This is a genomic window from Streptomyces sp. NPDC101490, assembly GCF_044767145.1.
Lineage (GTDB): Bacteria > Actinomycetota > Actinomycetes > Streptomycetales > Streptomycetaceae > Streptomyces.
This window is the reverse complement of the sequence record NZ_JBIWNI010000013.1, coordinates 55913-112865: the sequence shown is the minus strand read 5'-3', so window position 1 is coordinate 112865 and position 56953 is coordinate 55913. Positions and strand designations below refer to the sequence as shown.

The following is a 56953-nucleotide window of genomic DNA, read 5'->3' as shown; positions in this document are numbered from 1 at the left end:
GTACCGACTCGGGGGTCAGACACTGGTGACCCGGGTCCACGTCTGCGGGGACGGGGACGGCCCCCGTGTTCTGTACGGCGAGGGAGGTGCTGATGAAGGTGAACGCGGGCACGATCACCTCGTCACCCGGTCCGATGCCGTGCACCCGCAGCGCCAGTTCAAGGGCATCGGTGCCGCTGTTGACGGCCAGCGCGTAGGGCGCGCCGTTGTAGGCGGCGAACTCGCTCTCGAACAAGCTGACTTCGCTGCCGCCCGCACGCCACCACTGGCCCTGTTCGAGGGCGCGCAGCAGTGCGGTGCGCTCGCCGTCGTCGTACTGCGGCCAGGAGGGCAGCTCGTCGGGCCCCAGGGAGAGTGCGGGTGCGGCGTCGACTGCGGGCGCGAACTCTTCGCTGATCGTCATGTGCTGGGGTCTCCTTCTGCGGTTTCTGCGGTTGTCGTGGTCTCTGCGTCTGTGGTCGCTGCGGCCTCCGCGCGGGGTCGCGGCCGGGGCACTGAGGTGCGCTCCGCGGGCTCGGCGGAGAGGGCGAGCAGCAGTGCGCCCGCGAGCGAGCCGGCCGTGCCGTGGACGGCCGGTGCCACCTCGGGCAGCGTGCTGCCGCGGCGGGTGCGGCGGGGCAGCCGGGCGCTCAGCGCGGCGGCGAGACCGGCGCGGGTCGCGCCCACTCCGCCGCCGAGCACGACGGTGGCGAACGGCAGCAGTTCACCGATGGCGGCGACGGCCAGCGCACAGGCGTCCGCCGCCTCCGCCAGCGCTGCGGACTCCCCCCGGGCCGTGGCGGCGCGGAGCAGGGCCGGGCCCGACGCGTACGCCTGGAGGCAGCCGTACTGCCCGCAGTCGCAGAGCGGTCCGTCGTCCGGTCGCACCACCAGGTGGCCGGCCTCGCAGGGCCGGAGTTCGTCCGGGCTCGGCGACGGTGCGTCCGCGGGCCGGGGCGGCAGCCAGGCCCCGCCGACTCCGGTGCCGATGCCGAGGTAGAGCAGGCCGCCGGAGGTACGGTGCCTGGCGCGGGCCTCGGCGTACCCGGCGAGCAGCGCGTCGTCGCGCACGAGGGGTGTGCTGCCCCAGCGCGCGGCGAGTTCGGCCGCCGGTCTGCGCCCCCGCCAGGACGGTCGGCCCGGCCAGCGGCTGATGCGGCCCTCGGCGTCGAGCGTGGCGGGCAGGGCGAGCACCGCGGTACGGGGGTGCGTGGCGCCGACGGCACGCAGTGCCCGCTGTGCGGCGTCGTCGAGGCGCTCGATGTCGTCGTCGAAGTCGGGGGCGCGCCTCCTGCCGGAAGTGCCCCATTCGATGCGTACGACACCGCTGTCGGCCGCCCCGGCCCGGGCCCGCACCTCCGCCTTCGTACCGCCGATGTCGACGGCGAGCACGGCAGTACGGGCGGCGGGCGGTGCGTCTGGCAGAAGGGGTGTGCGCGGGTGGGGCGGGGCGTCCGTCACCACCGGGCGCCGCCGTCCACGAGGAGGGTCTGCCCGGTGATGTACGAGGCTCCGGGGGCCACGAGGAAACCGACCACCTCCGCGATCTCGGCGGGTTCGGCGAGCCTGCGCACGGCGGTGCGGCCCGCTGCCCTCTCGTCCTCCTCCGCCGAGTAGACCTGGGCGGTGTCAGGGCGGGACCGGACCGCTCCGGGCGCGACGACGTTCACGGTCACGCCGAACGGCCCGAGTTCCCAGGCGGCCGAGGCGGCCCAGCCGGACAGGGCCGCCTTCGTCGCCGCGTAACCGGGTTGTCCCGGCATGCCGGTGGCGCCGCCGCGCGAGCCGAAGAGGACGATCCTGCCGAACTTCGCGCGCATCATCCGCTTGGCCGCGGCGGACGCCAACTGCTGTACGGAGCAGGTGTTCAACTGCCACAGCCGCTGTTCGGCGGCGTGGTCGTACGCCCCGCCGAGCACCGGGCGGCGTGCGGTGGCGCCGTGCGCGCACACCAGGATGTCCGGAGCGGGGCCCAGTTCCCTGACCCGTCCCAGGAGCGCGGCGGCGGCGTCCGGGTCGAAGAGGTCGGCCCGCAGGAACCGGGCGCCGGTCCCGGCCGCGAGCGCTTCGGTACGCTCCGAGGGAGTGCGGTGGACGCCGACCACGGCCGCGCCGCGTGCGGCGAGCAGCCGGCAGACGGCTTCGCCGAGCTGCCCGGTGGCACCGGTGACCAGCGCAGTCAGGCCGTCCAGGGCTGTCTTGTCCGCCGGGAGCCCCGCGGCCGGACTCCCGGCGGTCGTGTCCCCTCCGGCGCCTGACATGCCGTCGGCCAGTGGGGTGGAATGCGGGTGGTGAACGCTCATGCGGCCCTCTCGGCCTGCGGTTTCGGATGGAGTTCGGGTTCGGCGACGAGGAGGGTGACGGCCGGCTTGCCGACGTGCACCACGCGGCGCACGGTGAACCCGGCGGCGCCCAGGCCCGCGGTCAGGGTGGACTCCGTGGGCCAGGCCGAGCCTCCGTGGGTGAGCCAGTCGAGCCGGATCTCCTGGGGCAGGCCGCCCGGTGCGTCCAGGAACACGTCGTCGATGAGCAGCCGCCCGCCCGGGGCCAGCCGTGCGGCCAGTTCCCGCAGGTCGCTGCCCGGCCCCGGCAGGTGGACGGCGTTGCAGACGACCACCAGGTCGAAGAGCTCCCCGTCCTCGGGCTCCGGTATCTCGGGCGGGCCGCCGGGGCCGCCGGGCGAAGGCCTGTCGTCGCCCCCGTGCGTGGACTGTTCCGCGAGGGTGCCGACCCGCAGCAGCCTGTTCGCTCCGGCCGCCCCGTACGCCTGCACGTACCGGCCGGGGCCGCAGGTGATCTCCAGCAGCCGCCCGTCCGGCGCCCCGGCGAGCCGGACGCCGATCCTGCTGCGGCTGTGCGCGGCCGGGGTGTGCATGGCTCGCTGGTAGACCCCGCGCAGGACGTCGTCGGGACCCTCGGTGTCGAAGGCCCGCGCGGCGGATCCGGTGTGGGCGAGAGAGGCGAGCCGCTCCCGGGTCACCCAGGACCGAGAGAGTCGCTCCTCCAGGGCGAGGATGGCCAGCGCGCCGTCCAGAGCGTCGGCGGCGGGTCCCGGGGGAGGCTCCGCTCCCCCGGCCGCGGCACTCTGTGTCCGCGCCCCTTCGCGTTCCTCCGGCGGGGCCGCGCGCAGCAGGCCCGCACTCTCGGCGACCTGGAGCAACTGCTCGCAGACATCGGCGTCGAGGCCCAGTTCCCCGGCGATGCACGCGGAGTCGGCCGGCCCCTGCCTCAGCAGGTCCAGTACGCCCAACCGCATCAGGGTGAAGAGGAGTTCGCTGCGTTTATGGCCCTGGGCGCAGGCGATCAGGGCCACCTCGTCGCCCGGTACCAGGCGTCGTGCGGGCAGCAGCTTCCCCGACCGGCCGCGGGGCAGTTCGCCGACCGCCCTGATCCGGTCGGGCACCTTGTACGGGGCGAGCCGGTCCTGAGCGTGGCGGTGCAGGTCCGCGCTGTCCGCCCCGGTGCCGCGCAGGCTCACCACCTCGGCGTGCAGCCGGGTGACGGGGCCGGTCGCGGTGCGGCCGGACACTCCAGTGACCCTGGCCTCCAGTACGTCCCTGTGCGAGCGCAGGACCGTCTCGACCTCTTCGGGGGCGACCCAGCGGTCGCCCCGGCGGACGGCCCGGCCCCGGCGGCCGAGGATCCGCAGCCCGAGCTCCGGGTGGTAGGCCGCCACATCCCCGGTGGAGCGCCAGCCGTACTCGACGTCGCCGGTGTCGGGTTCGCCGGCGATGCGGATCTGGAGTTCGCCCGGTTCGTCGTCGTGGGCGCGGTCGGTTCCCTCGTCGCCCACGATGCGGAAGCCGATCCCGTCGAGCGGGTGGCCGACCCGCCCCGGCGGGGCTCCGGCCGGGGCGCTGAAGAGCGAACCGGTCTCCGAGGAGCCGTAGTCGCGGGCGAGCCCGATGCCCAGGGCCGCCCGGAAGGCGTCGTCCAGTTCGTCGTCCACGACGCCCGCGCCCACCATGGCGAGCCGCAGATCGGTGCCGGTGAGCGGGGCTCGGCCGGCCCGTGCGCAGAGCAGCCGGGCGACCGTGGGCACCAGAGGCAGAACCGTCGCGCCGTGTTCGATGTCGCGCAGGACGGCTCCGAGCGCGGTCGGCGCGTGCACCCGCAGCTCGGCCCCGGCCTCCAGGGCGGCGTGCAGCCATCCCAGGGCGTAGGCGTGCCAGAGCGGCAGCGGCAGCAGCACCTTGTCCGTGGCCCCCAGCCCGGCCCACCGAACGTGCCGGCGGCCCTCGGCGCGCAGCGAATCGACGCTGCGTTCCACGAGTTTGGGGGTGCCCGTGGTGCCGGAGCTGGGCAGCAGGACCGTGCCGGGGCGCCGCACGGGGCCGCCGGTCGCCGGGCGGGCGGGCGAAAGCTCCGCGCGGGGCACGTCGGAGAGCGTCCTGTCCCGGGTGTGCAGGAGACGCCCGCCGCCCGCGCGGGCGAGCCAGCGCGCGTGCTCGGCGGCGGGTGCGGCCGGGTCGACGAGCAGCGGGACGGCGCCGGTCGCCAGTACGTCCCGGTAGGCGTCCGCCCAGGCCGCGCCGCCCTCGCCCACCAGGGCCACCACCTCGCCGGGCGCGCAGTAGAGAATCCCGCCCACGGAGCGTGGAGCACCGGCGGCGGGAGACTGCGCGTCGATGTGCGCGGTCATCGCCGCCCGGCCTCTTCTGCCAGGTAGCGTCGCTTGCTCTCGGTAATGAGCTCGCGTATCGCGGGCGGCGAGTAGGTCGGCGCTGAGCAGAGTTCGTCGAGGGTGATCTCGTCGTCGAAGTACATGCTGAGCGTGTCCCAGGGGGTGAAGCAGCCCTTGCAGGCGTCCAGCCGCGGCCGGTCCGCGAGCAGCGCCTGGTAGAGCCCGCTCTCGCCGACCCGGCTCAGGGTGTCCTCCCAGTCGTCCTCCAGCAGGTTGCCCATGTTGGAGAACCAGATGTTGGGGCAGGGGGTGACGGCGCCGTCGCTGAAGGTCGAGATCACCATCCGCGGCAGGTGACAGCGGAAGGTGCGTCCGCTGTTCCGGTAGAAGCTCACCAGCCGGTCGAGGTACGCCCTCGGCGGCAGTACGGAGGCGAACTCCTCGTAGCGGGCGGCGAACTCCTCGATGTGGTGGACCTGGTCGGGGCGTACGGCGAACTCCTGGGAGTCCGGTCCGCGCACCGGGAAGGGGAAGAAGACCGGGGGCACCGGGCGGTCGGCGAGCCAGCCCGCGAACTCGGCGAGCTCGCCCACGCTCCGGTCGTTGAGCACCCCGTAGATCTCGACGTCGAGACCGCTGTCGAGGATGGCCTCGACCCGCTCGACGACCTTGGTGTGCAGCTTCGCGGAGGCGACGCGGTGGGAGTTGCCCTGGTGCAGGTGGCTGTCGAGCGACACCTGGAGCACGACGTTGCCCCACCGGGCGAGTTCCTCCAGGTGCGCGTCGCGCACGAGCACGCCGTTGGTCTGGATGACCAGCACCTCGTGCTCGGCCGCCTGCTCGCGCAGGAAGTCCATGACGCCCGCCACCAGGAAGATCTCGCCACCGGTCACCTTGAGCAACGGCACGCGGAAGGTGGAGTCGATACGCCGGTCGATGACCGGCAGCTGCTTGCCGAGCAGGCTCTCCGGTTCATATCGGTCACGCGTCGGAGGCCGGAAGATCAGCTGCTCGGAGTGCGCCTCCTTCAGATTGCTCTGACCGGTGAGGCAGTACGTGCAGCTCAGGTTGCACGAATCCTCGTTGACCACGAGGTCGTTGCCGATGAGCCCGTCAATCATTTCCCGCCACCTTCGGTCGAGTCTGACCCAATGCCCGACTTTGACAGGTGTCATTGACTAAAGTCAACACTGCTGGGAAGCCTGAGCTGACCAAACCTTGACCAGATCGGAGGACGGGGAAGCCGATGGCAGCAACTACAGTTACCTCGGACGACAGAAGCGGAACCAGAGATACCGGAACCGGGGACACGGGTCAGCACCTCCGCCAAGGGCCCCCGTTAGGCGAGAGGAGCAGCACAGTGAGGAACCAGCACCCGGACTTCGGGGAGCGCATCAGAGCGCGGCGACGCGAACTGGGGCTCTCGCAGCAGCAGCTGGCCGGTGATGTCGTGACCTCCAGCTACGTCTCGCTGCTGGAGTCCGGAAAGCGCGCGCCCACTCTGGACGTCATCATCCATCTGGCCGAGCGGCTGATGATGCCGGTGGAGGAGCTCGTCGGACAGAACATCGCGGGCTCGCTCGGCACCGAACCCGCCCCGGGTCACGGCGGAAGGGCTCCCGCGCCGGCCGCTTCCACCCACGGGGGGGCGAAGGCCGCCTCGCGACCCGCCCCGCAATCGGTGCCGCAGCCGTCGACCCCGGCGCCGCCGTACGCGGGCCCGGCCCCTGAGGCCGCACGGACGCCCGACCATCACATCCAGATCCTCGCCGTCAACGCCTTGCAGAGCAACGACTACGCACGCTCGATCGAGCTGCTGCGCGGCCTCTACGACCAGGTTCTCCCCGAGGGCGACCCGACGAAGAGCATTGAGGTCGGCCTCCAGCTGCAGCGGGTGCTCCAGACCCAGGGCGACCACCCACAGCGGCTCGCCCTCCTGGAAGAACTGGCCACCACTGCCTCCGAACAGCCCTCCGAGGCAGTGCAGGTAGCGGTGCTCACCGAACTGGGCAGCGCTCTGCGCGACACAGGACATCTCGCGCGCGCCAGGACGCCCCTGGAGAGCGCGCTGACCCTGCTCAGGCCCGCCCACCTGCACGGCACCTCGGAGCATGTACGCCTGCTGGGCACGCTGATCTCGGTACTGTGCGAGCTGAGTGACATGGACTCGGTGCCGACGCTGGTCTCGGAGATGCTGGAGCTGGCGGAGTCCGTCGACGCCCCTGGCATCCTGGGCCGCTCCCAGTGGGTGGCCGCCATGGCCTACGACCAGCTCGGCCGCGCCGAGGACGCGCACACGTTCGTCGTCCGGGCGCGCGAGCACCTGCCGCCGTCCACCATGACCCTGCGGGACTGGCTGCGGTTCTGCCGTTCGACCACGAGCGTCCTGCTGAACACCGGCCATCTGGACGACGCGCACGAGTGGCTGCTCGGCGCCGAACAGACGACCTCGCTGATGAACATCCCCGCCGAGACCGCCGCACTGACCGCTCTGCGCGCGCGGCACGAGAGCGCGCGCGGTCGGCACGAGAGCGCCCTGGAGCTCTACGTCGGACTGACCGGCGACGACTCGCCGCTCTCCGGTCTCCAGCTGGCCCGGGTCTGCCTCGCCAAGGCCGAGGAACTACGGGCCCTGGACCGGACCGAGGAGGCGGTCGAGGCGCTCCGGGGGGCCGCCGCGATCTGCGAGGAGAGCGGGGCCTACCAGCTCGCCGTGCAGATGTGGCGCCGGATGGACGAGATCCGGCCGCGCTGAGTGCGCCCCGCCGGGGCGGGGGTACACCGTCCCGCCCTGGCAGGCCCGGGTGAAGGTGTCGCCAGGTGCGACTGAGGGGCGAAGCGATAACGCTTCGCCCCTCAGTCATACCTCTCTCTTCCCTTGCCCACACCCCGCTTACCAGGGCCAGTCCGCGCTCGGGGCCGCCGCCCCGGTCCGCCACGGCCAGTCGGCGGCCTGCCGCGCGGACTCCTGACGGACCCGCCACGGCCAGTCCGTGCTCGCGGCGGACGCTCTCCGCGCCGCCCACGGCCAGTCGGTGTTCTCTCCCACGTCCGCCTTCGCACGCCACGGCCAGTCGGTGTTCTCTCCCACGTCCGCCTTCGCACGCCACGGCCAGTCGGTGTTCTCTCCCACGTCCGCCTTCGCACGCCAGGGCCAGCCGGCGTCCGCCGCGGTGTCCTTCCGTACCGCCGGCTGCCGGCCCCGATCGCCCGTGGCGCCCGTACAGTCGCCCGCCTGCTCCGTACAGAGCCCGCCGGTCCGTTGTGCGCTGCCCGATTCGGCCCAGGCGGCACCTGTCGCCCCGGCCATGGTCCCGACTGTGAGCACCAACACCGATACCGCGGGGACGAAGCGGGAGGAAACCTGCGCAATGGGGTTCATGGCGGACTCCTTGGGTTGAGGCGAAATCGAGTCAAGATCGAACGTTACTATAGTCACAGCCCTTGGTATAGACATTGCCAAGAGTCAGCTCGTGAGCCAGACTCCGACGACATTTCTTGACTATTGTCAAAGCCTCTTACTGAGAGCGAGGGCGTCGTGGCCGACCCGGATCCTCTTTCCCCTCTGCGTTCCGCGCGCAAGATCCTCGCCGCCGTCGAGGCTGCGGAGGGCACCGGTCTGTTGGATGCCATGGCGGGCGGACCCGTGCCCGCCGAGCAGCTCGCCAAGTCCTTCGACCTGCGGCCTGAGCCCCTGCACGCGCTGCTGCGCGTACTGCGGTGGCACGGTGTCCTGGACGACACCGGCGCTGCCGGGTGGCAGCTCGCCGAGGTCTACCGGGAGCTGCTCACCGGCCCGCCCGGCAGCAACGCCCGCGCCCTTCTGAGGATCGAGCGGTGGGCCGCCCAGGACCACTTGAACGCGGACGGTGTGACCGCCGCCCTGCGCGGCAGACGGCTGCCCACCGAGATACCGGACGCCGAACTACCCGCCCTCGCCGACGCGATGCTCACGGGCGCCCGGGCCAGCGCACCGCATCTGGCCCGCCTCCCCGAACTCCGCGACCGCACCAGCCTCGCCGACATCGCCGGCGGCAGCGGGGGCTACTCGCTCACGCTGTGCCGCATGTTCCGCGGGCTGAGCGCCACGGTCTACGACCGGACGCCGATGCTGGAGCACGCCGCACGCGCCGTGAAGGAGGCCGAACTCGGCGACCGCGTACGGCTGGTGCCCTGGGACCTGCACTGCGACCCGCTCGCCGGGCCCGAGGCCCGCGAGGCCTCCGGAGCCCCCCACGACGCGGCGCTCCTCTCGCACGTCCTGCACCTGCTCGACCGGCGGGAACGTGTACGGCTGCTGACCGACACCCGCCACCTCCTGCCCAGCGGCGGTCTCCTGCTGGTCCACGACTTCCTGTACGAGGCGCCGCCCGCCGGTTCCGTGCTCGCGGCCTCGGCCGTGGACTGGCTCGCGCTCGGCGCCTCCTACCACCCGGACCGCCGGGCGCTGACCGCCGAACTCGCCGAGGCGGGGTTCACGCTCCGGCGCACCGTCCCGCTGCCCGCGCTGGGCACCACCGTCGCCGTCGCCACCCGGGACTGAGCCATGCACATACTCGTGACCGGCGGAGCCGGATTTATCGGCAGCACCTACGTGCGCGCCCTGCTGAGCGGGGACTACCCCTCGTTCGCGGGAGCCGACGTGACGGTGCTCGACAAGCTCACCTACGCGGGCAACCCCGCCAACCTCGCGGCGGTCGCGGACCGTCCGGGATTCCGCCTGGTCCTCGGCGACATCGCCGACGCCACGCTCGTACAGGAACTGCTCGTCCCGGGCTCCGTCGTGGTCAACTTCGCGGCCGAGACGCATGTCGACCGGTCCATCGACGACGCCGGGTCCTTCGTGCACACCAATGTGACCGGCACCCACGTCCTGCTGGAGACGGCACTGCGGCAGGGAGCCGACCGCTTCCTCCAGGTGTCGACCGACGAGGTGTACGGTTCGATCCCCTCCGGTTCCTGGACCGAGAGTTCCCCCCTGCTGCCCAACTCCCCCTACGCGGCATCCAAGGCGTCGGCGGACCTGCTGGCCCTCTCGTACTTCCGCACCCACGGACTCGACGTGCGGATCACCCGGTGCAGCAACAACTACGGCCCCCACCAGCACCCGGAGAAGCTGATCCCCCGGTTCACCACCCGGCTGCTGGCCGGGCGGAGCGTCCCGCTCTACGGCGACGGTCAGCACGTACGCGACTGGCTCCACGTCGACGATCACTGCCGCGGCATCCAACTCGCCCTGGAACAGGGACAACCTGGGAACGTCTACCACATAGGCGGCGGCACCGAGCTCAGCAACCGCAGCCTCACCCGCGAGCTGCTGGCCGCGTGCGGCGCCGACTGGAGCGCGGTGCGCCACGTCGCCGACCGGCTGGGCCACGACCGGCGCTACTCCCTGGACGACAGCAGACTGCGGGGGCTCGGCTACCGGCCCCGGACCGAATTCGCCGAGGGCCTGCGCGCCACCGTCGACTGGTACCGGGACCATCCGGACTGGTGGGCCTCCCGGACCGAGTACGACGCCCGGTACGCGAAATCCGCCCAGGACGCGAAAGAGGACGAGAGGAGGAACACCCCGTGCGCGGCATCATCCTCGCAGGAGGTTCGGCCACCCGGCTCCGTCCGCTGACCCTGGTCTCCTCGAAGCAGCTCCTGCCGGTCTACGACAAGCCGATGATCTACTATCCGCTGTCACTGCTCATCGAACTGGGGCTGCGCGAGATCCTGGTGATCGCCGCCCCGGAGCACCGCGACAGTTACGAGCGGCTGCTCGGCGACGGCAGCCGGTTCGGCATCCGCCTGGAGTACGCGGTCCAGGACTTCCCCCGCGGTCTGGCCCACGCCCTGCTGCTGGCCCGCACCTTCGTCGGCGACGGCTCGATGTGCCTGGCGCTGGGCGACAACCTGTTCCACGGCCCGAAGCTGCAGTCGCGACTGCGCGACGCCTTGCTCCGGCACCGGGGCTGCACCCTGTTCAGCCGCAAGGTGGCGAACCCGGAGCAGTACGGCGTGGCAACAGTGGACGCCCTGGGCCGGATCACCAGTCTCGTGGAGAAGCCCGAGCGGCCCCGCTCCAGCCTCGCGGTCACCGGCCTGTACCTCTACGACAACGACGCCCTGGACAAGGCGGCCGGCCTCACTCCCTCGCACCGGGGCGAGCTGGAGATCACCGACCTGAACCGGAGCTACGTACAGGAGGGGCGGGCCACCCTGGTGGAACTGGGCGACGACACGACCTGGTTCGACACCGGGACCCCCGACAGCCTCCTGGACGCCGCCCAGTACATCCGGATGCAGCAGCAGTTGCAGGCCGCTCCCGTCGGGAGTCCCGCGGAGTCGGCCCTGCGGGCCGGCCTCATCGACCGGGAACCCCCGGAGGGGCCCGCACCCCAGTCCCCGGGGACGCCGACCCCCCAGCCACCGGAGCGGCCCGCTCCCCCGCCTCACTCCGTCGCCGCACCCGCCCGGCCGGCGGGTTCCTCAGGCCGGACGGGTCCCGCCGGACACCGGCGCAGCCTGCTGACCGAGCCTCAACCTTGAGCCGCAAGGAGACGACCATGGGCCACCGCAAGGAACGCCTCCTCGCGGAGGTACGCGCCTACCACCGGGAGCAGGAGCCCGACGGGCACTTCGAGCCGGGGGTCACCGAGATCTGGCCTTCGGGCGCCGTGCTCGACGCGAACGACCGGGTGGCGCTCGTGGAGGCGGCGCTGACCATGCGGATCGCGGCGGGCTCCGACTGCCGGAAGTTCGAGTCGGCGTTCGCCCGCCGGCTGGGGCTGCGCAAGGCGCACCTCACGAACTCGGGCTCCTCGGCGAACCTCCTCGCGCTCACCGCTCTCACCTCGCCCGTGCTGGGAGAGCGCAGGCTGCGGCCGGGCGACGAGGTGATCACCGTCGCGGCGGGGTTCCCCACCACGGTCAACCCGATCATCCAGAACGGTCTGGTGCCGGTCTTCGTCGACATCGAACTCGGCACCTACAACGCCACCGCCGAGCACGTCGCCCGCGCGATAGGACCGCGTACCCGGGCCATCTCCATGGCGCACTCACTGGGCAACCCCTTCGAGGCCGCCGAGATCGCCGAGATCGCCGAGGCCCACGGTCTGTTCCTCGTCGAGGACAACTGCGACGCGGTGGGCTCCACCTATCGCGGAAGGCTCACCGGCACGTTCGGCGACCTGTCGACCGTCAGCTTCTACCCGGCTCACCACCTGACGATGGGCGAGGGCGGCTGCGTCCTGACCTCGAACCTGGCGCTGGCCAGAGTGGTGGAGTCGCTGCGCGACTGGGGCCGGGACTGCTGGTGCGAGCCTGGCGAGAACGACCGGTGCCTCAAGCGCTTCTCGTACCAGATGGGCAGCCTGCCCGAGGGCTACGACCACAAGTACATCTTCTCGCACGTGGGTTACAACCTGAAGGCCACTGACCTCCAAGCAGCCCTGGGCCGGAGCCAGTTGAACCGACTCGACGATTTCTGCGCGGCGCGCCGGCACAACTGGCGTCGTCTGCGCGAGGGGCTCGACGGGCTGCCGCACCTGCTGCTGCCCCGGGCCACCGAGGGCAGCGATCCGAGCTGGTTCGGCTTCGTCATGACGATCGGCCCCGAGGCGCCGTTCACGACGGCGGAGCTGGTGGCGTTCCTGGAGGAGCGCAGGATCGGCACCCGCCGGCTGTTCGCCGGGAACCTCACCCGGCACCCGGCCTACCAAGGGGTGGAGCACCGGGTGTCCGGCACGCTGACCAACAGCGACGTCGTCACCGGACGGACCATCTGGACCGGCGTCTACCCGGGGCTCACCGACGAGATGATCGATTACGTCGTCGCCTCCATCAAGGAGTTCGTCGCGGCCCGCGGCTGACCGGCCGCCCCTCCCCGGCTCCCTGCTGACGGGCCGGCCTCCTCAGAAACCCCCCTCTCCTTACGAGCCCACTTCCTGACGATGGGATCGCCCCGTGCGCGTTCTGTTCTGCGTCTTTCCCCACACCTCTCACCTGCACTCCGTCGTTCCGCTTGCCTGGGCGCTGCAGAACGCCGGCCACGAGGTGCGTGTCGCCCTGCACCCGGACGCGCTGCACCTGGCGACCGACGCGGGGCTGAGCGCCGTGGCAGTCGGCACCCGCGAGCACCTCGGTGAGATCGTCGCGGCGAACCCGGACCCGTCCAAGCTGCCGAAGCTCACCGGTTCCATGGCGCTCGATCCGGCGGCGGGGCCGGGCCGCCTGCAGGCCCAGTGGCTGCACTACACCGCCATGCTCGCCCAGTACCGTCCCGTCGTGGACGACCTGGTCTCCCTGGCCCGGCGCTGGCGACCCGACCTCGTGCTGTGGGACCCGCTGTGCGTGCCGGCCGCCGTCGCCGCGGAGGTGACGGGAGCGGCCCACGCGCGCTTCCTGTGGGGCCAGGACAACATCGCCTGGCTGCGGGCCAAGCAGCTCGAAGTGGCCGCCGCGACCCCGGCACCGGGCGCTCCCGCGGCCCGGCCGAGCCGGGACCCCGTGCGGTCTCTGATGCGCCCGATGCTGGAGGCGTACGGGCTCGAATACCGCGAGGAGCTCCTGCTCGGCCAGTGGACCGTGGACCCGTCGCCGGAGGCCATGCGGCTTCCGGCCGCGCCGACCTACGTGCCGATGCGCTGGATTCCGTACAACGGGGGCACCCCGGTGCCCGCCTGGCTGGACGAGCCGCCCCGGCGGCCCCGGGTCGCCCTGACGCTCGGTGTCGGCGGGCGGGGGAGGCAGCTGTTCGAGGAAGCGGGGGTGACCTTCGCGGAGGTCGTCGCGGCGATCACGGAGCTGGGTGCGGAGGTGGTGGCGACCGGGCATCCGGGGCTGCCGCCGGGGGCGGAGGTTCCCGAGGGGGTGCGGCTGGTCGACTACCTGCCGCTCAACCAGCTCCTGCCCACCTGTTCGGCGGTGATCCACCACGGGGGCGCGGGCACCTTCGCCGCGGCGGTCGCGCACCGGGTGCCGCAACTGGTCGCTCCCGTGCCGTTCTGGTCGGAGAGCGAGACGGCCCGCCACGTCGAGGAGCAGGGGGCCGGACTGGCCCTGGAGGTAGGGCAGTTCACGCTGGAGGCCTTCTCGGCACGGCTGCGCAGGCTCCTCACGGAGGAGACCTTCCGGGACGGGGCACAGCTGCTGGCCAAGGAGGCGCAAGGGGTGCCGGGCCCTGCGGAGCTGGTGCCGGTTCTGACCGAACTCACCCTGCGGCACCGCCGATGAGCGCCGCGGTGTGGGCGGACACGCAGGTCCGGGCGGGGGCGGCGCGGGGGTTCGACGCGCCGGTTGCCCTGCGGCCGCGTCACGACGTGTCCGTCGCCGAGCGGCTCGCCCGCTCGGCGACGGCCCCCGAGGGAGCCGCGATCGCCACGTCGGACGTGGCGGGCTGGCTCGCGGAGCGCGCGCGGGCACATCCCTTCGAGGTGACACGGATCCCGTTCGACGCGCTGGAGGGCTGGGAGTTCGAGGAGGGCACCGGCAACCTGGTGCACCACAGCGGCCGGTTCTTCACCGTCGAGGGGCTGGACGTGTCGCCGCAGTCGCCCGACGGACCCGCGCCGGGCTGGCAGCAGCCGGTCATCGTCCAGCCGGAGGTCGGGATCCTGGGCCTGCTGTGCCGGGAGATCGACGGGGTGACGCACTTCCTGCTGCAGGCCAAGATGGAGCCGGGGAACGTCCATCTGCTCCAGCTCTCCCCCACCGTGCAGGCCACCCGGAGCAACTACACCCGGGTCCACCGGGGCGGCCAAGTGCGGTACGTGGAGTACTTCACCGACCCGGGCCGGGGCCGGGTGGTCACCGACGTGCTCCAGTCCGAGCACGGCTCGTGGTTCCACCGTAAGGCCAATCGCAACATGGTGGTGGAGGTCCGCGAGGATGTGGAGCCGCACGAGGACTTCCGGTGGCTGACGCTGGGCCAGATCCATCAACTCCTGGCCAGTGACCACCTGGTGAACATGGACACCCGCACCGTGCTGTCCTGCCTGCCGTTCGCCGACCCGCACTCCGGCGCCCTGCACCGGGACGCGGAGGTCCTCTCCTGGATCACTGGGCGGCGCGCCGCGCACAGCTTGCGCTCCCGCCGGATCCCCCTGGCCTCGGTGGCCGGCTGGCACCGGTCGGCAGACCGGATCGAGCACAGCGGGCGCGGGCACTTCCAGGTCGCTGCCGTTGCCGTACGGGCGGGCAACCGCGAGGTCGGGCAGTGGAGTCAGCCGCTGTTCGCCCCCGTGGGGACTGGCATCACCGCGTTCGTGCTGCGCCGTTTCGACGGGGTCGCGCATGTTCTGGTGCGGGAGCGGCCGGAGGGCGGCCACGGCAGCGCTCTGGAATTCGGTCCGACCGTGCAATGCACCCCACAGGTGGGCCGCACGCCGCCGGCCTTCCTCGACCTGGTGCTCGGCGCGGGCCCCGAGCGGATCCGGTACGACACGGAGCACAGCGAGGAGGGCGGCCGGTTCCTGGCGGCCCGCACCCGCTGCCTGATCGTCGAAGCGACCGGGGAAGAGGCCTCCTCGCACCCTCCGGCCGGCTTCCGGTGGGTCACTCCGGGCCAGCTCACCACCCTGGTGCAGCACGGACATTACCTGAACGTCCAGGCACGCACCTTGCTCGCGTGCCTCAACTCCCTCAAGAAGGAATTGAGTTGAATTACCTTCCTTCAGCGGCAGCAGAGTCGGCGCAGCGTCCGGTACGTTTCGGGGTGCTGGGGTGCGCCGATGTGGCCCGGCGCCGAATGCTGCCCGCGATGCGGGCCGATCCAGGCATAAGGATCACCGCCCTGGCGTCCCGGCGCCGGGAGACGGCCGAGGCCTGGGCCCGGGAGTACGACTGCGCCGCGGAGTACGGCGAGTCCGGCTACCCGGCGCTGCTGGCCCGTACCGACGTGGACGCGGTGTACGTACCGCTGCCCGCGGCCCTGCACAGCCGGTGGGCCGAGGCGGCACTGCGGTCCGGCAAGCATGTGCTCTGCGAGAAGCCGCTGACCACGGACGCGCAGAGCACGGCAGCGCTGATCGAACTGGCTGCCGCACGGCGTCTGGTACTGGCGGAGAACGTCATGTTCGTCCACCATCCGCAGCACGAGGCGGTCCGGGAACTGCTGGCCGACGGCGCGATCGGTGAACCGTACCTGCTGAACGCCGCGTTCGAGATTCCGTCGCTGCCGGAGGAGGACATTCGCCATCGGCCGGAGCTGGGCGGCGGCGCCCTGTTCGACGTAGGGCTGTATCCGGTACGGGCCGCCCTGCACCTTTTGCCGGGCCCGCTGTCCGTGGTCGACGCCGAGCTGTCGGGGCGGCCGGGCCGTGAGGTGGACACGGGCGGCTGGGCACTGCTGCGCAGTCCGGCGGGAGTCACCGCCCGGCTGGCGTTCGGGCTGGAACACCCCTACCGCTGCCGCTACGAACTCCATGGCAGCGAGGGAAGCATCGTCGTCGACCGGGCCTTCACGCCTCCCGCCGACAACCGTCCGCAGGTGCGGCTGTGCCGCACGGACGGGTCCACCGGCCCGCGGGGGCGTGTGCTGGAACTCCCCGCGCACGACCAGGTGGCACGCACCCTTGCGGCCTTCACCGCCGCCGTGCGCGCGGACGGCAGCGCCCGCGCCCCGGACCGGGTCCTGCTGGAGGAGGCGGTGCTCCTGCGGGACATCCGCCGGACGGCCGCCCTGTCCTCGTCCGAGCGCACTTCCGCCGCCGTACCCATACACACCGCCTCCGCACCCGCACCCGTGTCCGCCGGGAGTTCAGAGTGATCAACGTTTTCCAGCCCAGCCTCGGCGAGGCGGAACTGCGCGCCGTCGCCGCGGTGTTCGCCGACAACTGGCTCGGCCACGGGCCGCGCACCGCCGCGTTCGAGGCGGAGTTCGCGGCACACCTGGGAGTGCCCGCCGACCGGGTCGTCTTCCTCTCATCGGCCACGGCGGGGCTCTACCTCGCCACGGAGCTGCTCGGACTGGGGCCCGGCGACGAGGTGGTGATGCCCAGCATCAGTTTCGTCTCGGCCGCCAGCGCCGTGGCCTCGACCGGCGCCCGCCCCGTGTTCTGCGACGTGGACCCGCACACCCTCAACCCGTCCGCCGAGCAGGTCGCGCGGGCACTGACCGACCGGACCCGGGCCGTGCTCGTCCTGCACTACGGCGGCGGGCCCGGCGACATCGCCCGCATCGCGGAACTCTGTGAGAGGCGCGGCGTGCGGTTGGTCGAGGACACCGCCTGCGCGGTCGCCTCGCGCGTGGGCACGCGCGCGTGCGGCACGTTCGGCTCGCTCTCCGTGTGGAGCTTCGACGCGATGAAGGTGCTGTCAACGGGGGACGGCGGAATGCTGTACGCGGCCGACCCGGTGGTCGCGGAGCGGGCCCGGCGGCTCGCCTACCACGGCCTGGCGCAGTCGAGCGGCCTGAGCGCGGCACAGGACGCGGCGGACGGCGGCTCCGAGGCCACCAGCGACAGCCCGGACGCCACAGCCGGAGGCCCGGGCACGGAATCCGGCGGCACGGGTGCCACGCCCGGCGGCAGGGGTGCCCGGGTGCCGTCCCGGTGGTGGGACCTCGACGTCCGGGACTTCGGCCGACGGGTGATCGGCAACGACCTCACGGCGGCGATCGGCAGTGTGCAGTTGCGCCGACTGGAGGCCATCGTGGACCGGCGCAGGGAGGTGGCCGCCGCGTACGACCGGCTGCTGTCCGGTCTCGCCGGGGTGCGGCTGCCGCCGCCGCTCCCGCCGGACCACACCACCTCGTACTACTTCTACTGGGTGCAACTGGACCCGCGGATCCGTGACGCCGTCGCCTCGGACCTGCTAGCGCGCGGCATCTACACCACGTTCCGCTATCCCCCGCTCCACCGTGTCCCCGCCTACGGCCCGCACGAACTACCGCTGCCGCACGCGGAGTCGGCGTCCGACGCGACCCTGCTGCTGCCGCTGCACCAGGGGCTCTCCGGCACGGACGTGGCCACGGTCGCGGCCGAGTTCCGCGCGTCCGTCGAGGCCCGTACCCATGACCGGCCGGTCAGGCCCTCGCAGGAAGGCGTCCTCGCATGACCACCTCTTTGACCCGTACGGAGCACGCACCGGACCACGTCCCCGCCCCGGACGCCCTGCGCGCCGACGAGACCGCTGGGACCGCGTACAGCGCCCGGCACGCCGAGATCTACGACCACATCCACGCCGTCCGGGGCCGCGACTGGGACGCCGAGGCCGACGCCGTCGCCCGCCTGGTGTTCGAGCGGCGTCCCGGCGCACGTTCGGTCCTGGACGTGGCGTGCGGGACGGGTGCCCATCTGCGGCGGCTGCGCGAGCACTTCCCCGTCGCCGAGGGGCTGGAGCTGTCCGACACCATGCGGGAGATCGCCTCCGCCCGCCTCCCCGGCAGCACGGTCCACCGGGGCGACATGCTCGACTTCGACCTCGGCACGGGGTACGACGCCGTGCTGTGCATGTGCTTCTCCATGGGGTACATGGCCTCCACCGAGGAACTGACCGCCGCCGCACGCTGCCTGGCCCGCAACCTGGTGCCGGGCGGCGTGGTGGTCGCCGAACCCTGGTGGTTCCCCGAGAAGTTCCTCGACGGGTTCGTCACGGGCAGCGTCGCGGAGTCCGAGGACCTCGTCGTCAGCCGGGTCTCCCGGTCGGTGCGGGACGGGCGGCGCTCGCTGATGACCGTGCACTACACGGTCGCCGACCGGGCCGGGCTGCGGGCCTTCACCGAACAGGAGACGTACTCCCTGTTCACCCACGAGGAGTACACGGCCGCGTTCGCCGCCGCCGGGCTCGACGCCACGTACCTGCCCGGGCCACCCAACGGACGGGGTCTCTACGTGGGAGTACGGACATGACACGGGTGACCCCGGGGCGCATCCCCGGCGTCCTCACCCTCGAACCGCATCACCTCACCGACGAGCGGGGAATTTTCTACGAGGGACTGCGCACCGACGCCCTCACGGACATGACGGAACAGCCGTTCGTGCCGCGGCAGATCAACTACTCGGTCTCCCGCCGGGGCACCCTGCGCGGTCTGCACGGCGTGACCATCCCGCCGGGCCAGGCGAAACTGGTCACCTGCGTGCGGGGTGCGGTGCGCGACGTGGTGGTCGATCTACGGCTGGGCTCCCCCGAGTTCGGCACGTACGAGACGACTTCACTGCACGGGGCCTCGGGGCGCGCGGTGTACATCCCCGAGGGTGTGGTGCACGGGTTCCTGGCCCTCACCGACGACGCCTGCGTCAGCTATCTGCTGTCCACCCCGCACGTGCCCGGCACCCAGATCGACATCGACCCGCTCGACCCGGACCTTGCCATCGCGTGGACGGCCGGGGAGCCCACGGACCTGAGGCTGCTGCTTTCGGCGAAGGACCGGACCGCTCCGGGGGTGCGGGAGGCGACGGCGGCGGGTCTGCTGCCGCACTGGCAGGGTTCGCGGCGCACCTCGGCGCCCCTGCCCCAGCGGTCGGGAGCTCCCGGGTGACCGACCCACAAGCAGGCCCGTCCCCGAAGCCCATGGCCTTGGCCGCTCAGGGCCCGTGGACGGACAGGACCGTCCTGGTCACCGGTGCCGCCGGCTTCATCGGCTCGCACTTCGCCGAGGGGCTGCTGGCCCGGGGAGCCCGGGTGATCGCGCTGCACCGGGGCGACGACCGGGCCGTGCTTGGACAGCTTCCCCGTACGGCCCTGCTGCGGACCGTCCGTACCGACCTCCTCGACGAGGCCGCCCTGGAGGGGGTGTTCGCCGGGTCGCCGCACGGCGTGGACACCGTGGTGCACTGTGCCTCGCTCACCGGGAACCTCCTCTCGCGGCGCGAGCGCCCAGCCACCTTCCTCGACTCGGGCGTCCGCACGGTGTCGTACGTCCTGGACCTCGCCCGCAGGTACGGCGTCCGCGACACGGTTCTGCTCAGCTCCGCCGAGGTCTACCTCTCGGCCACCGATCGCCCCACCCGGGAGGAGGACGACTTCCGCACGTCACTCCCGTACGCGCCGGACGGCTACTACCTCGCGAAGAACTACGCGGAGATGCTGGCCGAGGCCTACGCCCACGAGCACGGAATGCGGATCTTCCGGCCCCGGCTCACCAGCGTCTACGGGCCGCGAGACGACTTCCGGGCAGACTCCGACCGGGTGGTCCCGCGGATGTTCGCAAGGGCTGCGGCGGGCGAGCCCATCGAGATCTGGGGCGACGGCTCGCAGACCCGCACGTACCTCTACGTGACCGATCTGGTCGACGCCACCTTGCGGATGGTCGAGCGGAACACCCACACCGTGCTGAACATGGCCGCCCAGGAGACGGTCTCCCCGGTTCGCCTCGCGCAGCTGATCTGCGCCGCGCTGGGCCGCCCGGAACTGATCACGTTCAATCGCGCCGTCTCCGGCGGGCGGCCGAACCGCACGCTCGACCTCTCCCAGCTGCACGAAGTGATCGACTTCCGGCCTCGGAGCCTCCAGGAGGGCCTGCGCGCCACGGCCGCGTGGTACCGGTCCCACCACTTTCCCACACCGCCCCCGACACCTCCACTCCCACTCCCACTCCCCGAGCCGCCTTCCCCGACAGAAAGCTGCGTGAGATGACTTCGTGCCGTATTTGCGGTGGCCCCGTGGTCGAGTTCTTCGACTTCGGGCGCCAGCCGGTCTCGGACGTGTTCCCGGCTCCCGCCGACATCGGCACGGAGCACTTCTACCGGCTGGCCATCGGCTTCTGCGCCGACTGCACGATGGTGCAACAGCTCGAAGAGGTGGACCGGGAGAGGATGTTTCCCGCCGACTACCCCTACCGCTCGTCCGGTTCCTCGCTCATGCGGCGGCACTTCGAGGAGACCGCGGCGCACTACCTGGCGACGGAGCTGTCGGGGCCGGACCCCTTCTACGTGGAGGTCGGCTGCAACGACGGCATCATGCTCAATTCCGTCCGGGCGTCCGGCGTGCGTCATCTCGGCGTCGACCCCGCCGAGCACGCCGCCCTGACCGCCGGTGCGACCGGCAGCCGGGTCCACGTCGGCTTCTTCGAGGAGCCGACCGCGCTGCGGATCCGGGAGACCGAGGGCGCCGCGCAGCTCGTCTTCTCCGCCAACACCATCAGCCACATCGCCTACATCGACTCGGTGTTCGCAGGCGTGCGCGCCCTGCTCGCCGAGGGTGGCGTCTTCGTCTTCGAGGACCGCTACCTGGGCGACATCGTCACGCACACCTACTTCGACCAGGTCTACGACGAGCACTTCTACCTGTTCTCGGTCCGCTCCGTGCAGGCCATGGCGCGGCACTACGGCTTCGACCTGGTCGACGTCGAGCACCTCCCGGTCCACGGCGGCACCATGCGCTACACGACGGCCCGCGCGGGCGAGCGCCCCGTGCGGCCCGCGGTGTCCAGGTGGCTGGCCCGCGAGCACGACCAGAAGCTCTCCGAGCAGGCCACCTACGCCTCCTTCGGCGCGAAGATCGAATCCCACTGCACGGAACTGCACGCACTGCTCACGCAGTTGAAGGAGCAGGGCAAGCGAGTGGTCGGCTACGGCGCGACCTGCAAGAGCGCCACGGTCACCAACTACTGCGGCATCGGCCCCGACCTGATCTCCGCCGTGTGCGACTCCACCCCTGACAAGCAGCACCGCGTCACCCCGGGCTCCCACATCCCGATCCTCCCCCCGGAGCACTTCTCCTCCCCCTATCCCGACTACGCGGTGCTCTTCGCCTGGAACCACGCGGAGGAAATCATGGCGAAGGAACAGGCCTTCAAGGCCTCGGGCGGTCAGTGGATCCTCTACGTCCCGGACGTGCACCTGGCCTGACACGCATCCCGGGGCCACCGGACATGGCGATGCCCGCGCAGGCACTTCCGCGCGGGCATCGCCATGTCCGGGATGGGCCGGCGGCGTCAGCTCGATGTTCCACGCCACCGGAGCTCTTCGACGCTGATCCGCACTCCTGGGTGCCATTCGAGCGGACACGGCAGAAGCCGGGCTGCGGCCTCCACTTCCGTGTCCCGATAGCTGGGGATCCAAGACCAACGCCTCTACATGGCGATCCAGTACGGGGCGGCTCGTGGACCTGCGCCTCGATGGAGTCATCGAGCGCGTCCCGGCTGTCGGCCTGGGCCAACTCCAGCGAGGACATCCCGGCGGCGACGCCGAAGGCCGTAGGCGCAAAGAAGCTGTCCGGGTGGCAGAACGTGGTGCGGGAGAGCTGCCAGCGGTGAACCGGAAGTATGCCGAACCGCGGCGCCGCGCCGCGCCGAGCTGCTTGTGCCGGAAAGCTCAGAGTCCCGTAGACGGGCCGCTCATGCGCGGCCGCATCGTCATACGCGCCGTCAAGATGCGGCTTTCCCAGCGCCGGCGGTCACCGCCGGGGTGGGCGGTCAGGCCGCCGTTGCTTGTTCCGGTCATGAACTGCGAGTGGTAGACGCCACCGGCAGCCAGCGCGAGCAGGACCGGCCGATCGAGCACCATACGATCCGGGTGGAGATTCAGCGTCACACGCAGCACCGGGTCGACTGGAGTTCTGACGCCCTGGAGGCGACGTGCTGGAGGGCCCGCTCCTGCGGCAGCTGGGCTGACTCGACGTCCATCCACGCAGCCTGCCCGGGCACGGGCAACCCGTGCACATGTATTCCCCCGGCCATCGCACCCACCAGGAGCGGCAGCGGGAAGCAATCCCACCGTGTGTGGAAAGCGATCTTCACGACGTGGTGTGAGCAGCCGACCAGCAACATCCGTCAGCGCCTCTGTCGTGCACCACGCCGTTGAGTTCCCACCCATGAACTGATCATCGACCGACCTGTCCGACCGTCACAGCAAACACCGTTGCATTACCACGCCGACTGGCCCCGCTGCCGCAGCAGCGTCCGCAGGTTGTCGCGGGCCTCGTCCAGTCCGGCGTCGGGGCCCTGCCGAACCGTTCCTTCGTCTGCGGGAGGTCCCCCGTGTGCCATGCCTGGACACCCAGGGCGTTCATCGTGACGGGATCCCCGGCCTCCACCGCTTGACGCCACCACAGTCCTGCCCGCATGGTGTCCCCCGCGGAGGGTCAGCATCCGGAGCATGCCGTCGGTGTGCCCGGCCTCGGCGGCCAGCCGGTACCGGTGCGCCACGTCCCCGAGCTCACCCATCCGCTCCAGCCGGGTGACCTCCTCGACAATCGCGGCCGGGTCCACGGTGTCCGTGTACGCCAGGTTCCGGGCCGACGTCGGCCTGCCGACGGTACGGGTGTTGCCCCACTCGGGGCACGGACGCCCCTTGGCGGGCAGCGCCCGCGCCAGGTGCTCGTGGATGCCCAGCAGCGTCAGGAACTCCGCGGCGTCCCCCGATCCGCGGTGCAGCAGGTCGAGCGGCTCACCCGTGTACGCCGTGTACCCGCGCGGCCGACAGGGCGTGGGACGGCCGGTTCGCGAGCGAGGAGGGGAGGTGCACGTCCCGGACACCTCCAGCCGGCCGGAGACCACCGAGGTGTCCGAGGTCATCAGGCCGATGGCCTGCCCGGAGAAGCAGCAGTCCAGGACAAGGACCCGGCTGGCGGCCCGCGCGGTCGCCACGAGCCGGTCGACCGCTCCTGGCTGCCGACGGATCTGACCGGCAAGGACGTGTTGTGCCTGACCTCCGGCGGTGGCCAGCAGGGGCCGATCCTCGCCGCCGCGGGGGCGCGGGTCACCACTTTCGACAACTCACCCCGGCAGCTCGGCCAGGACCAGATGGCGGCGGCACGCGACGGACTCGACCTGCGCACCATCCTGGGCGACATGCGCGATCTCAGCGCCTTCGTTTCCGTGAGCGGTTCGGGAATCGCACCTCGCCCTCGGTGCCATGGTGGGCTCACGCGTCCCGGGAACGGCGGCAGCCGCGATCCACCGCGCGGCATCCGGGCGAGTCGCGGGCCCGGCGAATCCGGCGGCGCTGAAGAGCTCACGGGGCATGCAGACCCCGAGTATGCAGAACCCGACGGCCGCAGAGTGCGAGACGGCATTCCCCTGCTCCTCGGGCGAAGTCGTCGGCCTGTCCTCAACCAGGGGCGAACACCCTGAAATCAGTCCGGAACGGCGCACCGATAGACTCTCTTCATGGTTCAAGCGCCCCCTGGTGCGGCGACTCCCGGGATGTGGCGGCGCGAGGCGGGCACGGTGGTCCGGCGGGCCGAGCCGCTCCCCGAGTCGGCGGCCGCCATCCTCGCCGGATCCCGGATCGTCCCCGCTCCCACGGAGTGGTCGCCGCACGCGCATTCCCTGCACGAGCTCGTCTGGGTACGCGGGGGAACGCTGACGTCCCGCGTGGGCGACCGTGTCTACACCGTGGTCGAGGGGTACGGGCTGTGGATGCCCGCCGGGATGGTCCACGAGGGCCGGTCGACAGCGAGTGCGGCGCTCTTCAGCGCCTTCTTCGCCCCCGATCGCACACCCTTCGCGTTCACGCGCCCCATGGCGATCACGATGACGCCGTTGCTGGATTCGCTGCTGACCCATCTGTCCTCCGCCGACCTCGACGCGGAGGCGAGGGCGCGGGCGGAGGCGGTCGTCTTCGATGTGCTCCGGCCCTCGGAGCGTCAGTTCGCCTTGCGCCTGCCCGGCGATCCACGGATCGACACCATCGCCGAGGCCCTGCTGGACGACCCCTCGGACGGCCGTTCGCTGGAGGAGTGGGCGCGGCTGCTGGGGACCAGCGACCGTACGATCACCCGTGCCTTCCGTCAGGCGACGGGGCTTCCCTTCGCCCAGTGGCGCCAGATGCTGCGGGTGCACCGGGCACTGATGCTCCTTGCCGAGGGCATCGACGTGGCGACGGTTTCCGAGGTGCTGGGCTACGCGCAGCCCAGCACCTTCATCGTCGCCTTCCGGCGGGTCATGGGAATCACGCCGGGCGCGTTCTCGGACGCGGCGGTCCGCCCGTAGGGGGTGTCCGGAACTCCGTATCGCGTGACCAGAACTCCGGATTGTCGACACAGCAAGCGGAATATAAGCTTCACCGAGTTAGGTAACCCTTAGTTGCCGTTCGCCGTGCGTGGCTCCGCCGCGCCTGGGCGAGCACGCGGCCTGCCCGGTGACGTCGGACAGGGGTTGCCGCAGTCCCCACCCCTCCGACCGTCCGGACATCTCCGTGTTCACAAGCCTCTTCCGGCCCGCCGGGAAGCCCACGGCCGCCCCCGCCGCCGCTCCGGCGGCCGCGCTCATCGGGCACGACCTGGTGCTGTGCCACGACGGCAGGCCCGTCGTCCATGGCGTCTCGGTCGCCCTGGAACCCGGTCGCGCGACCGCCCTGGTGGGACCGAACGGCAGCGGGAAGTCCACGCTGCTGCGCGCGCTGTCCCGACTGCACCGGGTGGACGGCGGCCGGGTGACGCTCGGAGCCCCCGAGGGAGAGCCCGAACGTGACGTCGCTCTGCTCAGTTCCCAGGAGTTCGCGCGCGAGGTCACGCTGTTCTCCCAGTCGAGGCCCGTTCCCCAGGGGCTGACGGTCGCGGAGGTCGTCGCGTTCGGGCGCCACCCCTACCGGCGCGGCTTCGCCGGACCGACCGCCGAGGACCGGACCGCCGTCGACCACGCCATGCGGGTCACCGGAGTGCGCGACATGACCGGACGGCAGGTCGGAGAACTCTCCGGCGGGGAGATGCAACGCGTCTGGCTCGCGGCCTGCCTGGCCCAGGACACCGGTGTCGTACTGCTCGACGAACCGACCAACCACCTCGACCTGCGCTACCAGTTCGAGACGCTCGACCTCGTTCGGGACCTCGTCGACAAGCACGGCATCGCGGTCGGGATCGTGCTGCACGACCTCGACCAGGCCTCCCGGATCGCGGACACCGTCGTCCTCATGCGCTCGGGCCGGGTGTACGCGACCGGCGCACCGGCCGACGTCCTGACCGCCGAGAACATCGGCGAGGTCTACGACATCCGCGTCGAGGTGGACGTCGACCCCCGCACGGGGCGGCTGCGCATCGATCCGCTCGGACGTCACCTCTCCTGATCCACGGTCGCGGCTCCCCCGGAACGCCTCACCGGCCCTTCCGGGGATGACGAGCCGCCCCCGAACACACCGACGCGCCCTGTCCGCGTCGCCCCCATCACCCGCGAAAGAGGAATCCCCATGAACCGTGCCCGTCGTCTGGCGCTGTCGGCCTCGACCGGAATCGCGCTGCTCGCCGCTACGGCCTGCGGAACGACCGACGTCGACAGAGCGACGGCCGGGAGCAGCGCCGACGCGGCCCCCGCGTCGAAGGACTGCGCCCAGGACACCACGGCCACCTCGACGAAGCCGGTCTCCTTCAAGGACGGCGTGGGCCGCCAGATAGAGCTCGACAAGCCCGCCAAGCGGATCGCGGTCCTCGAATGGCAGCAGGTCGAAGACGCGCTGACCCTGTGCGTGACCCCCACCGCCGTCTCCGACGCCAAGGGCTACCGCACCTGGACCAGCGCGGAGAAGCTGCCCGCCGGTGTGACGGACATCGGCACCCGGGAGGAGCCCGATCTCGACACCCTCTACGCGGCCAAGCCCGATCTCATCGTCGTGGAGGCCTTCGACGCCAAGGACGAGATGATCAAGAAGCTGGAGAAGAGGGGCGTTCCCGTGATGGCCACGCGGGGGGCGGACCCGAAGGACCCGATCGGGAACATGCGCAAGGTGTTCAGCATGATCGGCGAGGCGACCGGGCGGACGGACCGGGCGGACCAGGTGCTCAAGGAGTTCGACCAGCACCTCGCGACGGCGAAGCAGCGGGTCACCGACGCGAACCTGCCGACGAAGGACTTCCTGTTCTTCGACGGCTGGCTGGAGGGAGGCAACCTGACCGTACGCCCCTACGCGGACGGCGCGCTGTTCACCGAGATCGGCAAGGAACTCGGCATGACCCCGGCGTGGACCAACGACGTGAACAAGAAGCACGGCGACGGGGGCGTGGACGCCGCCTACGGCCTCGCGCAGACCGATGTCGAGGGCCTCACCTCCGTGGGCGACGCCAACCTCTTCTACGCGAACGACGACGCCGCGGGCGGTTACGTCGCGGCGCTGGCCAAGAACCCGATCTGGAAGAAGCTCCCCGCCGTGAAGGAGGGCCGCGCCCACGCGTTCCCGGCGCAGGTCTGGGGCGCCGGTGGTCCGCGCTCCTGCGCCCAGGCGATCGACGCCTACGTCGACGTACTCGACAAGAAGTGACCGCGGTACGCGCGGCGGCCCCCGAACCGGGGCCGCTGCCACGCGCCGGGCTCGGCGGCGGGCCCGCCGGGGCGGCCGTCCTGGCACTCCTCCTCGGCGCGACCGCGCTCGTCGGCATGTGGCATCTGACACAGGGGACGTCGGGCGTCGGCGTCGGCGACCTGGTGCGCCATCTCGCCGGGCAGGACGGCGGTGCCCACGGGGCGCCCGTAGGAGAGATCCTCACCGGCTCGCGCCTGCCGCGTCTGTTCGCGGGCGTCGCCGTCGGCTTCGCCCTCGGCTGTGCGGGCGCGCTGCTCCAGTCCGTCACCCACAACCCGCTCGCCTCTCCGGACACCCTGGCGGTCACGTCCGGGGCGTACTTCACCCTCGCGATGGTCGCCGCCCTCGGCCTGACCGTCCCGCTCTGGGCGTCGGGCGCCGTCGCCTTCGCGGGCGGCCTCGTGGCGGCGGCACTCGTGCTGCTCCTCTCGGGCCGCGCCGCGGGCACCGCGGGCACCCGCCTCGTCCTCGCCGGATCGGCGACGGCGATGGCCCTGGACGCGGCGACCGGGATGTTCCTCATCCTGTTCGACCAGAACACGACCGGCCTCTACGCCTGGGGAAGCGGCTCGCTGGCGCAGCTGAACATCGACGCGTCGGTCCGCGCCGCCCCTCTCGTCGCCGTGACGCTGTGCCTGACTCTGGCGCTGTCCCGGCGGCTGGACGTGATGCACCTGGGCAACGACGCCGCGTCGACGCTCGGCGTGCCGGTCCGGAGCACCAGGGTGACCGCCGTGGTCTGCGCGGTGCTGCTGACCAGCACGGCGGTGACCCTGGCCGGTCCGATCGGCTTCGTCGGTCTCGGCGCCCCGGTCCTCGCCCGACTGATCGCCGGACGTGTCCACGCCTTGCGTCGGCACCTGTTCCTGATCCCCGCGGCCGGGCTGCTCGGCGCGCTGCTGATTCTGCTCGCGGACGCGGCCCTGCGCGCGATCCAGGGGGCGGACGGGGCCGCTTCCATCCCGACCGGCGTGCCGACCGCGCTACTCGGCTCCGTCGTGATCGTGGTCCTCGCCCTGCGGCTGCGCGACACGGGGCAGATCCGGCAGCCCCCTCGGGCGAAGGTGGCCGCACGCTCGCGCCGTGCGTCCCTCCTCGTCACGTCCGGCTCGGTGGCGCTGCTCGCCGGAGCGGCTCTCGTGGCCGTCCTCGCGGGGAGCCTGTGGCTGCGGACCGGGGACGTCGTGCTGTGGCTCCAGGGCGCGGCTCCGGACCTGGTGGGCCAGGCGCTCGACGACCGGGTGCCGCGGGTGACCGCCGCGATCCTGGCCGGTGCGGCGCTCGGCCTTGCCGGTTGCGTCGTGCAGGGTTCGGTGCGCAATCCGCTGGCGGAGCCCGGGGTGCTGGGCATCACGGCGGGTGCCGGTCTCGGCGCGGCGAGTGTCGCGACCTCGGGTCTGTCCGGTGGGCGGACGGTACTCGTCGTGGTGGCGGTCGTGGCCGGGCTGGCCACGTTCGCGGTGATCGCCCTGCTGGCCTGGCGCGGTGGTTTCCTGCCCGACCGGTTCGTCCTGATCGGCATCGGCATGGGGTACGGCCTCAGTGCGGGCACCACCTTCCTGCTGCTGCGCGCGGACCCGTACAACACCCCGCGCATCTTCACCTGGCTCTCCGGTACCACCTATGGCCGGACGTTCCCCGATGTCGTCCCGGTCGCGGTGGGCCTGGCTCTCGCCCTTCCCGTTCTGCTGTCCATGCGCGGTCGGCTCGATCTGCTCGCCGTCGACGAGGACACCCCGCGCATCGTCGGGGTCCGGGTGGAGCGCACCCGCTTCACCGCCCTGGCCATCGCCGCGGTGCTCGCGGCGCTCAGCGTGATCGCCGTCGGTGTCGTCGGCTTCGTGGGGCTCGTCGCCCCGCACCTCGCGCGTTCCCTGGTGGGTGCCCGGCACGGCCGTTCGATCCCGGTCGCGATGCTGCTCGGTGGTGTGCTGGTCTGTGTGGCGGACGCCCTCGGCCGTACGGTCGTCGCCCCCGCCCAGGTGCCCGCGGGCCTCATGATCGCGCTCGTCGGCGGACCGTACTTCGTGTGGGTGCTCCGGAAGTCCCGCGCGTGACCTCACACCAGGGGACGGGGTCCGCGCCCACAGGCCGGGCTCCCTCCTCTCCCGCTCCCTCACCCTCTCGTCTCCTCCGTCCCGCCAGGAGTACCGGAATGCCGACCTGTCAGGAATCCTCCGCACGGCCCGCCGAGCCCGAACACTCCGTGGAGAGCCTCGTCGTCCCCTACGATCCCGATGCCCCACCGGTCCGGCTGACGCGGATCGTCGGCGACGAGGTGTCGGAGCGCTGGCGTACCGTCGACCGCTCCACCCACGTGCCTCGTCTCGTGGTCGTTCCCGGGGGCGACGGCGCGGAGTGGGCCGCCGCCGCGCTGGTGACAGCACGTCCGAGCACGGCCTATCTGAAGATCGTCGACGCCGTCGGCGACGTACGGGCGGCCGTGGAGGCGGTCGTCGCCCTCGCGGACCGCGAGGGGCTTCCGCAGGTCAAGTGGGAGGGGTGGACGGCGTGTGCCGAGGACGTCGCCGCCACCGGTTTCACCGCCTTGACGCCTCCGCTGACACCTTCGGAAGGCGCCGCCGGACCGGCTGCCGGATACGTCCGCTGGCTGCGCGAGGGCGTCACGACCGCGCCCCCGTACTACGGGCAGAGCACGCACTTCACCTGCGGAGCGGTCACCGCCCTGGTCGCGCAGGCGCACGCGGGGACGCTGGAGTGGGAGGCGCTGGACCGGCAGGCGGAGCTGACGCTGTGGCGGGACGCCACCAACTTCCTCGCGTGCGAGCCCGTCGGGCTGGGCGTCGCCGTGCACCGGGCCTGGCCCTCGTCCCCGGTCAGGGTCCACCTGGACGCCGACCGACCGGTGCTGCTCGACCACCTGACGGAGAACGACCGGGAGTGGCGTGCCCTGCTCCAGCGCGCCTCCAGGAAGGACGCGGAGCGCATGGGTGTCCCCATCGATCCGAGCCGTCTCACCCTGGACGCGGTCCGGGACTCGATCGGCCGACGCGAGCACGTGCTGCTGCTGCTCTCGCTCGCCGGGATGCAGGGATTCGACGTGCCGCACTGGGTTCTCTGTCACGGCGTCGTACCCGGCGCCGTTGTGATCGAGGATCCCTGGACCAACGCGGCGACGGGTGACACCTGGGTCGACGCCCATCTCCTGCCGGTTCCCGACTCGTCGCTCGACGCGATGTCGGTCCTCTCGCCGGAGGGCTTCCGGGGTGCGGTGACCATCGGCCGTCCGCACGAGCGTGACACGACGCCGGTCCCGTGAACGAACACCATGATCCACTGTGCCGGCACTTCGGGAAGGAAGCGACAGCGATGGAGATCCGATCCACGACCGATGAGGACCTGGACGTCTTCGTCGACACGGTCCACACGGCGTTCGGCCACTTCCCGGAAGCCCCGATCGCGGGTGGCGGACGCTGGTGGTCGGCGCTGGAGATGGACCGCGGCCTGCTCGCCCTGTCCGAGGACGGTCGGCCCGTGGGCACCGCCGCCGCGTACTCCTTCGAGCTCACCCTGCCCGGCCGGCGCGTCACGCCGGTCACGGGGGTGAGCTCGGTCGGCGTCCTGCCCTCGCACCGGCGGCGCGGCGTGCTCAGCGCGATGATGCGGCGGCAGCTCTCCGAGGTGCGGGCCAGGGGGGAGTTCCTCTCGGTGCTGCTGGCTTCCGAGGCTCCGATCTACGGCCGGTTCGGCTACGGACCGGCAACCTTCACCACCCGGCTGACCGTGCCGCGCCACCGAGCAGCCCTCGCGGTGCCCCGGGCCGGTGCGTCGGCCGACGCGTCCGTGCCCGACGGGGACAGCGGTACGGTCGAGGTGATGCGGCGTGCCCAGTGCGGCGGGATCCTCGAAGAGGTGTACGACCGGTACCGCCGCGCCCAGCCCGGCGCGCTGTCCCGGCCGCACCGCTGGTGGGCGTCGGGAGCGGGGCAGTCGCCGGTCTCCTCGGCACCGCGCCACGTCGCGGTCCACCGGGACGCCGACGGGGTGGCCGACGGGTACGCCAGCTACTCGATCGGCGAGGGCGGCACGTTGACGGTCGACGAGACCATCGCCACCGACGACGTGGTCTTCCTGGCCCTGGCCCGGTTCGTACTCGGGCACGACCTGGTCCCACAGGTCGTGTTCCGGCACGTCCCGCCCGAGCATCCGCTGCGCTGGCAGCTCGCGGACTTCCGTGCCGGTGAGGTCGGCGAGCACGCCGACTGGCTGTGGGTGCGTGTCCTCGACGTCCCTGGCGCCCTGACCGCACGCGCCTGGTCCACGGACGGCGAGCTCGTCCTCGACGTGGACGACCCGTTCCTCGGCGAGCACGGCCGCCATCTGCTGACCGTCCGCGAGGGCAGCGCGACCTGTGTCCCCACGGACCGGCAACCCGATCTGTCGCTGGACGTGCGCGACCTGGGCTCGCTGTACCTGGGCGGCATCGCCCCCAGCACGCTCGTCCGCGCGGGACACGTCCGGGCCCTCCGCCCCGGCGCCGCCACCCTCGCGGACGCGCTGTTCCGTACGGAACGCCCCCCGCACTGCCTGCACTGGTTCTGAGCACCGCCCGCCTCCGGGCCCACGGCGACCCGCGTCAGCGGGCCGTGCCGTGGCTCCGGGGGCCGGGGCGGGGGTGCTGAGACGGCTGGTGTCGGCACGCTCGGGGCCCGGTGTCCATCGGACGGACTTCGGAGCCGCCGCCCAGCGTCTCCGCGGCATGAGGTGCGCCACAGCGACCGGTGAACGCCGGTCGGATGCTTCCGTGGGCGCCGATCGTTCTGGTAGACGTGGTCGGGTATGCGTTCGATTCATCCCGAAAGTCGCCCATGAACAGTTTCCACGACCCTCATTCCGACCTCGTCGGCTTCCACATCGACCTCACGTCCGAGGAGGCACGGCGGCGCGCCGAGTTCGTAGCGGCCCTCGGGCCCGGCTGGGATCCCGTGGCCGTTCTGCGTGAGGAGGAGGCCGCGCACGCCCTGCTGTACTCGGGCCTGGACGAGGAGCAGCAGGGGCTGTACGCGATGCTGGTCGCGGCCGGTGTGCTGCCCGGGGAGGGGCCGGGCCGTGCGGCTTCCGCTTGATCCCCACGCGGACCCGGCCCGGCGGGCCTGGGTCGCGTGCCCCGGCTGTGACGACGCCCGCGACTGCGGGACCTGCCTGGACCGCCGGAACTGCCGGAGCCACTGGCGCTACCTGATCGGGAACAGTGGTCCCCGGGTCCACCTGCAGTGCCCGAACTGCACCCACCTGTGGACCCTCGACACGTCCCGCGGGCGGCGCGGCGGACGGGTCTGAGCTCAGCAGATCCGCGGCAGCTGCTCCCCCAGGGGCATGTCCACGACGCGGGTGCCGCCGAGTCCGGTACGCGCCACCACCATGCCCGGGTGGGTGTCGACCGCCTCACCGATCACCACCGCTCCGGTGCCCAGGGGATGGGCCCGCATCGCGGCCAGTACGGCGTCCGCGTGCTCGCGCGGGACGAAGGCCACGAGTTTGCCCTCGTTCGCCACGTACATGGGGTCGAGCCCGAGCAGCGCGCAGGCGTTGCCGACCGCGTCCGGGACCGGAACGGCCCGCTCCTGGAGGACGACGCCCGTGCCCGATGCCGCCGCGATCTCGTTCAGCGAGGCGGCCAGGCCCCCGCGCGTGGGGTCACGGAGCACGTGCAGGTCCCGTGTGACGGCGAGCATCGCCTCGACGAGACCGCCGAGCGGTGCGCAGTCGCTGGTGATCTCGACGCCGAATTCGAGGCCCTCCCGCACGCTCATGACGGCCACGCCGTGCAGACCGATCGGGCCGCTCACGATCACCACGTCTCCGGGCACCACTCGCTGCGGGCGCAGGTCGACTCCGTCGGGGATCAGCCCGATGCCCGAGGTGTTGATGTAGATGCCGTCGCCGTGACCGGCCTCCACGACCTTGGTGTCGCCGGTGACGACCTGGACGCCGGCGGCGCGGGCCGCCGCGCCGAGGGCCTGCGCGACGCGGGCGACGACGTCGGTCTCGACGCCTTCCTCCAGGATGAAGCCGCAGGAGAGGTGGCTGGCGCGGGCGCCGCTCATGGCGAGGTCGTTCACGGTGCCGTTGACGGCGAGGTCGCCGATGCTGCCGCCGGGGAAGACCAGGGGGCGGACCACGAAGGAGTCCGTGGAGAACGCCAGGCGGGCGCCGCCGATCCGGATCTCGGCCGCGTCGGCGGTGTGGGCGAGGGCCGGTCCGCCGTAGGCGGGTGCGAAGACGTGCTCGATGAGCTCGGCGGAGAGGACTCCGCCGCCGCCGTGGCCCATGACGATGCGCGGCTGGTCGCGCAGGGGTGCGGGGCAGGTCCAGGCGAGCATGTCGGGGGCGGGCTGCGCGGCCTCGGCCGCCGGAGGGGTGCAGAGGGTGGTGTCGGGCACGGTGTCAGGCACGGGGGCTGCTCTCCAGGGAGGCGGTGACCGGGGACGGGGTGCCGGATGTCTGGCGGGCCGGCTCGGGGGGCCGCTGTCCCGGGGTTCCCGCGTCGAGCCGCCGGTAGAGGTAGTAGGCGGCGCAGGCGCCTTCGCTGGACACCATCGTGGCGCCGAGCGGGGTTCGGGGCGTGCAGGTGGTGCCGAAGGCCTCGCACTCGTTGGGTTTCAGCAGGCCCTGGAGGACTTCGCCGCTCCGGCACTCGGCGGGCTCGCGGGTGTCGATCCCCGTGACGGAGAAGCGGTGCTCGGCGTCGTGGTCGCGGTAGCGGGCGGAGAGGCGCCAGCCGCTGTCCGGGATGACGCCGATCCCGCGCCAGGACCGGTCGGTGATCTCGAAGATGTCGCTCAGCATCGCCCGTGCCGCCGGGTTGCCCTCGGCCGTCACGGCGCGCTGGTAGGCGTTCTCGACGGTGTGCTCGCCCCGCTCCAGCTGGAGCACCGTCCTGCGTACGCCTTCCAGGATGTCCAGCGGCTCGAAGCCCGTGACGACGATCGGCACCCGGTGGCGTCGCGCGAGCTCCGGGTACTCGGCCGTGCCCATCACGCTGCATACGTGGCCGGCGGCGAGGAAGCCCTGGACGCGGCAGTCCGGGGACCTCATGATCGCGTCGATCGCCGGGGGGACGCGGACGTGGGAGACCAGCAGACTGAAGTTGCGGATGTTCCGCTTGCGCGCCTGATGGACCGTCATCGCGTTGGGCGGTGCCGTGGTCTCGAAGCCGATGCCGAAGAAGACCACCTCCCGGTCCGGGTTCTGCTCGGCGATCCGCAGCGCGTCGAGCGGGGAGTAGACCACCCTGACGTCACCGCCCCGCGCGCGGACCTGGAACAGGTCGCGGCCCGTGCCGGGGACGCGGAGCATGTCGCCGAAGGAGCAGAAGATCACGCCCGGCCGGGAGGCGATCTCCAGCGCCTTGTCGATCATCTCCAGCGGAGTGACGCAGACCGGGCAGCCCGGGCCGTGGATCAGCTCGATCTCGGGGGGCAGGAGCTGGTCGATGCCGTGCCGGATGATGCTGTGGGTCTGGCCGCCGCAGACCTCCATCAGGGCCCAGGGGCGGGTCACCGTCGCGCGGATGTCGTCGAGCAGTCGGCCCGCCAGGTCCGGGTTCTGGAACTCGTCGATGTACTTCACGGCCGCACCTCTCCGTGCGTGTCGTCCGGCGTCTTCCACTCGATCGCCGCGGCCTCGGCGGCCTCCCACGGGTCCGCGAACTCCTCTTGGAGCAGGCCGAGGGTCTCGAACAGCTCCAGCGTCCTCCTGGCCGACTCCTCGTCGAGGCGCTGGAGGGCGAAGCCGACGTGCACGATGGCGTACTCACCGGGTTCCAGGTCCGGCAGGTACTCCAGGCACACCTCCTTGACCACGCCTCCGAAGTCGACCGTGGCCATCCGGGTGCCGTCCCGGTCCTCGACGTCCAGCACTCTTCCAGGTACCGCCAGGCACATGCGTGTCTCCTCACTGTCGCTCTCGTCGGGGCGTGCCGGGGGCCGCCGCGTCCGTGATCCGGGCGGCCACGACGAGCTGGCCGAGGGCCAGACCGCCGTCGTTCGGCGGGACCAGGCGGTGGCGCAGCACGGTGAAGCCGTCCTCCCGCAGTCCCGCGGCGCAGGCCGAGGAGAGGACCGTGTTGGCGAACACTCCCCCGGTCAGGGCGACGGTCTCGACGCCGGTCCCGCCGCGGGCGGCGGCGCAGACCGTACGCACCAGCCGGGCCACGGCGTGGTGGAACCGCGCCGCGACGACGGCCTTCGGTGTCCCGTCCAGGACGTCGGCGATCACCGCAGCCAGCAGGGGTGCGGGGTCCGCGGTGCACGGGGCACCGGCGCGCGGTGCGTCGAGCCGGAAGGCGTAGCGTCCGTCCTCGGCGGTGCCGGGTGCGCGCAGCGCCGCGGCCTCCAGTTCGATCGCGGCCTGCGCCTCGTACCCCGCGTGGTGGCGGATGCCGGCGAGGGAGGAGACGGCGTCGAAGAGACGCCCCATGCTGGACGTGGGAACGCAGTTCAGCTCGCGCGCCAACTGCCTTTCCAGTACGGGTAGTTCGTCGACAGGGCAAGCGCGCACGCAGGGCAGCGCGCGGTCGGCGGCGAGGCCCGCGGCCCTCAGGTGGGCCAGGGCCATGCGGTAAGGCCTTCGTACGGCCGCGTCACCGCCGGGCAGGGGTACGTAGGCCAGGTGCGCGAACCGCTCGAACCCGGCGTAGTCCGCGAGCAGGAACTCGCCGCCCCACACGGCGCCGTCGAGGCCATAGCCGGTGCCGTCGAAGGCGACGCCGAGCACGGGTTCCGTACCGTCGAGTCCGTTCTCGGCCATCGCCGCCGCGATGTGCGCGTGGTGGTGCTGTACGGGGACGACGGGCCGTCCCGCCGCGTGGTCGTGGGCCCACCGGGTGGACCGGTAGCCGGGGTGGCGGTCGGCGGCGAGGAGTCCGGGCCGTACGCCCGTGACGGATTCGAGCTGCCGCTCGGCGGAGGTGAGGGCGCGCTGGGTGGCGAGGTCGTCCATGTCGCCGATGTGGGCGGAGAGCCAGGCCCGGCGTCCGTCGCCGAGGCAGAAGGTGTTCTTCAGGTCCCCTCCGACGGCGAGGGCGGGGGCGACCTCGACGGGCAGGGTGACCGGGAGCGGCGCGCGGCCCCGGGAGCGGCGCAGCGTCAGCTGCTCGCCGTCGCAGACGCGGACGACGGAGTCGTCGCAGGGCACGTGGATGGGCCGGTCGTGCAGGAGCCAGGCGTCCGCGAGACCGGCGAGCCGGGTCAGTGCCTCGGCGTCGTCCGTGACGATGGGTTCGCCCGAGAGGTTGCCGCTGGTCATCACCAGGAGCCGGGGCCCGTCCCGGTCCGCCGCGCCGAGACCGAGCAGGAGGTGGTGCACGGGGGTGTACGGGAGCATGAAGCCGAGGTCCGGGCCGCCGGGGGCCACCGTCGGCGCCGGGGCCGCCCCGTGGCGGGGGCGGGCGTCGTCGCGGCGGCGGAGCAGGACGACGGGCCGGACGGCGCCGGTGAGGAGTTCGCGTTCGAGCGGGCCGAGGTGGGCGAGCGGCTCGATGTCGGCGAGGTCGGCGGCCATCATCGCGAACGGTTTGTCACCGCGCGCCTTGCGGCGGCGCAGTTCGGCCACCGCGTCGGGGTTCGTCGCGTCGCAGGCCAGGTGGTAACCGCCGAGGCCCTTGACGGCGAGGATCGCGCCGTCGGCGAGCATCGCGCGTGCGGCGGCGACCGGGTCCGCACCGGCACCGCGGCCGGGGTCCGCGCGGTCCGCGTCGGGACGGACGGAGTCGGGGGCCCGCCCGGTACGGAGGGGCGCGGCGGCGCCGGGCGCCGTGACCAGCCGCAGCCGGGGGCCGCAGTGGGGGCAGGCAACGGGCTGTGCGTGGAAGCGCCGGTCGGCGGGGTCCGCGTACTCCCGGGCGCAGTCCGGACACATCGGGAAGCCGGCCATGGTGGTGTGGGCCCGGTCGTAGGGCAGTCCCGTGACGATCGTGAACCGGGGGCCGCAGTGGGTGCAGGTGATGAAGGGGTGCAGATACCGCCGGTCGGACGGGTCCGCGAGTTCCGTGAGGCAGTCGTCGCAGGTGGCGGTGTCCGGGGGGACGAGGGTGCGGACGGCGCCGCCCTGGCGGGAGGGGACGATCGTGAACCCGCTGCCGCCGCTCGCGGTCACCTCGGCCGCCTCGACCGACTCGACCCGGGCCAGGGGCGGCGCGTCGGGTGCGAGGCGGGCGCAGAAGGAGGCGACGTCCGCCGGGTCTCCCTCGACCTCCGCGACGACGCCGTCGGCCGTGTTGGTGACGTGGCCGGACAGCCGCAGCCCGGTGGCGAGGGCGAAGACGAAGGGCCGGAAGCCCACGCCCTGCACGACTCCACGGACGACCACACGGCTGCGCCGCGGGGCCGTGGCGGGCACGGGCCGCGCCGTGGTCACGCGCCGGTCCGGGCCATCACCGGGGTGTGGACACGGTTCCCCTCGGCCGTCGCGAGGGCCCGGTCGAGGAGCGTCCCGGCTCCCCGGCCGTCGCGCACCGAGCTGAGGACGACCTCGACACCGGGGTTGACCTGCTGCACATTGGCGCGGAAGGCCACCTCGTCGAACTCCGCGGCCTCGGCCATGTCGGTCTTGGTGACGATCACCAGGTGGGCGAGGCCGAACGCGGCGGGGTACTTGAGCGGCTTGTCCTCTCCCTCGGTGACCGAGGCAAGCACGACGCGGAGCGACTCGCCCAGGTCGTAGCCGGCGGGGCAGACCAGGTTGCCGACGTTCTCGACGAACAGCAGACGGGTGGACTCGGGCAGCCAGTCGTGCAGGTGCCGGGCGACCATGTCGGCCTCCAGATGGCACAGACCGTCGGTGAGCACCTGTTTGACGGGCGCGCCCGAGCGGGCCAGGCGACGGGCGTCGTTCTCGGTGGCGAGGTCGGCGGTGAGCGCGGCGGCGCTGACGCCCCGTTCTCCGGCGAGCCGCAGCTCGCGTTCCAGGAGTGCGGTCTTCCCGCTGCCGGGACTGGAGAGCAGGTTGACCACGGTGGTGCCCCGGGCGGTCAGTTCGGTACGCAGGATCTGTGCCGCGGCCTCGTTCTTCGCGAGAACGGCACGCTGGAGATCGACTGCTCGGCACATGCTCAGCTCTCCTCGGTGATCGGTTGGCGATGCTTGTCGCGCGGTGCCCCGGGGTCGGCCCAGCGGACCTCCCGGATCCGGAGTTCGCGGCCGGTGACGAGCCCGTCCGCGGCGGCGCCGCAGCGCGGGCAGAGCAGGGTCGGCGGCATGCCGACGGGCCAGACCTCGGCACACGGTGTGCAGCTCGCGGTGCCCGGGACGGTACGGGTGATCAGCTCGGCGCCCTCGACGACGGTTCCGGCGCAGGCGAGTTCGAAGCAGAAGGCGAGGGCGTCGGCGACGACGCCCGCCAGTTCGCCCACGTCCAGGGCGATGCTGCTGACGCCGACGGCCCCGCGCGTCCTCGCCGCGGTCTCCACCTGGTCGACGACGGCGACCGCGAGGGACATCTCGTGCATCGGTCTCCGTCCTGGGCTCGGGCGCGGGGTGGGTCTCGGGCGCCATTAGAGAACGGTGTGGTTGCGGGGGCGCGCCCGGCGCGCCGGGACCGTACGGAGGTGTCGTCCGTTCGGTGCAGCCGCCACCGCGCCCGAGGGGATGTCACATCCTGCTGATGCGCAGATAGCGCCGGAGGTCGGGGAGGACCGCGACGACGACGGCCAGCGCGGCCAGAGCCGCGGTGGCGGCGACTGCGGCGCCGAGGACGTTCCTGTGCATGCTGCTCTCCGTTTCGGTCTTCATACGACGGCTTCCTGGCGGACCAGTTCGGTCACCATGCGCACTGCCTCGGGGACGGCCGCGGCGACCTGCGGGCTGAGCCCGATCCCCTCGTCCAGGCAGGCCGGTTCGCAGCCGACGACGAGGATCCGCCGGGGCGGCGCGGCCCCGGTTCCCGCGCAGAGGGTGTCGAGCAGGGCGAGGACGGCGTCGGGGGTCATCCGGTGACCGTCGAGCGGCGCGGGCTCCGTGCCGCGGTCTTCGGCCGCCGAGGCGTCGATCAGATAGAGCGTCCCGGGTTCGCCGCCGCGTGCGGTGACGTCCACGAGGACGAGGGTGTCCCAGCCTTCGAGGAGCTCGTAGGCGAGGTGGACGCCCCGGACCCCGACGTCGGTCAGCTCGACGGAGGCGGGGAGTTCCTCGCGGGTGAGCCGCCGCAGGGTCTCCACGCCGAAGCCGTCGTCTCCGAGGAAGATGTTGCCCACCCCGGCCACGAGGGTGCGGGGCGCCCGGGCGCCGGGCGCGGGGCCGTTCACACGTCCTCCAGGGCTTCGACCTCGTCGGGCTGGAAGTAGAGGAAGCGGCCCTGTTCGCGGCGGATGTCGGCGCCCGGGTCGTCCTCCACGGTCACCGCGATGTGGACTCCGCCGTCGACGTCGTGGAGGACCGCCTCGACCACGGCACCGCGCCCGTCGAGGAACAGGTCCTGGGCGTCCGTGCGGCGGAGGCGTGGGCGCAGGACGACCCTGCTGCCCGCGCGGACGGCGCGTCCGTCGACGAGGACGTGGTCGCTGCCCGGATCGACACCGGTGTCGCCGCCGGGGTCCCACCAGGGCGTCTCCGGTTCGAGGATGCTCCGGGTGGGATTCGGGGACCCGGTGACGCTCCGGAGGCTCCGTACCGCTCCGTGCAGGCGTTCGAGGACTTCGGGGGGCATGGTGTCCGCCAGTTCGATCACCGCCGCCGCGCGGGCGTCGGTCCCCCTGGCCTCGCGCTTCTCCTCGTCGGTGAGGGCCGCCGTGCGCAGGGCGAGGATCTCGTCGATCTCGGTCGCGTCGTAGAGGGCGCCGGGGCTCTCCGGCGCGATGGCCGGGTGGTCCTCCAGGATGATCGGGGAGGAGAGCATGAGGTCGTCGCGGCCGGGTTCGCCGGCCAGGACGGGCCAGGTGTGCAGGTTGCGGCAGGCCGCGACGGCGCCCTTCGCCCACTCCGGCGGGTCGGTCATCGACAGGAACGAGCCGCCGTGGAGGCGGAGCAGGGTGTGGGTGGCGACGAGGGAGTGGGGCAGGGCCGCATGGCGGTCGGTGTCCCGCTCGGCGGTCCACCCGCTGGTGTTCTCCACCGTGACCGAGAGCCGCTCGACCCGGTACGGGCCATCGAGTTCGGCCGCCGAGACCCGCAGGGCGCCGCTGATCTCCTCGCGGCGGCGCACGAGCCTGCCGAGGACGCGTCCGTCGACGTCGGTGACCTCCTCCGTCTCCTCGGCGGCGGGCCGGGTGAAGGGCCGGACGGTGCCGTCGCCCCGCAGGTCGCTGACGGGCACGGTGAGGGTGACGCGTTCCTCGACGCCCTCGTCCCAGGGCACCAGCACCCGGTCGGGCAGGCGGAGTTCGCCGGTCGGGGCGAAGGTGCCGTCCTCGCGCCGCTCTTCGACGCTGCGTCGCTGGGCGCGCAGGAACCGTACCTCCACGGCGAGTTCGGCGCCGGTCCTGGGCTCCATGAGGCATTCGGTGAGCTGGAAGTCGTGCTCCTCGGCGGCGGCGCTCCAGGACGGCGGCACGAGGACCCCGAACTGCCAGCGGAGCCGGTTCTTCGCGGCGGACGCGCGGTACGGGTAGAGGACGTAGCCCTCGAAGAGGACGGCGTCGGCGACGTGCCGGGCGACGGCGAACCGCGCCTCGGTGGCGGGGGTGAAGGGGAGCGTGGTCATCGTGTCCTCTCCCCCGCCGCTTCGAGCAGGGACTCGACGGTGGCCTCCCACGACGGGAGGGCCCGGCGGGAGCGGTAGGCGAGCAGGGCGTCCATCGCGTCGCCCGGGAGCCGGATCCATCCGCAGCCGGGGAAGTGCTGGTCGATCATCTCGTGCCAGACCTTCACGGGCATGCGGTGGGAGACCTCCTTGTCCCAGGGCACGGGTTCGACGTGGAAGCCGCCGGCGCCGGTGAAGGCGGTGCCGGAGAAGAGCAGGAGCAGCGGGACGTCGCCGTCGGTGAGCGCCCGGAGGTAGCGGGACGCGGCGATGTCGGTGTCGTAGGTGCACGGCACGACGAGGTCGGTCTCGATCGCGTCGGTGAAGCCGGGCACCATGACGGAGGCATGGGCGAACTGGACCGGGTTGAGGGTGCTGCCCCACCGGGAGCGTTCGCCGAAGAGGTCGCCGAGGGCGGCGGCCTCGTGGTCGTCGTAGCCGCGCCGGGCGGGTTCGACGCGGATCTGGCAGCGCAGGGCCATGGCGTGGACCCGGGTGCCGCCGGTGGCGGTGATCCGCAGCCGGAACACGAGCGTGGGTCCGGCCGCGTAGGCGTCGGCGCGGACTCCGGAGCAGCTGAAGGAGAACTCGGTCACGGCCGGCTCCCCTGCGGTTCGCGGGCCAGGCCGCGGACGCGGGCGAAGAGGTCGTCGAGGTCCGCCCGTGCCTCCGCGCCTCCGTCGAAGCCCTGCCAGTGCAGTCGCATGCGGCCCACCAGTTCGTAGCAGAGGTCGACCGGTACGAGGAAGCACTCGGTGCGGCCCTCGTGGCGGCGCAGCAGCAGGGCCTCCACGTCGGGTTCGAGGTGGTCGGCGAGGCGGGTGGCGTCGAGGACGGACCGCCAGGCATCTTCGCCCGGTTCGCTCTCCGTGGCGCCGGCGGGGCTCGGGTAGAGCGCCACCGGCCGGTCGAGGGAGGAATTGCGGAAGAGGAACGCGACCGAGACGGGGATGCGCAGCGACTCCCAGGTCCGGTCGTCGATCCGGTGGCCCGGGTCGCTCAGGAAGCGTCCCGGGACCGCCCGGAACCGTCCCGGGGAGGCGGCGGAGCGGTCCATGAGCTGCGCGCACGGGCCACAGGCGCAGACCAGGGCCCGCTTCTCGGTGTCGACGAGGTGCGGGTGCCGCTCCTCGGTGGCCAGCGGGGCGCCGCACAGTTCGCAGCGCTCCTCGCGGGGCGGGCGGGGGGTGGTGAACCGGCGCAGGCCGGTGGGCCTCTGGGGCCGCACGGCGCTGTTCGGCGGCCCGTTCACCGGGCGGCCGATGAGCGGCCGTCCGCGCCCGCGAGCGACGGACGGGTGCCGATCTGGAGCAGCGCCGGTTCACGTGCACCGCTCTCCAGCTCGACCCCGGTCACCTCGGGGGCGAAGCAGGCGAGGGCGTCCACGGCCGCCTGCCGGACGGATTCCTGGGTGCCGGAGCAACCGCAGCCGGTCGAGGCGGTGACCCGCAGCCGCAGCACGCCGGTCACCGGGTCGAAGCCCGCGTTCTCCACGGGCTGCGGCAGCGCGGACAGGGCGCGTCCGATGCGGGTCGGCGCGTCCTCGGGGTGCAGTCCGTGCAGGTTGAGCAGGCTCGCGACGAGGTCGTCCGCGAGCAGCGGGCCCAGGGGGTCGGCGGGCGGGCGGGACTCGGGACGCCCGAGAAGCTCGACCACACGGGCGATGCCGCTGCCGTAGAACTCCATGAGGACGCGTACGACCTCCTCTGCGGCGGCGGATGCCTCGGCGTCGCCCTTCTCGGCCAGCAGGTCCAGGACCTCCTCGACCCGTCGGCCCGCCTGTTCGGCGGTGGTCGTGCTCATCCGCCCAGACCGCTCAGGCCGGTGGGCAGGTGCATCTGCTTCACGGTCCTGCCGTTGCCCGTGTACATGTGGACGCCGCACGGCAGACAGGGGTCGAAGCTGCGCACGGCACGCATGATGTCGATGCCCTTGAAGTTCTCGGGCGGGTTCTCCTCGAAGATCGGGGTGTTCTGCACGGCGTCCTCGTACGGACCGGGGGTGCCGAACGTGTCCCGGGTGGAGGCGTTCCACGGCGTCGGCGGATACGGGTGGTAGTTGGCGATCTTGCCGTCCCTGATGACCATGTGGTGCGAGAGGACACCCCGTACGGCCTCGGTGAAGCCGACGCCGATGGACTCGTCGGGCACCTCGAACTTCTCCCACGTCTGCGTGCGTCCGGCGCGGACCTCCTCCAGGCCCTTCTCGGCGCAGTGCAGGGCGACGGCGGCCGCGTACGCCTGGAAGTAGGTCCGGGCGCGGTTGCGCTCCAGGGCGTTGCTCCACCGGGGGATCTTCCACTCGAAGGTGGTCTCCGGCTTGGTCATCGTCCGGGGCAGGTTGATGACGACGCTGTGCCCGGTGGCCTTGATGTAGCCGATGTCGACGAGGCCGGAGAGCGCGGTGGACCACAGGCGCGCGAGGGGGCCGCCGCCGGTGTCCAGTGCCAGGTGGTCCGTGCCGTCGAACCAGCGCGGGGACATGACCCAGCTGTACTTGTCGTCGAAGTTCCGCTTCTGCGGGGCGGGGATGGTGTGCTGGTTCCACGGGTGGCGCGGGTCGATCGGGTTGCCCAGCGGATCGTGGGTGACGAACTGTTCCTGGCCCTGCCAGTCCTCGTAGTACGAGCTGCCGAGCAGGATGCGGAGTCCGAGGTTGATCTCGGTGAGGTCGTTGGTCACCAGTTTGCCGTCGACGACGACGCCGGGGGTGACGAACATCCGCCGGCCCCAGTCGGTCATGTTGGCGTAGGTGAAGTCGCAGTGATCGGGGTCGTTGAGGGCGCCCCAGCAGCCGAGCAGCACGCGGCGGCGGCCGACCTCCTCGTAGCCGGGCAGGGCCTCGTAGAAGAAGTCGAAGAGGTCGTCGTGGAGCGGGACGACCCTCTTCATGAACTCCACGTACCGCATCAGACGGCTCATGTAGTCGGTGAACAGCTGCACGGACGCGACCGTGCCGACACCGCCGGGGTAGAGGGTGGAGGGGTGGACATGCCGCCCCTCCATGAGGCAGAACATCTCCCGGGTGTAGCGGCTGACCTGGAGCGCCTCGCGGTAGAACTCTCCTTCGAGGGGATTGAGGGAGCGCATGATGTCCGCGATCGTGCGGTAGCCGTGCTCGGCGGCGTGGGGCGCCTCGGTGCGCTCGGCGAGCTCCAGGACACCGGGGTTGGTCTCGCGGACCATCTTCTCGCAGTAGTCGACCCCGACCAGGTTCTCCTGGAAGATGTTGTGGTCGAACATGTACTCCGCGGACTCGCCGAGGTTGATGATCCACTCACCGAGGTGCGGCGGCTTCACGCCGTACGCCATGTTCTGCGCGTACACGGAGCAGGTGGCGTGGTTGTCGCCGCAGATGCCGCAGATGCGGCTGGTGATGAAGTGCGCGTCACGGGGGTCCTTGCCCCGCATGAAGACGCTGTAGCCGCGGAAGACGGAGGACGTGCTGTAGCACTCCGCGACGCGCTTCTGCTTGAAATCGATCTTCGTGTGGATGCCGAGGCTGCCCACGATCCGGGTGATGGGGTCCCAGGCCATCTCCACGAGGCCGGAGCCGTCACCCGTCGTCTTCGCTGGAGATGCCATGGTCGCTGCGATGCCCTTCGTCAACTCTTCGTCTGCGCGAACAGTGGGGTGGGTGGGGGGTTCTGCGGGGGTGGCGCGGTGCGGTCGCCGGTCACCAGGGCGGCCGGTAGCCGGTGGTGATGCGCTCGCCGGTGTGCCGCCACTTCGGCTCCTTGTCCACGGTCTTGGCCGTGATGGTCCGCAGGCGGCGGATGACGGAGCCGTACACGCCGCTGGCGGTGCTGGAGACCTTGCCGCCGGGGGGTTCGTCCATGAACGGCATGAACTTGTCCGGGAATCCGGGCATGGTGCACGCGATGCAGATGCCGCCGACGTTCGGACAGCCGCCGACCCCGTTGATCCAGCCGCGTTTGGGGACGTTGCACTTGACGACCGGGCCCCAGCAGCCGAGCTTGACCAGGCACTTGGGCGAGTCGTACGTCGAGGCGAACTGGCCCTGCTCGTAGTAGCCGGCCCGGTCGCAGCCCTCGTGCACGGTCGCGCCGAAGAGCCAGGTGGGGCGGAGCTTGTCGTCGAGCGGGATCATGGGCGCGGAGCCGACCGCCTGGTAGAGCAGGTAGGTCAGCGTCTCCGCGAAGTTGTCCGGCTGGATGGGGCAGCCGGGCACGCACACGATGGGGATGCCGGCGTGCGACTTCCAGTCCCAGCCGAGGTAGTCCGGCAGGCCCATCGCTCCGGTCGGGTTCCCCGCCATGGCGTGGATGCCGCCGTACGTGGCACAGGTGCCGATCGCGACCACGGCGAGTGCCTTGGGCGCCAGCCGGTCGATCCACTCGCTGGTGGTGATGGGCTGACCGGTCTCCGGATCGTCGCCGAATCCGCTCCAGTAGCCCTCCTGCTTGATGGCCTCGTTGGGGATGGATCCCTCGACGACCAGCACGAACGGGTCGATCTCGCCCCGTTCCCCCTTGAAGAACCACTCGATGAACGTGTCGGCGCCGCCCACCGGACCGCACTCGAAGTCGATCAGCGGCCAGTGGACCGCGATCCTGGGCAGCCCGGGCAGCCCGGCGAGGGCGATCTCCTCGATGCTGGGCTGCATGGCGGCGGTCAGAGCCACGGAGTCGCCGTCACAGCTCAGGCCCGCGTTGATCCAGAGGATGTGGATCGGCTTCTCTTCGCTGCCGGGTACGGCACCCTGGTCCTCGACCGGGACCGGCGTTGCTGCGCTCATGGGTCGCCTCCTGAGGAGGATGGGGCGGAGGCCTCATTTCGGGCCGGGGTCTCGCTCAACAGTCGGCCGATCCGCCCCCGCCCGCACCCGGGCCGTCCGGAGGCTCGACCCCGGAGGCCTCCTTCCGGACGAACGCCCGGCGACGCGCGTGGTAGCTCGCGGCGGGATCGTCGAAGATCGCCCGCATCCTGGAGAGCTCGTGTTCCCGGTGGGCCGCAAGGGGTGCGACGGACTCCGCGCGCTCGCGTTCCGCCTTCTTCGCCGCGATCCGCGGCTGGAGACCGCCACGCGATGCCAGCCGGAGGGCCGATCGGGTGATCTCGGCGGCGAACTCCCCGGGTCCGGTGTCGACGACCCGGTCGACCAGACCCATGTCGAGCGACGCCGCGGCGGACACCGGCCGGGCCTCCTCGGTGAGGCGCACGGCCATGGCCTCGCCGACCCTCCCGGGCAGGGTGCGGGTCCAGTACTCGGATCCGTACAGGCCCATGCGCCGGTAGTGCGGGTTGAGCACCGTCCCCGAGCGGCACCAGACCTCGTCGGCGGCGAGGGCGAGCATGACCCCGCCGGCGGCGGCGTTGCCGCCGATCGCGCTCACGACGAGCCGGTCGGTCGTGGTGAGGACCGCCTCGACCAGGTCGTTCATGGCGTTGATGTTGGCCCAGGACTCGGCGGCCGGGTCGGCGGCGGCCTCGATGACGTTCAGGTGGATGCCGTTGGAGAAGAAGTCGCGCTGCCCGCCGAGCACCAGGACGGAAGTGGGGCGCGCGCGGGCGGTCTCGTACGCGGCGAGGAGGCGGCGGCACTGGTCGGTGCTCATCGCCCCGCCGGGGAACGAGAAGGACAGGACACCGACCGGACCCCGCTCGCGGTACCGGATGTCGGACCAGGTCCGTCGGCCCGGCGCCGGTTCGGCGGGCGGCCTCAGGTCGGGGAGCCGCGGCAGCCGGCCCGCGAGGGCCAGGGTGGCCGGGAGCTTGCAGGCCCGCGGACCATGGGGGGCGCTTCGGGCACGGAGCTCGGGGATCCACACCGCGCCGTCCACGGTGGCCCGGCAGACCGCGCCCGCGCGGGTGGCGAGGAGGGCGCCGGGCCGCCCGCGCAGACCGTCCTCCGCGTGGCCGCCGTGCAGGAACCACTCGGTGCCCAGCAGCCGGTCCGGTACGCCGGGCTGCGAGTCGGCGGCCCGCAGGGTGCGCAGGACGGTCTCGGTGGTGTCCTCGTCCCAGGAGATCCCGCGCTCCTCCTGCCGCAGCGCGGGACGGGCCCGGAACTCTCCGGTCTGCGGGCAGGGTGCCTCCCCGGCGGTGACCCTCTCCACGGCGAGGAGCACGGCGGTCACGGCGGCGTCGGAGAGCTCGTTGCGGTACAGGTCGCTCTTGCCGACCTCGGGGACGCGGAAGGTGGCGGACGCCCAGACGTCGCCCGCGTCCATCTCCTCGTCGGCCTGGAGGACGGTGACGCCCCACTCCTCGACCCCGTCGAGGATCGCGTGGTCCAGCGAGGAAGGCCCTCGGTCCCCGACCGGCCCCGGGTGCACGATCAGGCAACGGTGCGCCGTCCACACATCGCGCGGCACGACGGTCTTCAGCATGGGGGCCACGACCAGATCGGGCGCATGACGCACCACGGCCTCGCGCACCGCGGCCCCGTCGGGGGTGACCTCGACGGGAACGGTGTGCCCGCGGTCGGTCAGCTCGACCAGAACGCGCTGGGTGAGACTGTTGTCACTGCTGGCGATGAGCAGAACGCGCATGACAGCCCTTCCGAGGTGCCGTGGGAAGCCGTCGCTCTCAGGCCGCGGGGAGGCCCGCGGCGTTGACGATCGTCCGGCACGGGGGAGTCGGACCGGCGGCGACGCACCCCCTCCTCACCCGTTCGGGACGCCTTTGCCACCGCTTGGCTCGCACCGGCCGACATCAGCCTCGAACGGTGTGCCCGAGGGCGGCGTGGAGGGTGGCCGGGCGAGTGACGTCCGGGGCCGCCGTACGGCCGACCACGCGGTCGCTGGCCTCCCGCGTGATCGGGACGCGGGAGTCGCCGTGCCTGTGGACGCGTGAGTCGCCATGCCTGTGGACGCGGCGGCCGAAGCCCCTGATCCCGCACCTGGACGCCAGTGCCTCGTCCAGCCACGGCGCGCCGCCCCTCCGGGCCGCCGGTCTCGTTCAGCGTATGCGGCACGGCTTCGTCGACACCGCCGTGAAGGGTCCCTTGAGGGCTCCGATGGCGGCGGTGACGGCACCGTAGAGGTCGGAAAGGGGGAGGTGACGACCCTTGGCCCGGCTGCTGGAGCAGGCACGGCTGATCCTGAACGATCCCAAGCGACCCCCTGGCGGCCGCCTCAGCTGTACTGCGGCAGGGTGATGTCCCCGGCCTTGGCGAACTGCGCGGCGAGCAGGTTCCGCATCGGCCAGCGGTTCATCGACCGCATCGAGAGGTCGCGCAGCCGGATGCCGAGACGGCCCGACGGCGCGTACCCGGCGGCTCCGCCGGGCGGCAGTCGCTGGGCCTGGCTCACGTACGGGCGCATCGCCTCGTCGTAGCGGCGGAAGGCGATGCGGTGGTCGCCCTCGGCAGCGGCGATCTCGCCGGCCAGGATGTACGCGCCGACCAGGGCAAGGCTGGTTCCGAGGCCGGTCAGCGGGGTCGCGCAGTATCCGGCGTCGCCGATCAGCGCCACGCGGCCGCGCGACCAGTTGTCGAGACGGACCTGGCCCATGGAGTCGAAGAAGAAGTCCGGGGCGGTGCGCATCGCCCGCAGCAGTCGTGGGGTCTCCCAGCCGACGTGGCTGAAGCGCCGCGCTACGAGCTCCTGTTGGGCGGCGACATCGCGGCGGTCATAGGCGAGCGGTGGGGAGCGGAAGCTGAAGCCGGCCTTGATCTCGCCGGGGAGGCGGCCGGGCCGGGCGGAGACGACCAGGCCGCCGGGCGCATTGTGCATCAGGAACCAGCCGTTGAGCTCCAGGCCGTCGAGGGCGGTGAACCACGTCGTGTAGAGGTCGATGGGGTGGACGAAGTCGCGCTCTGGTCCGAAGGACAGTGCCCGCACCACGGAGTGCGGCCCGTCCGCGCCGACGACGAGCGCGAACCGGCGCGGCGCGGCCTTCTCGAAGGTGACGGTGACACCGTCCGCGTCCTGCTCGATCTCGGTGATGGTGTCGTCGAAGAGGTACTCCGTGCCCGGCAGGGTGGCCTCGTACAGCAGTCGGGCGAGGTCACCGCGGAGGATCTCGATCTCGGAGACGATGCCCTCGCCGCCGAAACCGTCGGCGGGCAGGCGGGCGGTGGTCCGGCCGGCGGTGTCGACGAGGGCGAGGCCGCGCTGGTCCACGCTCTCCGCCCTGGCCCGGTCCATCAGGCCCATCCGTTCGACCACGGTGCGGCCGGCGCCGCGCAGATCCACGGTCTGCCCGCCGGGCCGGGGTGCCGGCGCGCGCTCCACGATCGTGACCGTGAAGCCTCCCTGGCGTAGCCAGTACGCCAGCGCGGGCCCTGCGATACCGGCACCGCAGATGAGTATCTCGTTGTTCGGCATGCTGTGAAAGTACGCCGTACGCAAAGCAGTACGCAAGCATGAACTTCCACTGGGGCATGACGTATTGGGGCGTGATGCACTAGTGCGGAGGGGTGAGGAAAGTGCTGGTGCGCGGGAATCGCCCGGCGTCGGTGGCTAGGATGGCCCCCATCCAGGTGCACTAGCGCGGAGGGGTGTCGGTGGGCGGACAGGCGTCACCGCGCTACCTCCAGATCGTCGCGGAACTGCGGCGGCGGATCGAGACGGGCAAACTGGCGCCGGGCGATCGCGTGCCTTCGACCCGCGAGATCACCCGGCAGTGGGGTGTCGCCATGGCGACCGCGACCAAGGCGCTCTCCGAACTGCGCCGTGAGGGCATGGTCCGCGCCGTCCCGGGCGTCGGGACGGTCGTGGCGGCCCCGAGCCGCCCGGTGCGGGCTGTCCGGCCCGCTGCCGCCGCACGCCCGGGCGGGTCGACCGACGCGCCCTCGGTCCAGGCGGCACTCACGCTCGGACGGATCGTCGAGACAGCCGTCACGGTCGCCGACACGGAGGGGCTGGCAGCGGTCTCGATGCGCCGGGTGGCCGCCGAGCTCGGGGTGGCGACGATGTCGCTGTACCGGCACGTGGCCGACAAGGACGGCCTGCTGACGCAGATGATGGACAGGGTCATGGCGGAGCATCCGTTGCCCGCCGACCCGTCGGCGTGCTGGCGGGAGGCGATCGAGCTGGCGGCCCGGCAGCTCTGGGGCCTGTTCCGCCGCCACCCGTGGCTCGCTCCGGCTCTGTCGGTGACCCGCCCTCAGATGATCGCTTCGGCGCTCCCGTACAGCGAGTGGACGCTTGCCACACTGCACGCGCACGGACTCGACCTGCAGTCAGCCTTCACCGCCCACCTCACGCTCCTCAACTACACCCGTGGAATCGCCGTCAGCCTGGAAGCGGAGCGGGAAGCCGAGGCACACAGCGGCCTCGACAGCGAGGAATGGATGGACGTCCAGGGGCCCGCGCTCCTGGCGATCCTGGCCACCGGCCGGTTCCCCGCGCTCTCCCGCCTCGCCACGGCCGGTTACGACCTCGACCTCGACGCCCTCTTCGAATTCGGCCTCCAACGCCTCCTCGACGGACTCGCCCCACTCATCGACGAGGGCTCCGCAGACTGCTGAGGAGACGGGATGGGGGTGAAGCCTCTGGTGCCGGGGGTGCGGGCGGTGATCTCCACGTCGACGCCGAGGGTCGCGGCGTGCTCGACGAGGTGCCGGCGGTGACCGCTCCCCCGGCCAGGGATATCCCCCTTGGCGGGTGTTACTGCTTCCCGCGGTCGTGGAGTTGCTGGACGTAGAGGCTGTCCGGGGTGACGTGTGTGCCGTCGGAGACGACCTGTCCGTCGCTGCCCGTCATCAGGGTGCCGGTGCAGCCGAAGGCCCAGTTGTGGGCGGTGGGCGGTTCCTGGACCGCGTACTGCTGGGTGACGCAGTTGTAGGCGGTGCTGTTGACGTCCGACCAGCCGTGACCGGAGCCGCGCGTGCCGTTGTTGACCAGCAGGAGCGAGCCGTCGACGCTCACGCCGTCGTAGAGCGTGCCGCTGCCCCAGCGCTGGTGGCCGCCGGCGTCGTAGGTCTCCTGGACCAGGGTGGCCCGGCAGCGGGAGAAGACGTTGGGCCCGGACTGGCGGCCGTAGGTGCTGAAGGCGTGGACCTTCGGTGCGGTCACGGCGCAGTCCTGGACCAGGTTCTGCTGCCCTTGGAGGAGGTACGCCTCGGAGCGGGCGGAGCTGTCCGTGGTGACCATGTCCAGGGCCTGGGTGTGCAGGACCGAGACGCGGCGGCTCTGTGGGCCGAGCGCGGTCTGGCCGCTGCCGCCGAAGTGGTGCCAGGTGACGTTGCTGATCCAGGAGTCCTGGACGGCGTCGAACTCCCAGGGCGCGGCGTTGTAGAAGGTGGTCGCGTAGTCGGGGGCGGCGGTCATGGCCTGACCGTCCAGGCTCAGGTTCTCGATGCCGACATGGTCGATCCTGGGGAAGGTGTAGCGGTAGACGGTCGCCTGGGTGTACTGCTTCTCCAGGGCGGTCGTCAGGGGGACGTCGAGGGTCACCCGGTCGCCCTGGACGGCGGTGATCCTCCGCTCGGAGCGCAGGCTCCAGTTGGGTGTCCAGACCCCGTTCATGCCGAGCGCGTCGATCCACGCCTGGGTCGTCGGCCGTTCCACGACCACCTCGTCGCCCACCGAAAGCCCGGTGGCGTCGCTGAGGGTGAGGGTCGTGGCTCCGACCGGTACGTAGGCGTCGGTGACCTGCGCGACCGCGCCGACCGTGGTGTACTGCGCCGTGCCGCCCAGGGTGATCAGGGTGCGTACGGAGGCCCCGGTGGCGGCGAGCGTGGTGGCGGAGGCGTTGCTTCCGGCGCCCCGGAGCACCACCCCGCCGGTACGGAGGTGCAGTTGTCCGGCGATGTGGTAACTGCCGGGCGAGAGCTGGACCGCGCCCCGCAGGCCGCCGCTACCGGGGGGCAGCGCGGAGACCTGGTCGATGGCGGCCTGCACGGTCGCGGTCATGTCGCCGCCGCCGGGAGCGGGCACGGTCACCTTCACCGGGGCCTGGGGCAGGGGCACGCCGCCTCCGCCGTAGCCCGCGAACGAGTAGTCGGGCACCCGGTTGCCCTGCGCGTCGTGCCCGTACACCAGGCGCCCGCCCGCCAGCGCGAGCCACGCGCCTCCGACCGGCCCCGACAACACCCCGGTCCCGAGCCCGGACCTGGGGGCACCGGAAACCAGCGGGCCTACCGGGCCCGCTGGACTCACAGGCCCCACGGACCCCACGGGACTCAGAGGACCTACGGGACCTACGGGACCCACCGCCACCAGGTCGGCGCCGGACCGGGCCGTACCTTCCCAGGCCGTACCGGCATGGGCTCTGCCGGTCTGAGCCGCAGCCGTGGGCGCCGCAGCGGCCAGCACCGCGACCACGGCGAACCCGGCCAGGCCACGCGCCCTCCGGCCCTGTCCTCCGCTCATCTTCATGGGCGGTTCCCCTTCCTCGGTTCCTGGTTCACGATGCCACCTCCCCCCGGCGGCCCTCCGTCCACGATCCCGCCCGCGCACCAGCGTCCGGCGGGAGTTGGCACAGCGTTGAGCAGATTTTGTAAGGCGATTGAACAAAGTGGACCGCACCCGGAGAGCACGGGGCGGCGGGGACGGCAGGGAAGGCGGGGACGGCAGGGACGAAACGGAGGCAGGGACTCCGGCGTCCGGAATCCGACCGGCCGGGCATTCGACGGTGCGTCATCCCGCCGACCCGGCAAGAGCACGGGGCACCGGCCGCAGAACTCCTCGGCACGGCGAGCTTCCCGTGCACCCACCCTTCCCGAGTGCGGTGAGTGAGTGAAAGAATACTCACCGTGACGTCACAGAAATCCAGGACTCCCCACCGGACAGCACCGGGTGTCGGGCGCCGTACCTTCCTCACCCAGATGGGGGCCGTGGCGACGACCTTCGCCATCGAGGTGCCCGCCTACGCCACGGACGCGGCCCGGGACGCCGCCACCGCCGACGAGTACGTCGACGTACAACTCCTCAGCATCACCGACCTCCACGGCTACCTCCAGGCCGCTCCTGGCGGGCACTCCGTCATCTACGGCAACGGGGGCCGCAGTTACACGGTCGGGGGCGTCGCCCACCTGGCCGCACACCTCGAACGGCTGCGCGCCGGCCGCCGGAACTCGATCTTCTTCTCCCCCGGAGACCTCTTCTCGGGGTGGGAGTTCGACGCCGGCGCCTTCGCCGACGAGCCGACCATCGAGGCGCTCAACCGCATGGGCCTGGACTTCGCCACGGCGGGCAACCACGAGTTCGACAAGTCACCGGACATGATCCGGCGCCACATGGAACAGGGCGTCCCCTTCCCTGTGAAGGGCCGGGACACCTCCTTCACCGACTCCTCGGGCCGCCGCTTCGCCGGAGCCCGTTTCCGCTACTACAGCGCCAACACCGTCTGGGCCGGGTCGGAGCGGACCGTCCTGCCGCCGTACAACATCGAGTGGGTGACCGCCCGGGACGGGCGGCGGCTGCCGATCGGGTTCATCCACCTCACCGCCCTCGGTTTCGAGTCCTTCCCCGCCTCCTTCCAGCCGGGCCTGTCCACCCTGGACGAGGTCGCCACCGCCGACCGGTACGCGGCGCTGCTCAAGAAGCGCGGCGTCCACGCGATCGTCCTCAGCATGCACGACGGCGCGATCGCGGGCGCCGACTTCAACAGCGGATCCGACCCCTCGGGGCCCGCCCTCGACCTCGCGCTCCGGGTCTCCCCCGACATCGACGTGATCGTCACCGGCCACTGGCACACCCGGTTCAACATGATGGTCCCCGACCCGAACGGCGTGCCACGCCCCTTCGTCGAGGCGGGCTGTTACGGGCAGCTCGTCAACGAGATCAGTCTGCGCCTGGACCCGAGCACCGGCAAGGTGGTCCGTGGGCTGACCGTCTCCACCAACCACGCCAACACCCGGGACATCACCCCCCACCCGGAGCTCGCGGAGGTCGCCCGGTACTGGGCGGGGCAGGCCGCCGGGCGCGAACGCAGCAGGATCGGACGGCAGACCGGTTCCTTCCTGCGGACCCGCAACGGGGCGGGCGAGAGCACCATGGGCGACCTGGCCGCCGACTGGGCGCTGTGGGCGGGCCGGCAGCCCTCCGACCCGACCGACAACGGCAACATCCACCCCAACGTCCCGGCGGAACTCGCGGTGATCGCCGTCGCGCCCCGTATCGGCCAGACCGTCATCGCGGGCGATCTGGTCCACGACACCTCCTCGAACGGGGCGGTGACCTTCGGCCAGGCATGGCAGGCGGTGGGGTTCGGCGATCCGATCGTCGGCGCCTGGGTCACCGGGAAGCAGATCCACGACGCCCTCGAAGAGCAGTGGAGCCTGGGCCCCTCGGGAGAGCTGCGCTTCGCACCCCTGGCCGTCTCGCACAACGTGCGTTACAGCTTCGACGCGCGGGGCCCGGTCGGCGACCGGGTCTCCCCCGCCGATGTCCTCGTGGGCGGTGAGCGGCTGGACCTCGCCCGCTCGTACCGGCTGGCCGCCCCTTCCTACACCTTCCTCGCCTCGGACGGCTATCCCGCGCTCAGCCGCTTCCGGGAGCCCTACCGTCATCAGCGGGACTTCGAGAGCTTCGTCGCCTTCGTCCGCGACCGGCAGGTGCTCTCCCCCCTCCCCCTCGACCGTGTCACGGTCCGGAACGCCACCCCGCACGGCTCGGGCACCGTCATCGACCCGCCCGCCTACCTGTTGAACGGTGACATCCCGGTACCGCGCCCCGAAGCAGCACTGCTCAGCGCGGGAGGCCCGGCAGGCAACCGAAGGGCGGCGAACGGCTTCCGCCCGCCCTGCTGAGAGGGGTGAGTACAGGGGCGCACGCGCCAGCGGTTTCCGCAGCGGCAGGTCGGTCTCCTGCCACATGGCGGCCACCAGGTCCCACCGGCCGGACTCCAACGCGTCGAACGCCTCCGTACGCACCGACCGGACCCCTCGGTACGGGCCTGCGCGTACGGAGCGGGTCGGCGTGCCTGTGCTCCGGGCGCGCAGGCGGTCACCAGCGCCTCGCCGGTATCGGTGACGACCCGCAGCGCCTGCCCTCTTCACGGCACCGTTCCTCTTCCCGGGCGGCCTCGCGGCGGGCGAGGGCGGCGTCCCGGCGCGGGGTGCCGATCGCGTCCAGCAGCGACTGGAGCCCCTTGCGGCCGAAACGCCAGAAAAAAGGTCCGGCCGGGGCGGAGCACGTGCCGCAGTGGCACTGCCGCTGCTCTCGGGTTCCCCGGACATGCTCACCTTCGTTCCCTCCCGAGACGGACATGGACATCGGTCGAGGGATGTAGGGCCGCAGCCTCATGTGCTTTCCGATCTTGCTGACTAGCGTCGGTGGCTCAGCAGATCAGCAGGAGGTGGTGCGGGTGGATCTCACGGGACGCACGATTGTGGTGACCGGGGCCGGGCGTGGGTTCGGGCGAGCGTTGGCCTTGAAAGCGGGGCGCTCGGGTGCCCGCGTGTTCGTGTCCGCGCGTTCGCTTTCCGCCGCCCGGACGGTGGCCGATGCCGTGGAGGCCGACAGCGGGGCGAAGACTGACGCGTTCGCCTGCGATCTGGCCGACCCGGCCTCCATCCGGGCCTTCGCGGAAGGAATCACCGCCCACACCGATCGGGTGGACGTGCTGATCAACAATGGCGCGCGTTACCTGGTAGGCCCTGATCTGTGGGACGCCGACGACGACGCGATCACCGACACCATCGCCTCCGGAGGCACCGGCACGGTGCTGACGGTCAAACACTTCCTCCCCCTGCTACGCGCCTCCGGCGGCGCCGACGTGGTCAACCTGGTCTCCTCGGCCGCGGAGGCCCGCAGCCATCGCTCCGAGGCGCACCCCGCGTTCTACGCGGCCAAGGCCGCCCAGGCAGGCTTCGCGGACATCCTCTCCCACCGGCTCCGCCCCGAAGGCATCCGTGTCATCTCGCTCTACCCGCCGGACTTCACGGACGGCGACCCACTCGACCCCACCTGGGACCACGCTTCCCGGACCGTGGACGACCCGCTCACCGCCCAGTCCGTGCTCGACTGCACCCTGTTCGCGATCAGCCAGCCGCGAGACTGCTTCATCCGCTCCTTCCACTTCGAGCAGATGCGGGAATGACGTCCGCCCAGGCCCAACACCACCCCTGCGGACGAGCGCCCCTTGCCGGAACAACCATCCGAGCAGCGCGGGCGGCGCTGGCCATTTCCGGAGAACGCCATCAGCCCGGACTCCGTCCACAGGGGCGCGCTCCGAGTACCGGTTCCGAGGCCGCCGCGACCTGCGCGGGGCGGCCCGTAGGTGAGGAGCCGCCCATGGTGCAGACCCCCCCCGCCCCTCTCCGCGCCCCTCTCCGTGATGACCCCGGACGTGGTGAGGGACAGGTCGGTGCCCATCAGGCGCTGCTCGTCCCGCACGCCGTGTGAGTGCCCTTTCTAGGGCTGGTGTCAGTCTGAGTCCTCCTTCCTCCTGAGTTCGGCGAGGTCGTCGAACGTGCGAATCAGAACTGCGCGTCGTTCGTCCTTGTAGCGCGATGAGACTTCCGGCCTGTCGAGGTAGTAGCTCTCCCACACCGCCATGTACGTCTTCTTCCATCCCTCGACCACTTCGGCCTCGGGCAGCAACGCCCCCACATAGCCCTGTCGTGCCAAGAGACTCAGCAGCTCCAGGTTGGCCGGCACCGCGACGCCCCCGTACTCGTCGGGCTCGATCCCGGCCGGGTCACCCGCCATCACGTCCGCGACCTCGCTGATGAGCCGGTCCGTGAGGATCGACAGATGGTCCGAAGCCGTGTCGTTCTCGAAGTTTCCCGTCCCCCAGTCACCCATGGGACCTCCTCTGCTTGTCGGGTCGGCACGCAAGAGTTGTATCAGCGCGTGCCCCGACCGAGCCGGACAGAACGCGACGGTCAGGTCCGCACCGTGCGGGGCCGTGATCCACGGCAGGGATGTTCGCCGGCAGGGAGGCCGGCTTCCCCTCGACGGGAGTGAGAGCCTTCGGCCGTGATCCCCCAACCGCTGCCGCGACAGGTCCCTGCAGCGGGTAGCGTCGGCGGGGCGTCTGCCAGCCGGGGCGAGCACGGCTGTGCCCGTCGGTCAGGTGTCGAGCTGCCAGCGCCAGCTGCCGCCCGCGCAACTCAGTAGCGTGCCGCCCTCCCTCACGTGCAGGACGTCCTCGTCCTGGTTCCACGTCATGCGCAGGATTTCGTCGCGGGAGTCGCCCCGCAGCACACGCTGCCACCACGAACCGTCTGCGGCGCCGGGGGTCTCCGTGTCGAGGGACCGCACGCTTTTCAGGACCAGGCGTGCGGGACCGAGCCTGCGGTAGGGCGTCGTCTCCGACTCGGCGTACGTTCCCGAGAACGCCAGCTCGACGTGCAGGGATCCGTCAGAGGGGTGCACCGTGAGCCGGTAGCCCTGCGATTCGACATCGACCTCTCCCACTCCGGGGATGTCCCAGCCGGTGATCTCGTGGAGGGACGGTTCGGGCTCCGCCCCCAGGACCGGGGTACAGCCTTCCCACATGGTCAGCCTTTCGTTCTTGGTGGGGGTCGGGGGGGGGGGGGGGGGGGGGGGGGGGGGGGGGGGGGGGCCCGCCCCCCCCCCCCCGCGCCGGGGGGGGGGGGGGAGCCCCCCCCCCCCCCCCCCCCCCGC

51 protein-coding genes and 3 pseudogenes (1 of these 54 only partly in view) are annotated in these 56953 nt (G+C 72.0%); 25 read left to right on the top strand and 29 right to left on the bottom strand.

Annotation, left to right across the window (positions count from 1 at the left end):
• From ACIRQY_RS22895 to ACIRQY_RS22875, 5 genes are all read right to left on the bottom strand, one after another.
• Positions 1-403, bottom strand: the beginning of a protein-coding gene (locus ACIRQY_RS22895) for a DegT/DnrJ/EryC1/StrS family aminotransferase (protein ID WP_403928515.1). 818 nt of this gene lie to the left of the window's left edge; 403 of the gene's 1221 nt are visible here — the first part of the coding sequence; its start codon is at positions 401-403; its stop codon lies beyond the left edge, outside the window.
• Positions 400-1371 (bottom strand): ROK family protein, encoded by a 972-nt coding sequence (locus ACIRQY_RS22890; protein WP_403928512.1) that lies wholly within the window; start codon positions 1369-1371, stop codon positions 400-402. The genes ACIRQY_RS22895 and ACIRQY_RS22890 overlap by 4 nt, the downstream gene beginning before the upstream one ends.
• A 65-nt stretch (positions 1372-1436) precedes the next feature.
• Positions 1437-2282 (bottom strand): SDR family NAD(P)-dependent oxidoreductase, encoded by an 846-nt coding sequence (locus ACIRQY_RS22885; RefSeq protein WP_403928509.1) that lies wholly within the window; start codon positions 2280-2282, stop codon positions 1437-1439.
• Positions 2279-4621, bottom strand: coding sequence for an AMP-binding protein (locus ACIRQY_RS22880; protein WP_403928506.1), 2343 nt, complete (start codon positions 4619-4621; stop codon positions 2279-2281). Before ACIRQY_RS22880 ends, ACIRQY_RS22885 begins: the two co-directional genes overlap by 4 nt.
• The gene (locus tag ACIRQY_RS22875) at positions 4618-5724 is read right to left on the bottom strand and encodes a radical SAM protein (protein ID WP_403928503.1); all 1107 of its coding nucleotides are present in this window, start codon (positions 5722-5724) and stop codon (positions 4618-4620) included. Before ACIRQY_RS22875 ends, ACIRQY_RS22880 begins: the two co-directional genes overlap by 4 nt.
• A 239-nt stretch (positions 5725-5963) precedes the next feature.
• Here ACIRQY_RS22875 and ACIRQY_RS22870 point away from each other — a divergent pair, with 239 nt between their 5' ends.
• Entirely contained in the window at positions 5964-7358 is a 1395-nt protein-coding gene (locus ACIRQY_RS22870; RefSeq protein WP_403928500.1) for a helix-turn-helix domain-containing protein, read from the top strand.
• Between the two features lie 138 nt (positions 7359-7496).
• On the opposite strand, the gene ACIRQY_RS22865 is transcribed toward ACIRQY_RS22870, so the two are convergent.
• Positions 7497-7913, bottom strand: a complete 417-nt coding sequence (locus tag ACIRQY_RS22865; protein WP_403928497.1) for a hypothetical protein — start codon at positions 7911-7913, stop codon at positions 7497-7499.
• A gap of 228 nt (positions 7914-8141) precedes the next feature.
• Here ACIRQY_RS22865 and ACIRQY_RS22860 point away from each other — a divergent pair, with 228 nt between their 5' ends.
• The 13 genes from ACIRQY_RS22860 (at position 8142) to ACIRQY_RS22800 (ending at position 21788) form a co-directional block, all read left to right on the top strand.
• Entirely contained in the window at positions 8142-9146 is a 1005-nt protein-coding gene (locus ACIRQY_RS22860) for an SAM-dependent methyltransferase (RefSeq protein ID WP_403928494.1), read from the top strand.
• 3 nt (positions 9147-9149) lie between these two features.
• The gene (rfbB, locus tag ACIRQY_RS22855) at positions 9150-10229 is read left to right on the top strand and encodes a dTDP-glucose 4,6-dehydratase (RefSeq protein WP_403928491.1); all 1080 of its coding nucleotides are present in this window, start codon (positions 9150-9152) and stop codon (positions 10227-10229) included.
• A complete protein-coding gene (locus tag ACIRQY_RS22850) occupies positions 10178-11140 on the top strand; it encodes a sugar nucleotidyltransferase (RefSeq protein ID WP_403928488.1) in 963 nt (320 codons plus the stop codon). The genes rfbB and ACIRQY_RS22850 overlap by 52 nt, the downstream gene beginning before the upstream one ends.
• A gap of 17 nt (positions 11141-11157) precedes the next feature.
• The gene (gene rfbH, locus ACIRQY_RS22845; RefSeq protein ID WP_403928486.1) at positions 11158-12462 is read left to right on the top strand and encodes a lipopolysaccharide biosynthesis protein RfbH; all 1305 of its coding nucleotides are present in this window, start codon (positions 11158-11160) and stop codon (positions 12460-12462) included.
• A gap of 94 nt (positions 12463-12556) precedes the next feature.
• Positions 12557-13825 carry a nucleotide disphospho-sugar-binding domain-containing protein gene (locus ACIRQY_RS22840; protein WP_403928484.1) on the top strand — a complete coding sequence of 423 codons (1269 nt, stop codon included), beginning with the start codon at positions 12557-12559 and terminating at the stop codon, positions 13823-13825.
• A complete protein-coding gene (locus ACIRQY_RS22835; RefSeq protein ID WP_403928481.1) occupies positions 13822-15252 on the top strand; it encodes an NDP-hexose 2,3-dehydratase family protein in 1431 nt (476 codons plus the stop codon). The genes ACIRQY_RS22840 and ACIRQY_RS22835 overlap by 4 nt, the downstream gene beginning before the upstream one ends.
• The gene (locus ACIRQY_RS22830) at positions 15219-16358 is read left to right on the top strand and encodes a Gfo/Idh/MocA family protein (protein WP_403928478.1); all 1140 of its coding nucleotides are present in this window, start codon (positions 15219-15221) and stop codon (positions 16356-16358) included. Before ACIRQY_RS22835 ends, ACIRQY_RS22830 begins: the two co-directional genes overlap by 34 nt.
• On the top strand, positions 16355-17647 hold the full coding sequence (locus tag ACIRQY_RS22825; RefSeq protein WP_403928475.1) for a DegT/DnrJ/EryC1/StrS family aminotransferase: 1293 nt from the start codon (positions 16355-16357) through the stop codon (positions 17645-17647). The genes ACIRQY_RS22830 and ACIRQY_RS22825 overlap by 4 nt, the downstream gene beginning before the upstream one ends.
• Positions 17644-18441, top strand: coding sequence for a class I SAM-dependent DNA methyltransferase (locus ACIRQY_RS22820; protein WP_403928472.1), 798 nt, complete (start codon positions 17644-17646; stop codon positions 18439-18441). Before ACIRQY_RS22825 ends, ACIRQY_RS22820 begins: the two co-directional genes overlap by 4 nt.
• Positions 18438-19070, top strand: coding sequence for a dTDP-4-dehydrorhamnose 3,5-epimerase family protein (locus ACIRQY_RS22815; protein WP_403928469.1), 633 nt, complete (start codon positions 18438-18440; stop codon positions 19068-19070). Before ACIRQY_RS22820 ends, ACIRQY_RS22815 begins: the two co-directional genes overlap by 4 nt.
• Before the next feature lie 32 nt (positions 19071-19102).
• Complete coding sequence (locus tag ACIRQY_RS22810; RefSeq protein WP_403928466.1) at positions 19103-20167, top strand: NAD-dependent epimerase/dehydratase family protein; 1065 nt, start codon at positions 19103-19105, stop codon at positions 20165-20167.
• Positions 20164-21381 (top strand): methyltransferase domain-containing protein, encoded by a 1218-nt coding sequence (locus tag ACIRQY_RS22805; RefSeq protein ID WP_403928463.1) that lies wholly within the window; start codon positions 20164-20166, stop codon positions 21379-21381. The genes ACIRQY_RS22810 and ACIRQY_RS22805 overlap by 4 nt, the downstream gene beginning before the upstream one ends.
• 269 nt (positions 21382-21650) lie before the next feature.
• Positions 21651-21788: a hypothetical protein gene (locus tag ACIRQY_RS22800; RefSeq protein WP_403928460.1), complete on the top strand. Its 138-nt coding sequence runs from the start codon at positions 21651-21653 to the stop codon at positions 21786-21788.
• 58 nt (positions 21789-21846) lie between these two features.
• Here ACIRQY_RS22800 and ACIRQY_RS22795 read toward each other — a convergent pair whose 3' ends face one another.
• On the bottom strand, positions 21847-22074 hold the full coding sequence (locus ACIRQY_RS22795) for a DUF3626 domain-containing protein (RefSeq protein ID WP_403928458.1): 228 nt from the start codon (positions 22072-22074) through the stop codon (positions 21847-21849).
• Between the two features lie 323 nt (positions 22075-22397).
• On the bottom strand, positions 22398-23120 hold the full coding sequence (locus ACIRQY_RS22790; protein WP_403928455.1) for a hypothetical protein: 723 nt from the start codon (positions 23118-23120) through the stop codon (positions 22398-22400).
• 558 nt (positions 23121-23678) lie between these two features.
• Here ACIRQY_RS22790 and ACIRQY_RS22785 point away from each other — a divergent pair.
• The 8 genes and pseudogenes from ACIRQY_RS22785 to ACIRQY_RS22750 all read left to right on the top strand — a co-directional run bounded on the left by ACIRQY_RS22785 (position 23679) and on the right by ACIRQY_RS22750 (position 32067).
• A pseudogene (locus ACIRQY_RS22785) lies at positions 23679-24553 on the top strand (helix-turn-helix domain-containing protein).
• Between the two features lie 119 nt (positions 24554-24672).
• The gene (locus ACIRQY_RS22780; RefSeq protein ID WP_403928452.1) at positions 24673-25539 is read left to right on the top strand and encodes an ABC transporter ATP-binding protein; all 867 of its coding nucleotides are present in this window, start codon (positions 24673-24675) and stop codon (positions 25537-25539) included.
• Positions 25540-25659: 120 nt separating this feature from the next.
• Positions 25660-26724, top strand: a complete 1065-nt coding sequence (locus ACIRQY_RS22775) for an iron-siderophore ABC transporter substrate-binding protein (RefSeq protein ID WP_403928449.1) — start codon at positions 25660-25662, stop codon at positions 26722-26724.
• Positions 26721-28823: an iron ABC transporter permease gene (locus ACIRQY_RS22770; protein WP_403928446.1), complete on the top strand. Its 2103-nt coding sequence runs from the start codon at positions 26721-26723 to the stop codon at positions 28821-28823. The genes ACIRQY_RS22775 and ACIRQY_RS22770 overlap by 4 nt, the downstream gene beginning before the upstream one ends.
• A 98-nt stretch (positions 28824-28921) precedes the next feature.
• Positions 28922-30046 carry a peptidase C39 family protein gene (locus tag ACIRQY_RS22765; protein ID WP_403928443.1) on the top strand — a complete coding sequence of 375 codons (1125 nt, stop codon included), beginning with the start codon at positions 28922-28924 and terminating at the stop codon, positions 30044-30046.
• 50 nt (positions 30047-30096) lie between these two features.
• On the top strand, positions 30097-31329 hold the full coding sequence (locus ACIRQY_RS22760; RefSeq protein WP_403928440.1) for a GNAT family N-acetyltransferase: 1233 nt from the start codon (positions 30097-30099) through the stop codon (positions 31327-31329).
• A gap of 266 nt (positions 31330-31595) precedes the next feature.
• A complete protein-coding gene (locus ACIRQY_RS22755) occupies positions 31596-31853 on the top strand; it encodes a DUF6400 family protein (RefSeq protein WP_351794075.1) in 258 nt (85 codons plus the stop codon).
• The gene (locus ACIRQY_RS22750; protein WP_351794078.1) at positions 31837-32067 is read left to right on the top strand and encodes a hypothetical protein; all 231 of its coding nucleotides are present in this window, start codon (positions 31837-31839) and stop codon (positions 32065-32067) included. Before ACIRQY_RS22755 ends, ACIRQY_RS22750 begins: the two co-directional genes overlap by 17 nt.
• Before the next feature lie 2 nt (positions 32068-32069).
• On the opposite strand, the gene hypE is transcribed toward ACIRQY_RS22750, so the two are convergent.
• The 17 genes and pseudogenes from hypE to ACIRQY_RS22665 form a co-directional block, all read right to left on the bottom strand.
• Positions 32070-33110 carry a hydrogenase expression/formation protein HypE gene (gene hypE / locus ACIRQY_RS22745; RefSeq protein ID WP_403928704.1) on the bottom strand — a complete coding sequence of 347 codons (1041 nt, stop codon included), beginning with the start codon at positions 33108-33110 and terminating at the stop codon, positions 32070-32072.
• A 64-nt stretch (positions 33111-33174) separates the two neighbouring features.
• Positions 33175-34359 carry a hydrogenase formation protein HypD gene (gene hypD, locus ACIRQY_RS22740; protein ID WP_403928435.1) on the bottom strand — a complete coding sequence of 395 codons (1185 nt, stop codon included), beginning with the start codon at positions 34357-34359 and terminating at the stop codon, positions 33175-33177.
• Positions 34356-34673: a HypC/HybG/HupF family hydrogenase formation chaperone gene (locus ACIRQY_RS22735; RefSeq protein ID WP_351794084.1), complete on the bottom strand. Its 318-nt coding sequence runs from the start codon at positions 34671-34673 to the stop codon at positions 34356-34358. Before ACIRQY_RS22735 ends, hypD begins: the two co-directional genes overlap by 4 nt.
• A gap of 10 nt (positions 34674-34683) precedes the next feature.
• Positions 34684-37146 carry a carbamoyltransferase HypF gene (gene hypF, locus ACIRQY_RS22730; protein ID WP_403928431.1) on the bottom strand — a complete coding sequence of 821 codons (2463 nt, stop codon included), beginning with the start codon at positions 37144-37146 and terminating at the stop codon, positions 34684-34686.
• Positions 37143-37838, bottom strand: coding sequence for a hydrogenase nickel incorporation protein HypB (gene hypB, locus ACIRQY_RS22725; RefSeq protein WP_403928428.1), 696 nt, complete (start codon positions 37836-37838; stop codon positions 37143-37145). The genes hypF and hypB overlap by 4 nt, the downstream gene beginning before the upstream one ends.
• 2 nt (positions 37839-37840) lie before the next feature.
• Entirely contained in the window at positions 37841-38236 is a 396-nt protein-coding gene (locus ACIRQY_RS22720; RefSeq protein ID WP_403928425.1) for a hydrogenase maturation nickel metallochaperone HypA, read from the bottom strand.
• A 142-nt stretch (positions 38237-38378) separates the two neighbouring features.
• Positions 38379-38519 (bottom strand): DUF6893 family small protein, encoded by a 141-nt coding sequence (locus ACIRQY_RS22715; RefSeq protein ID WP_351794096.1) that lies wholly within the window; start codon positions 38517-38519, stop codon positions 38379-38381.
• Positions 38516-39031: a hydrogenase maturation protease gene (locus tag ACIRQY_RS22710; RefSeq protein ID WP_403928421.1), complete on the bottom strand. Its 516-nt coding sequence runs from the start codon at positions 39029-39031 to the stop codon at positions 38516-38518. Before ACIRQY_RS22710 ends, ACIRQY_RS22715 begins: the two co-directional genes overlap by 4 nt.
• Complete coding sequence (locus ACIRQY_RS22705) at positions 39028-40425, bottom strand: hypothetical protein (protein ID WP_403928418.1); 1398 nt, start codon at positions 40423-40425, stop codon at positions 39028-39030. The genes ACIRQY_RS22710 and ACIRQY_RS22705 overlap by 4 nt, the downstream gene beginning before the upstream one ends.
• Positions 40422-41060: a DUF6084 family protein gene (locus ACIRQY_RS22700; protein ID WP_351794105.1), complete on the bottom strand. Its 639-nt coding sequence runs from the start codon at positions 41058-41060 to the stop codon at positions 40422-40424. The genes ACIRQY_RS22705 and ACIRQY_RS22700 overlap by 4 nt, the downstream gene beginning before the upstream one ends.
• Positions 41057-41692 (bottom strand): DUF5947 family protein, encoded by a 636-nt coding sequence (locus ACIRQY_RS22695; RefSeq protein ID WP_403928415.1) that lies wholly within the window; start codon positions 41690-41692, stop codon positions 41057-41059. Before ACIRQY_RS22695 ends, ACIRQY_RS22700 begins: the two co-directional genes overlap by 4 nt.
• Before the next feature lie 20 nt (positions 41693-41712).
• Positions 41713-42267 (bottom strand): hypothetical protein, encoded by a 555-nt coding sequence (locus tag ACIRQY_RS22690; RefSeq protein WP_403928412.1) that lies wholly within the window; start codon positions 42265-42267, stop codon positions 41713-41715.
• Positions 42264-44048 (bottom strand): nickel-dependent hydrogenase large subunit, encoded by a 1785-nt coding sequence (locus ACIRQY_RS22685; RefSeq protein WP_403928409.1) that lies wholly within the window; start codon positions 44046-44048, stop codon positions 42264-42266. Before ACIRQY_RS22685 ends, ACIRQY_RS22690 begins: the two co-directional genes overlap by 4 nt.
• Before the next feature lie 91 nt (positions 44049-44139).
• Positions 44140-45222 carry a hydrogenase expression protein HypE gene (locus ACIRQY_RS22680; protein WP_403928406.1) on the bottom strand — a complete coding sequence of 361 codons (1083 nt, stop codon included), beginning with the start codon at positions 45220-45222 and terminating at the stop codon, positions 44140-44142.
• A 55-nt stretch (positions 45223-45277) separates the two neighbouring features.
• On the bottom strand, positions 45278-46978 hold the full coding sequence (locus tag ACIRQY_RS22675; protein WP_403928403.1) for an enoyl-CoA hydratase-related protein: 1701 nt from the start codon (positions 46976-46978) through the stop codon (positions 45278-45280).
• Between the two features lie 172 nt (positions 46979-47150).
• Positions 47151-47480 (bottom strand): annotated as a pseudogene (locus ACIRQY_RS22670) (citrate/2-methylcitrate synthase); the annotation flags it as partial.
• A gap of 83 nt (positions 47481-47563) precedes the next feature.
• Positions 47564-48757: an FAD-dependent monooxygenase gene (locus ACIRQY_RS22665; protein ID WP_403928400.1), complete on the bottom strand. Its 1194-nt coding sequence runs from the start codon at positions 48755-48757 to the stop codon at positions 47564-47566.
• A gap of 179 nt (positions 48758-48936) precedes the next feature.
• Between ACIRQY_RS22665 and ACIRQY_RS22660 the strand changes: the two genes are divergently transcribed.
• A complete protein-coding gene (locus ACIRQY_RS22660) occupies positions 48937-49902 on the top strand; it encodes a TetR/AcrR family transcriptional regulator C-terminal domain-containing protein (RefSeq protein ID WP_403928398.1) in 966 nt (321 codons plus the stop codon).
• A 5-nt stretch (positions 49903-49907) separates the two neighbouring features.
• Here ACIRQY_RS22660 and ACIRQY_RS22655 read toward each other — a convergent pair.
• Both ACIRQY_RS22655 and ACIRQY_RS22650 read right to left on the bottom strand, forming a co-directional pair.
• A pseudogene (locus ACIRQY_RS22655) lies at positions 49908-50006 on the bottom strand (IS5/IS1182 family transposase); the annotation flags it as partial.
• 35 nt (positions 50007-50041) lie between these two features.
• Positions 50042-51469: a peptidoglycan-binding protein gene (locus tag ACIRQY_RS22650; RefSeq protein ID WP_403928395.1), complete on the bottom strand. Its 1428-nt coding sequence runs from the start codon at positions 51467-51469 to the stop codon at positions 50042-50044.
• 734 nt (positions 51470-52203) lie between these two features.
• On the opposite strand from ACIRQY_RS22650, the gene ACIRQY_RS22645 reads away from it, so the two are divergent.
• Positions 52204-54129, top strand: a complete 1926-nt coding sequence (locus ACIRQY_RS22645) for a bifunctional metallophosphatase/5'-nucleotidase (RefSeq protein ID WP_403928701.1) — start codon at positions 52204-52206, stop codon at positions 54127-54129.
• A gap of 557 nt (positions 54130-54686) precedes the next feature.
• Positions 54687-55421: an SDR family NAD(P)-dependent oxidoreductase gene (locus ACIRQY_RS22640; protein WP_351794132.1), complete on the top strand. Its 735-nt coding sequence runs from the start codon at positions 54687-54689 to the stop codon at positions 55419-55421.
• 326 nt (positions 55422-55747) lie between these two features.
• Here ACIRQY_RS22640 and ACIRQY_RS22635 read toward each other — a convergent pair whose 3' ends face one another.
• On the bottom strand, positions 55748-56128 hold the full coding sequence (locus tag ACIRQY_RS22635) for a DUF4259 domain-containing protein (protein WP_403928392.1): 381 nt from the start codon (positions 56126-56128) through the stop codon (positions 55748-55750).
• A gap of 267 nt (positions 56129-56395) precedes the next feature.
• The gene (locus tag ACIRQY_RS22630) at positions 56396-56824 is read right to left on the bottom strand and encodes a hypothetical protein (RefSeq protein WP_403928389.1); all 429 of its coding nucleotides are present in this window, start codon (positions 56822-56824) and stop codon (positions 56396-56398) included.
• Positions 56825-56953: the final 129 nt, after the last annotated feature.

Bases quoted from the DNA above. Each gene is read 5' to 3' on its own strand.
- ACIRQY_RS22675 (WP_403928403.1), bottom strand. From the start codon at position 46,978: ATGCGCGTTCTGCTCATCGCCAGCAGTGACAACAGTCTCACCCAGCGC.
- ACIRQY_RS22880 (WP_403928506.1), bottom strand. From the start codon at position 4,621: ATGACCGCGCACATCGACGCGCAGTCTCCCGCCGCCGGTGCTCCACGC.
- ACIRQY_RS22820 (WP_403928472.1), top strand. From the start codon at position 17,644: ATGACCACCTCTTTGACCCGTACGGAGCACGCACCGGACCACGTCCCC.
- hypB (WP_403928428.1), bottom strand. From the start codon at position 37,838: ATGTGCCGAGCAGTCGATCTCCAGCGTGCCGTTCTCGCGAAGAACGAG.
- ACIRQY_RS22760 (WP_403928440.1), top strand. From the start codon at position 30,097: ATGGAGATCCGATCCACGACCGATGAGGACCTGGACGTCTTCGTCGAC.
- ACIRQY_RS22775 (WP_403928449.1), top strand. From the start codon at position 25,660: ATGAACCGTGCCCGTCGTCTGGCGCTGTCGGCCTCGACCGGAATCGCG.
- ACIRQY_RS22715 (WP_351794096.1), bottom strand. From the start codon at position 38,519: ATGAAGACCGAAACGGAGAGCAGCATGCACAGGAACGTCCTCGGCGCC.
- ACIRQY_RS22800 (WP_403928460.1), top strand. From the start codon at position 21,651: ATGGAGTCATCGAGCGCGTCCCGGCTGTCGGCCTGGGCCAACTCCAGC.
- ACIRQY_RS22645 (WP_403928701.1), top strand. From the start codon at position 52,204: ATGGGGGCCGTGGCGACGACCTTCGCCATCGAGGTGCCCGCCTACGCC.
- ACIRQY_RS22815 (WP_403928469.1), top strand. From the start codon at position 18,438: ATGACACGGGTGACCCCGGGGCGCATCCCCGGCGTCCTCACCCTCGAA.
- ACIRQY_RS22875 (WP_403928503.1), bottom strand. From the start codon at position 5,724: ATGATTGACGGGCTCATCGGCAACGACCTCGTGGTCAACGAGGATTCG.
- ACIRQY_RS22630 (WP_403928389.1), bottom strand. From the start codon at position 56,824: ATGTGGGAAGGCTGTACCCCGGTCCTGGGGGCGGAGCCCGAACCGTCC.
- ACIRQY_RS22720 (WP_403928425.1), bottom strand. From the start codon at position 38,236: ATGCACGAGATGTCCCTCGCGGTCGCCGTCGTCGACCAGGTGGAGACC.
- ACIRQY_RS22735 (WP_351794084.1), bottom strand. From the start codon at position 34,673: ATGTGCCTGGCGGTACCTGGAAGAGTGCTGGACGTCGAGGACCGGGAC.
- ACIRQY_RS22685 (WP_403928409.1), bottom strand. From the start codon at position 44,048: ATGGCATCTCCAGCGAAGACGACGGGTGACGGCTCCGGCCTCGTGGAG.
- ACIRQY_RS22705 (WP_403928418.1), bottom strand. From the start codon at position 40,425: ATGACCACGCTCCCCTTCACCCCCGCCACCGAGGCGCGGTTCGCCGTC.
- ACIRQY_RS22680 (WP_403928406.1), bottom strand. From the start codon at position 45,222: ATGAGCGCAGCAACGCCGGTCCCGGTCGAGGACCAGGGTGCCGTACCC.
- rfbH (WP_403928486.1), top strand. From the start codon at position 11,158: ATGGGCCACCGCAAGGAACGCCTCCTCGCGGAGGTACGCGCCTACCAC.
- ACIRQY_RS22865 (WP_403928497.1), bottom strand. From the start codon at position 7,913: ATGGCCGGGGCGACAGGTGCCGCCTGGGCCGAATCGGGCAGCGCACAA.
- rfbB (WP_403928491.1), top strand. From the start codon at position 9,150: ATGCACATACTCGTGACCGGCGGAGCCGGATTTATCGGCAGCACCTAC.
- ACIRQY_RS22765 (WP_403928443.1), top strand. From the start codon at position 28,922: ATGCCGACCTGTCAGGAATCCTCCGCACGGCCCGCCGAGCCCGAACAC.
- ACIRQY_RS22835 (WP_403928481.1), top strand. From the start codon at position 13,822: ATGAGCGCCGCGGTGTGGGCGGACACGCAGGTCCGGGCGGGGGCGGCG.
- ACIRQY_RS22635 (WP_403928392.1), bottom strand. From the start codon at position 56,128: ATGGGTGACTGGGGGACGGGAAACTTCGAGAACGACACGGCTTCGGAC.
- ACIRQY_RS22885 (WP_403928509.1), bottom strand. From the start codon at position 2,282: ATGAGCGTTCACCACCCGCATTCCACCCCACTGGCCGACGGCATGTCA.
- hypE (WP_403928704.1), bottom strand. From the start codon at position 33,110: ATGCTCGCCTGGACCTGCCCCGCACCCCTGCGCGACCAGCCGCGCATC.
- ACIRQY_RS22690 (WP_403928412.1), bottom strand. From the start codon at position 42,267: ATGAGCACGACCACCGCCGAACAGGCGGGCCGACGGGTCGAGGAGGTC.
- ACIRQY_RS22665 (WP_403928400.1), bottom strand. From the start codon at position 48,757: ATGCCGAACAACGAGATACTCATCTGCGGTGCCGGTATCGCAGGGCCC.
- ACIRQY_RS22810 (WP_403928466.1), top strand. From the start codon at position 19,103: ATGGCCTTGGCCGCTCAGGGCCCGTGGACGGACAGGACCGTCCTGGTC.
- ACIRQY_RS22755 (WP_351794075.1), top strand. From the start codon at position 31,596: ATGAACAGTTTCCACGACCCTCATTCCGACCTCGTCGGCTTCCACATC.
- ACIRQY_RS22805 (WP_403928463.1), top strand. From the start codon at position 20,164: ATGACTTCGTGCCGTATTTGCGGTGGCCCCGTGGTCGAGTTCTTCGAC.